Origin of the sequence: Sphingomonas sp. CFBP9019, from assembly GCF_034045155.1 — a bacterium.
GTDB lineage: Bacteria > Pseudomonadota > Alphaproteobacteria > Sphingomonadales > Sphingomonadaceae > Sphingomonas > Sphingomonas aerolata.
Genome location: NZ_JAXCWK010000002.1, coordinates 799432 through 840733, shown reverse-complemented (window position 1 = coordinate 840733; position 41302 = coordinate 799432). Strand labels below are relative to the sequence as shown.

Genomic DNA, 41302 nt, shown 5'->3' with positions numbered 1-41302 from the left:
CTCGCATAACCTCCCTCGCGGAAGGCTTGGAGCATCTGGTTGTTTGCGACCGCAGCAACCAGACCGTGTGGCCGTTCGCTGCGGTGACACCCCTCTAGGCCCACTCCCCAATCCCGTCAAACGCAAATTTCACTTTTATGGCAATTTTTGCGCCTTGGAGCGTTTTGCGCCCCCAACGGCGCGGAACAGGGTTGGCGATAATCGTACGATCCCGGCCGCAGGAACGACGCGATCCAGCTGCGTTGCCACTGAGCGGGATCAGGATATTCCATAAGTCGAGCGATTCGAACGGTGAGCCGAGCGCATCACACCCTTCCCCGGTCATCCACCGCAGAGGCGTTCTCGTTCCTGCTTGATGACCAGCGTCTTATCCGAACATCGCCCCGGCAGCACCTCAGGCCCACGCACGTCTTTTGCGACGCGGAGTCCCGCGGCGGACAAGCTCGTCCAGAAGCTGCGCGACCGGCATCCCCTGTCGACTGCGGAGGAGGTCGCGCTTAACACGTTGCTTGCGGCCAAGGCCGGGCCGATTTCCGGTCGGACGGTGTTGCTCGACCGGGGGATGCAGCCAAGCGGGATCCATGTCCTGCTTGACGGCTGGGCGTGCCGCTACACGATGCTCGTCGATGGGCGCCGTCGGATCGTCGCCTTTTATCTCCCGGGCGATGTCTGTGACTTCGACGTCTTCCTGCTGGCGGGGATGGACCAGACGATCGCCGCGATCACCCCTGCACGCGTTGCGGTGGTCGATGCCCCGATGCTAGCCGTGCTTGCCATCGACCACCCGCCCCTGACGCAGGCCCTGTGGTGGGAATCGCTGACCGCCGCCGCGATCCAGCGCGCCTGGACGCTCAATGTCGGGCAACGCAGTGCCAAACAGCGAATCGCACATCTGTTGTGCGAGCTATATCTGCGAATGGACCGGGTTGGGCTGGTGCAGGACGGCAGCTGTGCGCTGCCGTTGACCCAGTTTCATCTGGGGGATGCCTGTGCGCTGACGTCCATCCACACCAATCGTGCGCTTCAAGAGCTGCGCCGTGACGGCTTGCTGTCGCTCGAGGCCCGACGCCTGACGATCCACGACTGGCCGGCGCTGGTCGATCTGGCCGCGTTCGACCCCGCCTATCTCCAACTGTCCAAAGAGCCTGGCACGTCCGGCGATCGTGCGGCCCTTGGCTAAATAGCGACCCGGGTGGCGGTCGGCTTCTTCATAGAGGTCCAGCAAAGGCGGGGTTGCCGCTCCGGCGCGCCACGCCACCCCGTTAAGCCATGAACGCCCGCTCGCCACAGAGCCGTCTGCAGACAGGCGGTCTCCGGGCGAGCGAGACTCGACGCGGCCTATTTAACGGCCGCCAGACCTACAGGCGGAAGGACAGCGACGCGACATAGGTCCGCCCGTTCTTGTAGAAAGCCGTGGGCCGATCGGGCGTCGCGTTATACTGGCGATAGGTCTCGTCGAGCAGGTTCTGCGCGTTGAGCGACAGCGTGACCTGCTTGGTCAGGTTGAACCCTGCCGACAGATCAAGCTGGTTATACGCGGCGACCATTTCGCGCGAGCCGAGACGGCCAATCGTGCGGAAATATTTCGTCCGGTAATTGTAGCTCAACCGCGCCTGGAACGGTCCGCTTTCGAAATAGGGGATCACGTTGACGGTGTGCTTCGACAGATAGGGAAGGTTGAGATCGGCACCCGACGCGTCGGTCGAGGAGGTCGTGCTGTCCTGATAAGTATAATTCGCCTGGAGCCCGAACCCGCCCCATATCTCGCTCTGCCCGGACACGAGTATGCCGTTCACCTTCGCCTTACCACCGTTGATCGGCTGCGAAACGCTGTAATTGTTCTCCAGCCGCCCGGTCAGCGAATTGAACAGCGTCACCCCCTCGGTCCGGGTCGTGATGATGTAGTTGCTGATGTCGCGACGGAAGGCCTCGACCGCGAGCAGGCTGCCCGGACGCGGGTAGAATTCCGCGGTCAGCTCGTAATTGGTCGACTCATACGGCTTCAGATTGGGATTGCCGCCACCCGCATCGCGCGTCGTATCGTTTTGCGAGATCGATGCCGCCAGATCCTGATAGCGTGGCCGCGAGATCACCTTGGCGACCGCACCGCGGAAGATGAGCGACGAACTCGCCTCATAGGCGATATTGAAGCTCGGCAGGAACTTCAGATAGTCGGTCGATGTCGTCGTCGGGGTCGGCACGGGGTTGGGGTTGGCCGCGGTCGACAGCGTCAGCGCATAGTCCGAAACGTCCTTGGTATAGACCAGCCGGCCACCGATATTGCCGCGAAAGCCGCTCTGCTCGAAATTGAGCTGCGCATAGCTCGCCGCGACGGTTTCCTTGACCCGGGTCGACGCGCCGATCTTGCGGATCAGCGGCGAATTGATCGCATTCGCCAGGATATCGATCACCGACTGTTCGGACAGGTTCAGATACTGCGTCGCGTTGCCCAACCCGCCGCTGCCGCTGAATGTGCCGTCCGGAGTCGACGCGGTCGGCACGTTGAGCTGCGATGCAAGCTGCGACGTGGTGAGATAGGTGTTGATGCCGCGACCGTCGATGCGGTTGACATGGTCGGTGACGCGTGCGCCGAGCATCAGTTGCGTGAACGGCCCGAACGACACCGGGATCGTCGCATCATAGCCGCCGAAGATGTCGCGATCGGTCGTCACGCTGTAATCGAGCCCGCCGATCTGCGCCGCGTTCAGCTGCGTGCCGCCGACCAGCACCGGGCTGCCCTCGATCTGTGCCGGATTGTTGTTCGGGTTGGTGAAGTAGTTTGCAGGGTTGGTCGGATCGCCGGTGAAATTGACCGTCGCCGTATCGTTGGTGAAGGCATAGCTGAATGGCAGTCTGGTCTGCACGTTGAACAGATATTCGGGATTGCGCCCGCCCCTCGCCCGGCTCCAGCCACCCGCGAACGACACCTTGGCGCCGTCATCGCCTTCCCAATCCGCAAACAGGTTGAGATTGTCGGTGGTCAGCTTGGTCTTGCGGACGAGCGTGTCGAGCTGCGCACTCTGGCTCGTCGCGGCACCGAAGGTCGCGGCGTTGACGACCCCGTTGCTGATATTGGCCGACTGCAGCACGTTGCCCGTCCAGGCCCCGGGAATGGTGTACATCGACTGGCTGTAATTGTCGTAATTGCCGTTGATGTGCAGGCCGTTGAGCGTCAGCGTCAGCTCCGAGCTGGGGCGGTACTGAACGGTGCCGGACACGCTCTTGCGCTCGCGCGTCTGCTGGAAATAGGCATAGTTGATGCCGAACGGCGAAGCGGCCTTGTAGAGATCCGCAATTGTTCCGCCGGTGATGGTCGCACCCGGGCTCTTCAGGCTGAGCGTGCCGTCCTGCGCGCGGTTGACGAACGGGCTGTTATAGGTGCCGTCCGCATTCGCCGCGGCATTGTCATAGCCGAAGAATTCCACGCCGGCGCGCGTCAGGCTCTGCTTGTCATAGGTCGCGGCGACCAGCACACCGAACGTCTCCGCATCATTCTTCCAGCTGTACAGCCCCGAGCCGCGGACATTGCCCTTGTCCGAACGGTCGTTGTACGAATAGCCGCCCGACGCGAAAATCGAATTGGCCTTGAGCTCGAGCGGCCGGCGGGTGCGGACGATGACGGTGCCGCCAAGGCTACCCTCCTCGATCCGCGGCTCGGGCGACTTGTACACCTCCAGCCGGTCGACGAGTTCGGGCGCGAGCAACGAATAGTTGAAGGTGCGGCTCGAAGGGTCATTGTCGTTGCCGCCCCAATCCGCCGATGCGAGCGCATGACCGTCGAGCAGCATCCGGTTGAGCGCGGGATCGGTACCAAGGATGGCGACCTTCTCGCCCTCGCCGAAGCGCCGATCGATGCTCACGCCGGGGATGTGCGACAGCGATTCGGCGACGTTGCGGTCAGGAAACTTGCCGATCGCTTCGGCGCTGATCACGTCGACCACGGCATTGGCCTCGCGCTTGACCGCGATCGCGCTGCGCAGGCTGCCGCGGATACCGGTGACGACGATGTCGCTGTCCGCGTCCCCCGAGGGGGCGGCCTGCGTGGGGGGGGTCTGAGCGGATACGGGCTGCTCGGCGGCGGCTGGGGGGGCCGAAGACGGCGCGGTCTGTGCGCCCGCAGGCGCGATCAGCCCGGCGATCGCGCTGGCGACCACGCCGGTGGATGCGAGCAACATCTGCTTAGGAAAAACCATTGGTCAAAGCCCCTTTTCATAGGCGCCATCGCGCCATCCCGATGCAGCCCATGCCTGCACCCGTAAATCCCGCGAATCGCCCGGTATTCTTTTGGTAGCCAGGTCGATGTCTAGGCGCCGCTACCTATATCAAATTCATTTTCCGAATCTAATGCGAAAATTACCTTTTTATTACCAATTCTGGGAGGAACGCATTCCAGTCCGGCGGTTGCCCCGTGGCTGCGGACCTGACGCCAGCGAGACCCGGGCCAAGTCCGTTCGACAAGGCAAGACGCGTCAGCGCATCAATTTGCCAAGGTACTCCACGTTTCGGAAGATGGTGTCAGTCGCGAGCCGAAGACACATTCCTTTGCCCGTCGAGGGACTTGCCCACGCTTACTGACAGGCGCTAGCGCATCATGACCCCGGCAGCTGACGCCAAGATCGACCGCAGCGGATCTAATACTCTCTTAGGCTCGCGAGGCATCCGTTGGCGAACCCCGAATAAGGGCAACACTCCGTACCAATATAGGATGTTTGCGGCGTCCACTGAGCCATGCGGTTTGTGCGCGGCGGGTGTCGCTACCAGCCCCAGCGAAAGCGCTGATTAGGCGAGCGCAAAATATCCTCGTAGCGCAATGCTGCGCGCGGCAGCGCCCTGTCCATGGCGCCGGAGCCCCTGCCCATGGCATAGGGCCTGACCAACCCCATGGTCGCGCAATTCCTCCGTGCGGGGGGCGTGCCTACGATTCCCCCGTACCTGCGCCACTCGCGGGGCAGATCGCTCGCCCTATCGCAGGATCGGCAGTGTTGCGGGCTTCCCGGGGAACCGCTCGCATGACAAGGGGTTTCTGAAATTGGCCGTTTTGGCCGTATCCCGGGAGACGATACACAATGACTGATTTTGCCGATCTTGTAGATGGATACCAGCGGTTTCGGACGTCCGACTGGCGCCGCCAGCATGACCGTTGGGAGAAATTGAAAGTCGGACAGGAACCGCGCGTCATGGTGATCGCCTGTTCGGACAGCCGGGTCGAACCCGCGCAGATCTTCGACACGTTGCCTGGTGAGATGTTCGTCGTCCGCAACGTCGCCAACCTCGTTCCGCCGTTCGAGACGGGCGGCGGCTATCACGGCGTTTCTGCCGCGGTGGAATTTGCGGTCACGCAGCTCAAGGTCGGCGAGATCGTCGTACTCGGCCATGGCCAGTGCGGCGGCTGCAAGGCGGCGCTCGCAGGCACGTTCGACAAGGCAGAGCGCGGCCAGGGTGGCTTCATCAGTGACTGGGTGCATCTGCTCGATGGCGCACGCGAGTCCGTCGCCAAGGATCATGCCGACCTGAAGTCGGAAGAGGCTCGCGAGGCGATGGAGCAGGCTGCCGTGCGGACTTCGATCGAGAATCTGCGGACCTTCCCGTTCGTCCGCGATGCAGAGGCCGCTGGTGATCTCGAGATCCGCGGCGCGGTGTTTGCGATCGACGACGGCATTCTGCGCGTGATGGACGAGGATGGCGGGTTCACGCCGGCTCAGCCCCGCGCGGACTGATGTCGAGGCCGGGCCGGCGAAAGCCTCGTCGGCCCGGCGCATCTTTACTTCAAACCTTATCTGCTGGCCGCTGCGAGCTCTCGCAAATGGTCAGGGGAAACCGAGACTGTAGGCGGGTTGCGGCCCGTCAGATTAGGGCGCTATGTTGCTGGCTTCTGACTGGAGGTCCTATGACGCGCCTTGCCTTGGTTATCGCTGCCGGCCTGTCGGCCGCCACAGCGGCGTATGCCGCACCCGATCCCGCGCCGAGCGCCGCTCTCGTCGCGGCGACCAAAGCCGGGACGCGAACGCCCGCGACGATCGCGCGCGACGCTTTCCGCCACCCCGCCCAGACGCTGGCGTTTTTCGGTGTGAAGCCTGGTGACACGGTCGTCGAGATCTGGCCCAGCGGCGGCTGGTATACCGAGATCCTTGCGCCCTATCTCGCGGCCCGCGGCACGCTTTATGCCGCTGCGCCGAGCGAGAAGGGTCTCGCAGCTGTCCGGGCCAAGCGCCAGGCGATGCCCGAAGCCTATCGCGCGCTGCGCTATGCCATGTTCCCGGCAGTCGCCGGCCAGCCGACCGTTCCCGCAGGCTCGGCGGACGTCGTGCTGACCTTCCGCAACGTGCACAACTGGCGGTTCGGGGCCGCCGATCAGACCCAGGCCGCGTTCGACCAGATGTTCGCGATGCTCAAGCCCGGCGGCACGCTTGGCCTTGTCGAACACCATCTGCCCGAAGCGTCGGGCAAGATCGAGGAAGGCAAGAGCGGCTATATGAAGCGGTCGTCGGTCATCGCCTATGCCACCAAGGCAGGATTCAAGCTGGCAGGCGAGAGTGCGGTCAATGCGAACCCGAAGGATACGCATGACTATCCCAAGGGCGTGTGGACCCTGCCGCCCAATTACGCCGAGGGCGATGTCGACCGCGCGCGCTATGCCGCGATCGGCGAAAGCGACCGGATGACGCTCAAGTTCGTCAAACCCCGTTGATCGCCGCGCAGAGTGTCACCCGCCGCATCCAAGATTTGGAAGCGGCGGGCTACGCTGTTACGACACTCGTGTGACCGCCACCCCACTCCGTTTCCTCGAACGTCTGCCGCTGCTATGGGATCGCCGCGCCATCGCGTACGGCGTTGCGGTCGCCCTCTCCATCGCTGCCTGCGCAATCCGGATCGGCGTCGATCACCTGCTGCCGCCTGGCTTTCCGTTTTTGACCTTCTTCCCGGCGGTCATCATCTCGTCCTTCCTGCTCGGGCGCGGTCCCGGTTCAGCGGCTGCACTGTTGTGCGGTGTGCTGGCCTGGTATTATTTCATCGCGCCACGCCAAGGGTTCACACTCGGCGTCGATACCGCGGTAGCACTGCTCTTCTATGCCGCAGTCGCTGCCGTCGACATCGCGCTGGTCCACTGGATGCAGCAGGCCAATCACCGGCTGCGCGACGAGCGCGAACGCAACGCCGACCTTGCGCTGCGCAGCGGGCTGCTGGCTGATCGAACCGAGGTGCTGTTCCGCGAATTGCAGCACCGCGTATCGAATAATCTCCAGATGATCGGGGCCGTCCTCGCGTTGCAAAAGCGCGGTATCGCCGACCCTGCCGCGGCTCTTGCACTCGACAATGCAGCGACCAAGATCACGCTGATCGGCCGGATCCAGCGTCAGCTTTACGATACCAGCGGATCGCTGATCGCGCTTGACCAGTTCCTCCATCAACTGACTGCCGACGTGATCGAGGCGGGTGGCAATCCGGGTATCGTCCACTCGGTTTCCGCACCGCCCGGCGTCATGTTACCCCCCGACGCGCTGATCCCCGTTGCGCTGATCATGGCGGAGGCGATCGCCAACGCGATCGAGCATGGGCTGGTGGGACGCGATCATGGCAGCATCCGGGTCGATCTCGTCCAGACCGCCACCGGGTTGCAGCTCTGCGTGACCGACGACGGCGCCGGACTGCCCGAGGGATTCGACACGCGCGGCTCGACGAGCCTCGGCCTGAAGATCGCCAACACGCTAGCGCGACAGCTCGGTGGCAGCTTCGACGTCAGAAGCGCCGATCCGGTCGGCGCACAAAGCGTGCTGACCATCCCCCATTCCCCCGCAGGATAGCCCGTTACCTCATGATCATCCGCAACGACGAATTCATCGATATCCCTCGAATCGCCAGCCGTACTCCTTCGGATGATGCCATGCCGTCACCAGGCGGCGTCATGCGCACGCACCTGTTCCGCCCCGCGGTCGAGGGACGCTATCCCGGCGTTCTGCTGTTCTCGGAGATCTACCAGGTCACGGACCCGATCCGCCGGCTTGCTGCCTATGTCGCCGGTCACGGCTTCTGTGTCGCGGTGCCCGAGGTCTATCATGAGTATGAGCAACCCGGGACGGTGCTGCGCTACGACGCGGCCGGCACCGATCGCGGCAACGCGCTGAAGGTCACGAAACCGGTTCCCGCCTTTGACGAGGATGCGGTCGCCGCGCTCGACGGCCTTGCTGCGCACCCCGCCTGTACCGGGCGGCTTGCGACGATGGGCGTCTGCCTGGGGGGACATCTCGCCTATCGCGCCGCACTCGATCCCCGCGTTGCAGCGGCTGCATGCTTCTACGCGACCGACATCCACGGCGGAACGCTCGGTGCGGGCAAGCAGGATGATAGTCTGGCGCGCATGGCAGAGCTGAAGGCGGAAACGCTGTTCATCTGGGGGCGGCAGGACCCGCATGTCCCGTTTGCCGCGCGCGAGACGATCCGCGCGCGACTGGAGGCGGTCGGTGCCACTTATGGCTGGCTAGAGGTCAACGGCCAGCACGCGTTTTTGCGTGACGAGGGACCACGCTATGATCCCGCCCTGTTCGCCCAGACGCTGAACGCGGTCATCGCTCTATTTAACCGCACCCTAGCCGGATGACGGCCCACCGCCGGTCAGCCGGCTAGGCGCCTCGCGGGCTCCGACGCAGGAGGCTCAGCGCGGCCACAACCGCGCTGCGCCGCGCACGCCCGAGGAATCACCCCAACGGGCCGGCACCACCTGCCCCTTCCAGTCGCCACCGAAGCTGTAGCGATCGATCACCGCGGGAAGCCGGGCGTAGATCGCCTCGACATTCGACATGCCGCCGCCGAACACGAAGACGTCCGGGTCGACGATATTGGCGATCATCGCCAGCGCGCGTCCGAGCCGATCGACATAGGTGTCGAGCGATGCGACCGCGTCGGCTTCGCCGTGTCGCGCGGCCTCGACGATCGCGGCGCCGTCGAGCATCTTCCCCGACCGCGCGGCATGGTCCTGCCGGAAACCGGTCCCCGATATCAGCATGTCGAGACACCCGTTTTGTCCGCACCAGCATGACGGACCGGGATATTCCGCCGCGGTCATCCACGGAAGCGGGACATGGCCCCATTCGCCGCCCATGCCGTTCGCGCCCTCGACGATGTGCCCGTCGACGACCAGCCCGCCTCCGACGCCGGTCCCGACGATCACCGCAAAGGCGGACCGCGCTCCCGCTGCCGCACCATCGACCGCTTCGGACAGTGCCATGCAATTCGCGTCATTGGCCATCCGGACCTGACGGCCCAGCGCAGTCTCCAGATCCTCGCGAAAGGCGCGGCCGTTGAGGAAGGTGGCGTTCGAGTTGCGCATCAGCCCGTCGCGCGGACTGATCGATCCGGGCGTACCGACCCCGATCGAGCCCATGGCGCCCGCCTCGCTCTCGGCGCGAGCGATCAGCTCGCCGATCGTCCCGATGGCGTCGTCGTAATTTCCCGGGTTCGGGCTGCGCACGCGGGCGAGGAACTGGCCGTCGGCGTCAAGGGCCGCTGCCTCGATCTTCGTGCCGCCGACATCGATACCGATCTGGATCACTGCATCTCTCTCTGACTTTGGTTTGGAGGCACCCTGCCCGCGAGAAAGATAAAGTCAATTTGCTTTAACAATCAGCCCTTAATCAGGATGGCGTCCGACGGCAGGATCCGGTCGAGAAACGGCAGGATCGCAGCGCCCACGGCGGGCGCATCGCGCGATAGTGTGGCGCGCCGGATCGGTGCACGCGCCGGGATCGTCGGCGCCGCCGCGATCAGCTTGCGCGTCGTTTCCGACGCCAGTCGGTCTAGCACCGTATCGGGCAGGCGTCCGCCGATCAGCACCGCGGCCGGATTGATCAGGCAGTTGACGGCGGTCAACGCGGGCACGAGCGCGCTCGCGCACTCGTCGACCCATGCATCAAGTGTCGCGCCGAACTGTTCGGCAACGTCCAGCGCCGGGTCGAACGGCGTGGTCAAGCCAGCCTGTTCAAGCCGCGCGGCGAGCGCGGACAAGGACACCACGTCCTGAAGCACCTGTCCCGGCATGCCCGCCAGCGGCAGAAAGCCGAGCTCCCCGCTGCGGGCGTCGGCGCCGCGATAATAGGATCCGTCGATGACGACCCCGCCCCCAAGCCCTGCGCTGACCAGAATGTAGAAGAAGCTCGCATGGTCGAGCCCGCCACCGAACTGCGCCTCGCCGATCGCCGCCGCCGCCGCGTCATTATCGATATGGACCGACCAGGGAACGACACCGGCGAGCAGCGCCTGGAGGTCGACAGCACCCCAGCATTCATAGCCCGCCGGACGATGCGGCAACGCCACCTGCCCCAGATCGTCGGGCAGTGCCACGCCGACGCCGAGGATGCGATCGGCGCGCAGCACGTCCGATCGCCGGATTTCCGCGATCTCCTTGCCGACGATACCAATGATGTCGTCGGGCATCGCGAACGCGATCTGCTGTGTGAACCGGGACCGGACCTGCCCCGCCAGATCGAGCGATACGAGCGTGACGTGATCACGGTCGATGTTCAGCCCGATCGCAAAGCATCCATCGGGGTTGATCCGCAATCGCACCGCCGGCTGGCCGCGTCCGCCCTTGCGGCGCCCGGCATCGACGATGAGATCGGCCTCGAACAGGCGCCCGGTGATATTCGCGATCGTTGGCGCGGTGAGGTTGGTCATCGTCGCGATCTCGGTCCGGGTGATGTCCGGGTTTCGACGGATCACCTGAAGCACGACGCGCTGGTTATAGTCGCCGGCCCGTTCGAGATTGGTGCCCGACAGGCTTGGGCCGAGCCGCACCGCGCGTTCCTCCGCAGTCACCCCGCCACCGGCATGCGGCTCGAAATCCGAGAAATCCACGGCTTGCTCCCTCCCCGGAACGTCGAGGCGCGCGTCGATGTGACTTCGCGCACCGCCCCGTCAGTCGTGCGTGCCGACGGCCCCAAATGCGATCCTATAGTCCGACATCCACCTCAACCGGTCAATTGAATATGCCAAGTTGGTTATATCTCCGCACCGGCCCGGCACGGCAGCCTGCATCCGGCAGCGAACAGGCGACGTCGCGCAGTTTCAAAGCGTGTGGTATCGCGCCGCAATTCAACCATTTGGAAAGATCGACATCGATGATTACACGGCTCGAAGATCTGGAGCGGGTCCGCGCCGAAAGCCGGTCGCTTGTCACCCGGCGATCCTTGATGTCGGCGGGCGCCGCAGTCGTACCGATTCCGGGCGTCGACCTGGTCGCGGATGTCGGCCTGTTGACGACCCTGCTGCCGAAGATCAGCGAAATGTTCCAGCTCGATCACGAGCAGGTGCAAAAGCTCGAGCCGCATCTCGCGCAGCAGGTTCTGGTGATGGCGTCGAGCATGGGCAATAACGTGATCGGGCGCATGGTCACCAAGCGGGTCGTAGCGGCGCTGCTGCGGCGCGTCGGTGCGCGGGTCGCGGCGGGATCGCTTGCCAAATATGTACCGTTCGTCGGTTCAGCCTTTGCCGCCACGATCAGCTTCGGGGCGATGAAGCTGGTCGGCAACGCGCATATCGAGGATTGCTACAAGACGGCGCTGGCCTTGCTGCCCGCGTCGGGGCAAATCGCTCCGGTCTCGACCCCGGCGGGCGGTATCGCACGCTGACCCCGGCGCACGCAGCGCCCCACGAACAGGACCGACACATGGCGAAACAATATTGGGCACAGTTGATCGACTTCGAAGAGGAGATGCAGTCCGCGTGCATCTCCGGCGCGACCGATCACGAGGATGCCGCCGAGACGCTCATCTCCGACTTCGTCGGGCAGATGGGTGGAGAAATCACCAAGGGCGCTGTGCGCGTCTGGGTACAGGGCGAAAACCGCGAGAAGGTCTATGACTGGACCGTCGACCTGATCATCCCAGAGGATGACGGCACGCACGGCGGCGAAGATGAAGAGATCGAGGTCGAGGCCGAGATCGAGTTGATCGAACGCACCTGACGCCCCCGCGCCAATCAGGCACCCCGTGCGCCGTGGCGTACGGGGTGCCCTGGCTTGAGCCGCAACAGATTAGCTCGGGGCGCCCTCGCCGCCGTTGAACCCGCGCTCGAGAATCTGTGCGACGAGCCGATCGCGTGAGCGCGCGGTTCGCTCTCCCAGGACGACGGCGATCAGTCGGCGGTTGCCGCGCTTGGCCGATGCCGCCAGATTGAACCCCGCCTCGACCGTATAGCCGGTCTTGATGCCGTCGAGCCCGTCAAAGGCGCCGAGCATGTGATTGTGGTTCTGCAACTGCCGTCCAGCCCAGCGAAACGACCGGGTGCTGAAATAGGCATAGCGATCCGCATGCTGGTCGATCAGTGCCTTGGACAACATGGCCATGTCGGTCGCGGTCGTGAGATTGGCGCCGGGCAATCCGGTGACGTTGGTGAACGACGTCCGCCGCATGCCGAGCGTCCGCGCCTTTGCGGTCATCCGCCGCGCGAAGCCGGCTTCGCTGCCACCCAGTTTTTCGGAAAGCGCTACCGCCACGTCATTGGCCGAACTCACCGCGATCGCCCGGATGGCTTCGCCGACGGTCAGCCCGGCACCGGGTCGCAGACCGAGCCGTGACGGCGGCTGGTTCGCCGCGGCCCGCGAGAATTTGACGGTGTCGGACAGCTGCAGCTTGTTCGCGTCGAGCGCGTCGAACGCCAGGAACAACGTCATCATCTTGGTCAGCGACGCGGGTCGACGGACCAGATTGGCCCCTTGCGCATATAATACCCGGCCATCGCGCGCATCGATCAGGATGGCCGACACCGTCCGCGCCGCCGCCGGCGATGGCGCGGCGAGCACCGGTTCCGCCAAAGCCGGAACCGCCATTGCCGTCCCGGGAATCGCCGCCAGCGGAACCGGCGCGGCGCGGCTCGCCACGCCGGCGGGCGACGCCGTCGATACCGCAGACGACATGGGCAGAACCAGCGTGGCCAGCGCCGCCAGCACGGCCGGGATACGGCGCTGATAGGCGCCGGTCGGCATCGGCCTCACTGCGGCTCCATCTCGTTCGTGGCGGGCACGTCATCGGCGGGTTCGCTCGCGATGCTGCCGTCGCGGCGGACGCGCGCAGTCATGCCGGTCGCATCGGCATCGTCCTGCATCTGAACGTCCGGCCCGATTTCCGGAGCGGGCGGGGCCTCGGCTTTCACCTCTGCAGGGGCGGGCGCAGGCGCTTCCTCGACCACCGCCGGCGCCTCGGCCTCGGCGGGGGCCTCGTCCTCATACGCGCTGTTTTCGGTCACGGGTGCGGTGTCCGGCTCGGACGGGGAACAGCCGCCGAGCGCGGTCGCCAACAGGCTCGCGCCGAGCGCGAAGCGGATCGCATATGCCTTCGTCGTCATGGTCATGTCCCTCATCGTGCTGCCATCGCCTGCGCCGCCGACCGTGCCTCGATCTTGGAGGCCAGTGTCGAATCCCAGCTATAGGGATCCGCGCGGAAGTTCATCTGGCCGTTACCACTGGCGAATGCCGTCCAATAGAGGAGATAGACCGATACGGGCTTGCTAAGCCGCGCCCGCACCGTAGCGCCCTTATCGACCGTCGCCGCGACCGTCTCGGGGGTCCATTGCGGATCACCCGCCAGCAGGAGGTTGGCAAGCTCGGCGGGCTTTTCGAGCCGGACGCACCCATGACTCGCCAGACGGCTGAAGCTCGCAAACTTCGCGCGTGACGGGGTGTCGTGCAGATACACCGAATAGGGATTGTCGAAATCGAACTTGTACCGCCCCAGCGCGCTCTGCGTACCAGCGGCCTGCTGCAGCCGCGTGCCGCCGATCACCTTGAAGCCGTTGCGCTTCAGGTATCCCGGATTGGCCTTTTCCTTCGGCCAGAGCTCGCGTGTCGCGATCGAGGTCGGGACGTTCCAGGGCGGATTGATCACGACGCTGTGAATCGTCGAGGTCAGCATCGGCGTCTCGTCACCCGGTCGCCCGGTGACCGCGCGCATCGACGTGATCGGCCGGTCGCCGTCGAATACCGTCAGGACCGCGGCGGCGATATTCACCTGAATGCGATCCTTGGGCAGTTCCTGCGGCAGCCAGCGCCAGCGTTCCATGTTCGCCATGATCTGGCGGACGCGATCGGTCGCCGAGACGTTCAGCGCGCCCAGCGTCTGCCCCGACACGATCCCGCTCGGGTTGAGCCCGTAGCGCCGCTGCGCGCGACGTACCCCCTCGAGCAGCGCGGCGTCGAACCGGTCGCCGCCGGCCGATACGTCCTTGTCCTCGACCGCGAGGCGCTGGCGCAGCGCGGTCACGCGTGGGCCCGTCGCGCCGATCGTCATGTCCGGCCCACTCGCCAGCACCGACCAACCGCCCGCCGCCGCGATCGCGCGATAGCGCTCGAGCCCGGCCTTGAGCCCGTCATACCCTGAATAGGGCGGCGGCAACGCGGCGAACCACGCGGCGATCCGGTCACGCTTCACCGCATCGGCAAAGCCCGGCAGCGGATCGAAGGCGGGCGGGCGCATGCCCCAGTCACGCTGGAAGTCTGCCTCGGACAAACGCCCAGCATGCACCGCGCGGGCATGGTCGAGCGCTTCGCGGACCAATGTGTCGTTGTCGACGTCGAGCACCAGCGCCGGCCGCGCGAGGGCAAGCCCCTGCCCCATCGAGTCCGACGCAAGCAGCTTCTGCAGCTGTTTGACCTGGGCAACGGACAGCACCGGCATGCGAACGGTAGGCACCACTGGCGGCACCGCCATGCGCGGCGTCATCGCTTGGGCCGGAAGCGCAGGCTGGCTGGCCGGCGGGTTCGATGGGGAGACAGGCCTTTGCGGCTGGGTCTGGAACAGTTGCGGCGGCACCAGCTGCTCCTGCGGCGCTCGGGCCGAAACGGCGTCGACCGGGAGCAACAGGGCCACCACCGCGGCACCGCTCAGCATCGTGCCGAACCAGGGGGCGTTCGTCTTTGTCTTTGAAAGGCTTTGCATAGCGTCCCTATAGCGATCGCGTCCTGCGTCGCACGGGCAATATCGCCCTAGCCTGAATAAAGCCCGGACGACGCGATATTTCCCGCCGCCTTGCTGACTATCACAGGGCCCAACGCCCCCTTCGGCCCGGCCACGGCCGTGCCCGTCATTTGCGCGCCGCCCGAGTCGCGTCGCGCGCCGCTGCGAACGGCTCGGACGCGTTCCAGACCGGCCATGCCGTCCCCTCGGCGACCTCGCGGCCCAGCGCATAGGCGACGCTGCCCTCCTGCGCGGCGCCGGTCATGTCCCAGCGTGCGTCGAATTCGTCGCAGGTCTGATGATAGCATCGTGCGTTGAACCGATCGCGCATCGCCTCGCCCGCCTTCGCCCCGCCCGTCACCAGATCGCGGCCCGCGCGGAAATACACCCCCGGCACGCCCTTCTGCGCCAGCGCATAATGGTCCGAGCGGTAATACCAGCCCGCCTCGGTATTCTCCTCGGGCACGATCCGCAGCCCCTGCGCCGCCGCAACCCGCGTGAGGTCACGCTCCATCGGCGTTCGCCCGACGCCGATCAGTTCGAGATCGCGGGTTCGCCCCAGCACGACATGCGGGTCGAGATTGAACTGTGCCGCGGTCGTCGCGAGCGGCAGGACCGGGTGGTCGGCGTACCAGCTTGCACCAAGCAGCCCCTTCTCTTCCGCAGTCCACAGCGCGAACACGACCGAACGCCGCGGCCGGGCGGCGCCCGCATAAGCGTGCGCGATCTCGAGCAGCGTCGCGGTGCCGGTCCCGTTGTCGATCGCGCCGTTGCGGATCCGGTCCGCGGGCGGATCGAACGCGTTCTCCCCATAGGCATCCCAATGCGCGCCATAGAGAATGCTGCCCGCCGCGGGATCGGTGCCCGGAAGAACGCCGACGACATTGTGGCTCGCGACATGTTCCATCCGCGTTTGAACACGCGCCGACAGGGTCGCACCCTTCAATATGATCGCAGCGAAATCGGCGCGCTGTGCGGCAGCCTTCGCCGCGGCATAATCCAGCCCCGCCTGCCGCAGCAGACGGATTCCGATGTCGTTGCGCAGGTTGCCGCGCAGTCCGAACGCCGCAGGCACCGTCCCGGTGTCGAGCGCATAGCCCGGTACCGCGTCGCCGTTCGCGATCTGCAGCCAGGGATAGCTGGCCGGAAACGTCTCGTGGATCGTCAGGAACGCCGCTGCGCCGCGCTTCTGCGCCTCGCTGAGCTTGGTCCGTGCGGCCGGACTTGAGGCCCGTCCCCCAAATCCCAAGTCGCGTCCCGCCTCGACATCGGGATCGCCGGCCAGGGCGACGACGATCTTGCCGCGCACATCGACCCCGCGATACGGATCATAGCCGAGCTTCGGTTCGACCACGCCATAGCCGACAAAAACGATATCGGCATGATCGAGCTCGGTCGTACCGACGATCCGCGACGATGCCGCGATCTCGATCCCCGGCCGTAATGGCACCGACTGGTCGCCGAGATGCAGCGTGAAGGTTGCGGCTTCGCGGGTCCAGCGCAGCAGGGGCACACGCTGCCGATAGCTGGAGCCGACAATGGGTTTCAGCCCGAGTTGCTTGAAACGTCGCTCGAGGAATTCGAGCGTGACCGCCTCACCCGCCTGGGTCGGCCCGCGCCCATGGAACGCATCCGCGCTCAGCGTCTTGACGTCCGCCTTGATCCGGTCGGGCGACAGGATGGGTGGCCGTGGATCAGCGGCGATGGCGGCGGTGGTGGCCGAGACGGTGAGCAGCAGCAGCGGCAGGAGGCGTTTCATCGGCACAACCTGCCCGCGATGTGTCACGTGCACAAGCGAACGAATGAGATCGCACGCTATTCCCGCGCCTTAGGCCGCGATCTTCAGCCCGGCAGACGAACCTGAACGCGGCGAAAGCGCGCTTCGACAAAGCTGTAGACGCCGAACAATCCCAGCCCGACGCCCGTCGCGGCCAACAGCCATTTGCCCCCCGGCTGGTCCTGCAGCATCGCCAGCGCGTCGGCCATGCCGCCGGCTTCGGTCGCATGCGCCTGCCATGCCGCGACCGCGAAAAAGCCCGCGATGATCGTGAAGACGACCGCGCGGGCGCCATATCCCAGCCGCCCCATCGTGCAGACATAGGAAGGCAGCGAGCCGTCATTGTGCAGGTCCTTGACGAAATCGCCCTTCCAGGCTTTTTTCGCCTGCATCACCGCCGCGGTGAGGATACCGATTGCGACCACGGCAACCAGCACGCGGCCGAACGGCACCGACAGCAGCCAGCCGGTCCAGTCGCGGGCACTCTCGTCACCCGGGGACTGCCCGCCGCCGCCCGTCCTTGGTTGCCAGGCGAGACGTGCCGCACTCCAGGCAAGGATGAGGTGGGCGATCCCGCTGACGACGTGCCCGATCCGGGTCAAGGCGCCCTTGGCGTCGCGCATGATCTGCTCCGGATCGGCGATCGCTTCGGTCAGCCGCCATACCGCATAGCCGAGCAGACCCGCGGCAATGACGGCCAGCAGGACGGCACCGAGCTGCTCGTCCGCCAGCGATCCGATCGCACCCTGATTGTCGGCGATCGTTCCGCCGCGCATTGCCGCATCGACCGCAAACCAGGCAACCAGACAATAAACCAGCCCGCGCGCGGCGAAGCCGAGACGTGCGAGTTGCGTCGCACGGACATCCGAGATGGTCACCGCAAATCCCCCTGGATCATATTGATCGTTACGCCGGCTAAACCCGCCGTGCGCAGCGACGTTCCGCCGGCGGTCACGACATCGCCGCGGCGACGCGGATCGGCGCAGCCCGGTACCGCGCCCGGGCCGCACCGGACCGTCAGGCGTGGACCACCTCTGCGGCGTCCGCGAAGGGGACCGGAAGGCGTGCAATCGCGGGACGCGCGATCAGGTAGCCCTGGCACAACCGTACCCCGAGCGCGCGCAACGCCGCCAGTTCGCCCGAAGTCTCGATCCCCTCGGCGATCGGGATGATGCCAAGTTCGTCGCACAATGCGATGACCGCGGCGACGATCGACCGCTTCACGGCGGACCCGTCGATCCCGCGGATCAATGCCATGTCGATTTTGATGACATCGGGATTAAGTTCGGCGAGCAGCCCCAGCCCCGCATAGCCCGCGCCGAAATCGTCGATCGCGGTCACGAACCCTTGCGCACGGTACGCCTCGATGATCCGCCGTACATGCGGCACGTCGCGCATGCGTTCGTTCTCGGTGAATTCGAACATCAGGTTGCGCTTGTCGAAGCCGACCCGCGCCGCTGCCCCCAGCGTCGCCCGGATACAGGCATTGGGTTCATAGACCGCGTTCGGCATGAAATTGATCGACAGCTTCACGTCCTCGCCCGGCGTGAACAGCGCGCCAGCCATCTCTACCGCGCGCACACGGCAAGCCTGATCGAACCCGTAGATCATGTCCCCCGACACCCTGTCGAGGATCGCCCCCGCGCCCGCACCGTCGGTGCCGCGAACCAGCGCTTCATAGGCCCAGACCCGCTCCGTCGCGATGTTGACGATCGGCTGGAACGCCATCGTGAAATCGAACGGGAGCATGCTGCCGGTGCCACAGGCACCGCACGTCACACGGGTCGCCGTCTCGACTGGTGCGATCGCGTCCGCTGGAGCGCGGGATGCAGCCCGGAATGGGGCGGGGTCGATAAATGTCACTGTCGCTCCTTACCGCGCTCTGTCGGGGCCGGACGGGCATAAGGACCGGCGCGACGCCACCTCACTCCAAACTCGGTGAGGTCATTGTTAATCTACAACAATTAACAGAATGAGTAGTACTAGCTTATTATCATAGATCAAGTATCTTGTAGACGTGAAAACATGCGTCAATTGGTTGGCGGACGGCGGCGATAGCTCAGCGCTTCCGCGACATGGATACGCGCTACGTGATCGGCGCCGGCCAGATCCGCGATCGTCCGCGCGACGCGCAGTATTCGGGTGTAACCCCGAGCGGTCAGCCGCATCGCCTCTGCCGCCTGCACCAGCAGACGCTGTCCCGGCGCATCGGGGGTAGCGACCGACTCGAGCAACGGGCCGTCCGCCTGGGCATTCGTCCGCACGGGATGATCGCGATAGCGCTCGGTCTGCACTCGGCGCGCCACCGCCACTCGAGCCGCCACCGCTGCCGATCCCTCGCCGGCCTGGGGCAGGACGAGATCCGCCGCCGTGACCGCTGCCACATCGATGTGCAGGTCGATTCGGTCGAGCAGCGGCCCCGACACCTTCGCCTGATAGTCCGCGGCATAGCGCGGTGCCCGCGCACAGGCAAGGCCGGCATCGCCGAGATGACCGCAACGACACGGGTTCATCGCCGCGATCAGCTGGACGCGTGCGGGGAAGGTCACATGCGCATTGGCGCGCGCGACGCTGATCGTTCCCGTCTCAAGCGGCTGGCGCAGCGAATCGAGTACCGCCCGCTGGAACTCGGGCAATTCGTCAAGGAACAGCACACCCAGATGCGCCAGGCTGACCTCCCCGGGCTTCACCTTCAGCCCTCCCCCGGTCAGCGCAGCCATCGACGCCGAATGATGCGGGCTGCGGAACGGGCGGGTTCGAGTCAGCCGTCCCCCCGACAACGCGCCTGCCACTGACTGGACCATCGACACTTCGAGCGCCTCGGCGGGGTCGAGCGGCGGCAGGATCCCCGGCAGGCACGCCGCCATCAGCGATTTGCCCGACCCCGGCGGACCACACATCAGCAGATTGTGCCCACCCGCCGCAGCGACCTCCAGTGCGCGCTTGGCGGTCTCCTGCCCGCGAACCTGCGCAAGGTCAGGCCCGGCCGGCGCGACATCGACCTCGCCAGGCTGGGGCGCGCGCAGCAGGCCATGGCCTTTGAAATGGTTGATCAGCGCGAGCAGGTCGGGCGCGGCAACCACCTCGATCGACCCGGCCCAGGCCGCTTCCGATCCTTGCGAGGCCGGGCAGATCAGCCCCTTGCCCTCGTTCGACGCATGCAGCGCGGCGAGCAGGACACCGGGCGACGCGGTGATCCGCGCATCGAGGCCGAGCTCGCCGACGACGACATAATCGGCAAGCATTTCGGCATCGATCACCCCCATCGCCGCCAGCAATGCGAGCGCGACAGGAAGATCGAAATGCGATCCTTCTTTCGGCAGATCAGCCGGCGACAGGTTCACCGCGATCCGTTTCGGCGGCAATGCCAGCCCCATCCCCGCGATCGCGCCGCGGACCCGCTCGCGGCTCTCGCCTACTGCCTTGTCCGCCAGTCCGACGAGGTTGAACGCGGGAAGTCCCGGAATCAGCTGGACTTGTACTTCGACCGCGCGCGCTTCCAGCCCGAGATACGCCACCGTCGACACGATCGCCGCCATGAAAATCCCCCGCCGCGTCGCTCGTCATGGCGGATCGCCACCGTCACGCCCTATTCATACCGGATTTGGCCTTTGGGCAATGGCAGGCGGCACGGTGCCGTCTTGCCAACCTAACACACCGGTCCCAAATGCCTCGCGTGAACGCCGTCCGCTCCTCGACCTATCGCCTCGTCCAGCTGCTGTGCGGCGGGATGATGATCCTCGCCGCGCCTCTGCTGACACCGGTGCCCGGGCCGGCGGGGGTCTTCGTGTTTGCCGGCGGCATGGTCCTGGTACTGCGCAACTCGCCACGGGCACGGCGACGCTGGGGCCGGCTCAAGCGCCGCTGGCCGCGGGGCGGCCATTTCGTCGACCGGATGATGCGCCGCCGCAGCGCGTTGCGACGGCACGCGCGCGATCGTGCCGCCGCGGTTTCGCAGCCGATCGATTCGGCCAAGACGGAGCGGGTGAATTGACTTGTCACCGCGCTTTGCCTAAGCGCCCACCCATCAAGGCCGTCCCCGTGGCGGCCGTTTTCTATTTGATGACCTAGGGAATGACCAATGAAGCGGACCTTTCAGCCGAGCAACCTGGTACGTGCACGCCGTCACGGCTTCCGCGCACGGATGGCCACGGTCGGCGGCCGGGCAGTGATCCACGCCCGCCGCGCCCGCGGTCGCAAGAAGCTGTCGGCCTGACCGTCGCGGCCGGCGATGCTGGCCTGACGATCATGTCGAAACGCCGCGATTTTCTCGCGGCGAATGCGGGGAAGCGCGCACCGATGCCGGGATTCGTCCTGCTCATGCGCGCCCGCGATGACGGTGACGAGACGATGCGAATCGGCTTCACCGTCACCAAGAAGATTGGCAACGCCGTCGTCCGTAACCGCATGAAACGGCGGTTGCGGGCTTTGGCGCGTGAGCTGTTGGCGGAACGCGGTGTCGCTGGCGCCGATCACGTGCTGATCGGGCGCAACGGCGGCATCGAGCGTGATTACGCGCTGTTGCGGACCGAGCTCGGCAAGGCGTTCCGCAAGGTCACGCCGCAAGCACCAGCTGCTGCTGCAGTGGATACCACCACCCCGGCGAAGGCCGGCGCCCAGGTGGGAAAGCCCCTTTAATGCACCGCAGCCACTCGTCATTAGCGCCCCCCAACTGGGCCCCGGCCTACGCCGGGGTGGTCCGCGGTTTGGAGTGGCGCGGTGCCGAAGGCGCGATCTTGCCACGCTTCGTGTTCTCCCGCAAACGCGGGAGTCCAGTCTGGATCCTCGCCTTCGCGGGGAAACAGTTTTGGGGTACACTGGTCCCGGCCGCTTCGTGCTAGCCCGCCTCCTCATCCTCGTCGCGCGCGGCTGGCAACTCGGTCCTTCACTGGTCCTGCCGTCGAGCTGTCGCTACGATCCTTCCTGTTCCGCCTATGCAATCGAGGCCGTTGGGCGCTATGGCGCGCGCAAGGGGGGCTGGTTGGCGGCGAAGCGCATCGCGCGCTGCCATCCGTGGGGCGGGTACGGACCCGACCCAGTCCCAGAGCTGAAGCCTGAGAAATTGAAAGACGCCGCCCTGTGAAAGACGACAAGCAGAATTTCGTGCTGTTCGCGGTTATCGCGGCGCTCATCCTGTTCGGATGGCCGATGATCCAGGGCAAGTTCTTCCCGACGGCCAATCCACCGGTGACGAAAATCGAAGGCGGCAAGACCAAGCCCGTCGCGAACCCCGCCGCCGATCCGGCTGCCGACGGGGCCGCCGCAGTGCGCGATCGCGCCGCGGTCATCGCCGAGACGCCGCGCGTCCGCATCGAAACCCCGCGGGTGTCCGGCTCGATCAACCTGAAGGGTGCGCGGATCGATGATCTCGTCCTCAAGGGCTATGACGAAACCGTCGCGAAGGATTCTCCGCCGATCCGTCTGCTTTCACCGGCCGGTGCACCCGACGCCTATTTCGCGAGCTTCGGCTGGCGCGCGCAGGGGCTTGCTCCGCCTGCCGCTGACGCCGTCTGGACTGCGTCGGGCGCGACGACGCTGACGCCGACGACTCCGGTCACGCTCGATGCGACCAACGCCACGGGCCAGCGCTTCCGCATCCAGATCGCGGTCGACGGCGACTACATGTTCACGGTCCGCCAGACCGTGCTCAACGCTGGCACCGCGCCCGTCCCCGTTGCCACCTATGGCCTCGTCAACCGTGTCGGCATCTCCAAGGATCCGTCGTCGATGACGATCCACGTTGGGCCGATGTCGGTCGACAATGGCGGCGCGCATTACCGTCCGAACTACAAGGACATCGACGAGGCTCCGCAGAAGTTTTCGACCACCGGCGGCTGGCTTGGCTTCACCGACAAATACTGGCTGACCGCGCTCGTTCCCGACCAGGGCCAGGCGTTTGACGGCCAGTTCCGCGCGGGCGCCAACAAGGCCTATCAGGCGGACTACGCGCTGCAGCCCAAGCTCGTCGCCCCCGGCCAAGCGGTGACCCAGACGTCGCGCTTCTTTGCGGGCGCGAAGGAGGTCCGGCTGCTCGATCGCTATACCGATCAGGCGGGCGGCGTCGCCAAGCTCGATTATGCAATCGACTGGGGCTGGTTCCGGATCGTCGAGAAGCCGATCTTCTATTATCTCGACTGGCTGTACCGCACGGTCGGCAATTTCGGCGTCGCGATCATTTTGCTGACGGTGACGATCCGCGGCCTGCTCTTCCCGATCGCGCAGCGCCAGTTCAAGTCGATGGCCGCAATGCGCGCCGTCCAGCCCAAGACCAAGGCGCTGCAGGAGAAGTACAAGGACGACAAGGTCCGCATGCAGCAGGAGGTCATGGCGCTGTACAAGGCGGAGAAGGTCAACCCGCTCGCGGGTTGCGCGCCGACGCTGCTGCAGATCCCGATCATGTACGCGCTGTACAAGGTGCTGATGCTGACGATCGAAATGCGTCACCAGCCGTTCGTCGCATGGATCAAGGATCTGTCCGCGCCCGATCCGCTGACGCCGCTCAACCTGTTCGGTCTGCTGCCGTTCACCCCGCCGCACATGATCGCGATCGGCATCGTCCCGATCATCCTCGGCATCAGCATGTACTTCCAGTTCAAGCTGAACCCGACGCCGATGGACGACACGCAGAAGCAGGTCTTCAAGCTGCTGCCGTGGGTGCTGATGTTCGTGATGGCGCCGTTCGCCGTCGGTCTTCAGGTCTACTGGATCACGTCGAACTGCCTGACGATCCTTCAGCAGAAGCTCCTCTACGCCCGACATCCGGGCCTGCAAGCACCGGTGACCAAGTGAACGACCTTCCGACCGCCGGCTCGAACCTGGGTCCCGATCTCGAGCAGACCGACGCGCCGTTCACCGCGGAGCAGCTCGAGCATGCGCGCAAGCTGTTCGCCGGGCATGTCGGCTTCCTGAAGTCGGCGCCGACGCTCGAATTCCTGCCCGATGCGTCGGTGCCGGAGGTGGCGTTTGCCGGGCGGTCGAACGTCGGCAAGTCATCATTGCTCAATGCGCTGACCGGGCGCAATTCGATGGCGCGTACGTCGAACACGCCCGGACGCACGCAGGAACTGAACTTCTTCGAGGTCGGCGCGCCGCTCGCCTTCCGCCTTGTCGACATGCCGGGCTACGGCTTTGCCAAGGCGCCCAAGGATGTCGTCAAGAAGTGGCGCTTCCTGATCAACGACTTCCTGCGCGGCCGCGACGTGCTCAAGCGCGCACTCGTGCTGATCGACTCGCGCCACGGCATCAAGGACGTCGATCGCGAGATCCTCGAGATGCTCGACAAGGCTGCGGTCAGCTATCGCATGGTGCTGACCAAGGCGGACAAGATCAAGGCTTCGGAACTCGTCGAGGTCACCGAGCGCACGGCGGTCGAGGCCCGCAAGCGCCCCGCCGCGCATCCCGACATCCTCGTGACGTCGAGCGAGTACGGCATGGGCATCCCCGAACTGCGCGCGGCGGTCGTCGAAGCCGTCAGCTGACGCCCGTGCATCCGGCGAGGGCGGCAGAGATTGCCCTCGCCGCTCCCGCCCGCTAGTCCCCGGGCCATGAAACTCGTCATCGGCAACAAGGCCTATTCCTCCTGGTCGCTTCGCGGCTGGCTCGCGTGCAAGCAGTCCGGGCTGCCCTTCGACGAGGTCGTCGTCCCGCTCTACGATGCGGAATGGGAAAAGCGACGCCAGGGCGATGAGTTCGCCCCCTCGTCGGGCAAGGTGCCGATCCTCTGGGATGGCGAGGCGGTCGTATGGGACAGCCTGGCGATCATCGACTATCTCGCGGACAAGGTGGGTCGCGACCGCTTCTGGCCCGAAGACGAGGCGGCCCGCGCCATGGCCCGCTCGATGGCGGCCGAAATGCATTCGAGCTTCGCCGCGCTGCGCAAGAAGCACAGCATGAACGTCCGTCAGATCTTCCCGGCGCAGCGCCCCGACGACGATGTCCTGGTCGATCTCCAGAGGATCATGGAGCTCTGGGCTCAGGCGCGCGCGCGCTTTGGCGGAGGCGGCGATTTCCTGTTCGGTACGTTCGGCGCGGCCGACATCATGTACGCGCCCGTCGTCACGCGGATCGTCACCTATCAGCTGCCGATCGCCCGGTTCGCGCAGGGCTATATGCAGGCGATGTTCGACCACCCCTTCATGCAGGACTGGATCGCCGGCGCGCAGGAAGAGGATTGGGTGATCGAGCAATATGAGCAGCCGGCGCCGAGCGCGCTGCGGTGATCGATCCCTTGGCGCTGGCGCAGGCGCTGCTGGCCGAAGACAGCGTCACGCCGGCGCAGGGCCGCGTGTTCGACGTGCTGGAGGCGGCGCTGACGCCGATCGGCTTTGACGTCGACCGCTTCACGATCGGCGAAGCGCCCGACGGTCCGGTAGAGAACATGCTCGCAGTCCGGACCGGATCAGGGCCACACCTGGCATTTGCAGGGCATCTCGACGTCGTCCCCCCGGGCGAGGGGTGGCAGGGCTCGCCCTGGTCGGCCGAGGTTCGCGACGGCCTGCTCTACGGGCGCGGCGCAGTCGACATGAAGGGCGCGATCGCCGCCTTTGCGGCGGCCGCCAGCCGGACCGACGCGGGCACCGTGTCGCTGATCATCACCGGGGACGAGGAAGGTCCTGCCACCTTCGGGACGCGCGCGCTGATCGATCGCATGGCAACACGGGGCATCCATCCCGACCAGTGCATCGTCGGCGAACCGACCTCCACCGCCGCGCTCGGCGACACGATCAAGATCGGCCGGCGCGGCTCGGTCAATATCTGGATCAGCGTCCCCGGGCGGCAGGGTCACGTCGCCTACCCGCATCTCGCCGACAACCCGATCCCACGGCTGGTGGCGATACTTGCCGAGATCGAGACCGTCGCGCTCGACCAGGGCAATGCCTGGTTTCAGCCGTCGAACATCGAGGTCACCGATATCGCGGTCGGCAATCCCGCGCATAACGTCATCCCGGCCGCAGCGTCGGCGCGACTCAGCATCCGGTTCAACGACACGCATAGCGGCGACGCACTCATCGCCCGGATCGCCGCGCTGGCCGCACGTCATGATCCCGCAGCGGTCGTCACCGGCCGCGTGTCGGGTGAGGCCTTTCTGACGACCCCTGGCCCACTGTCGACGCTGGTGTCCGACGCGATCACGGCGGTGACGGGCGTCGTTCCCGACCTGTCGACGACGGGCGGTACGTCCGACGCGCGGTTTCTGGCGAAGCTGTGCCCGGTGGTTGAATTCGGGTTGATCAATGCGACGATGCACAAGGTGGACGAGGCGGTTGCGGTCGAGGACCTGTACCGACTGACCGACATCTATGCCGATGTCATCGTACGTGCGGTCGAGCGCGGATAGCGCGGGACGGGTATCAGCCCAGGTCGCGGCTGCGACGCAGGATGATGTAGAGTGCCCCTGCCCCGCCGTGCCGGGGATGCGCGCCGCGGACCGCGACGATCCCGCCGGCGTGACGCGAGATCGACAGCCAGTCGATGACCGCCGCACGGATCGCGCCGCGCGCGTGCGGGCGTTCGCTCTCGGGGCGCGGCGGTTTGCCCGTCACCAGCAACAGCACGCGGTCGCCGCGGGCGATCGCGCGGGACAGGCCTGTGTCGAGGATCGCATGCGCGGAGGCGAGCGTGTGGCCGTGAAGATCGATCGAACTGTCGGGACTGACCGCGCCGCGCAGCAGCCTTTTATCCCAGCCCCCGTCGAGCGTGTTGGCCGGCGACAAGGTCCGCGCGGCCGCCTTCAGCGGCGCAGCGCCGGGTGGGGGCGGCAGCGTTGGCAGGCGGATGCCCTTGGTCGGCTTCACCTTGCGTGTCGTCGCGACGGGCGCGGCTAACGGCACGACCGAGGGCACCGCGCGCATTGGTCGCACGGTCTGCATCACGCGCGTCCAGAGATGCGCCTCGTCAGGGTTGAGCGGACGACCCGTCATAGCGCGCCCCGTTCGCAGTTGCGGCGTTCAGCCGTGCGGTGGTGCCGATCGGGAGCAGAAGGAACGCGGTGCCGCGCCCCGCCATGCCGCCAGCGGTTGCCTCGGCAGCGGCGCCGGCACCCCAGAAGGTGTCGAACCGGTTGCTGCCCTTGATCGCGCCACCGGTATCCTGGACGATCCACAGCCCGGTCGCATCCTGCCGGTCGAGCGACAGGATCACCGGCGCGCCGAGCGGCACAAACTTCACGTCCGCCGCCGCGCTGACCTGCCCGGTCACGGGATAGCCCATCGCACCCTGTGGTGCGCCGTCGAGTTCGCGGAAGAACACGAAGCTCTTGTTCTCGCGCATGATCGCCTGCCCCTCGACGGGGTGATCGTGGAGCCACTGCACGATGCCCTGCATCGACGTCTGGCCGGGCTGCAACAGCCCGCGCGTCTTCATCAGCGCGCCGATGCCGGTATAGTCGCGGCCGTTCTGCGTGTCGTAGCCGATCCGCAGGATCGACCCGTCGGGCAGGCGGAGCCGCCCCGACCCCTGGATCTGGAGGAAGAAGAGCTCGACCGGATCCTTCGCCCAGGCAAGGATCGGCGCGATGTCGGCAAGCGCGCCCTGCTCGATCGCGGTGCGGTCATAATAAGGAATGAAGTTCGAGCCCGACACGCGGCCGCGGATCTTCTTGCCTTTCAGCGATGTCGAAAATGCGCCGAGATCGACGTCGATCAGGTCGCGCGGGCGCCCATAGACCGGGGCATAGCCGTCGCGGCGCTCGAGCGAGCCGGTGATCTCGGGCTCGTAATAGCCCGTCGCGAAGGCCTTGCCGTCGCCGACCTGGACCGCTTCGAACCACTGGGTGAAGAATGCGCGCGCGCCACCGGGCCCGGTCGCCTGCGCCGCGGCACAGGCGGGCTGCCAATCGGCACCGCGGGTCAGCCCCGATTGGTCGGACCGACGCTGCAAGCCGGGGCAGCTTGTGACGAAGGCCAGACGTGCGGCTTCGGCCTGTGCATCGCTGATCGGCAACATTGCCGGCGACGGCCCCGGCGTTACGCCGGCCGCGACCGCGCTGACCGGGGCGAGCGCGCCGGGCAAAGGCGGAGCGACAGGAACGGCAGCCAGCGGAACCGCCCCGACGATGCGAGCGGGTATCTGGATGCCGCGAATGTTGCGAATGTTGTCACTGTTTGGGGTCAATTGACCCCGGGGCGGCTTACCGGCGGTGGCCGCCGGCGATGCGGTGCCCGGCGAGGACGGGCGGTCGGTCGGTGCGGCGACACCGCCGACGCACCCGCTGAGTGCAAGGGCCAGCGCGAACGAACCGCCAATCCCCCTGATCGCGCGCGTCACGCCTCGTCGGTGTCCGCGAGCTTCCAGTTCGGGCCGGCGCTTTTCAGCGTCCGGACGAACGTCCAGATGTCATGCGTCTCGACCGCGTCGGTGAGCGACCCGGCGATGACCTCGCCCGCCTCGTTCCGCGTGACAGCGGCGATGTCCGCATCGAAACGCACCGAGATCCGGGCTTCGCGACCCGAGACCGACGCGTCGGCGATCACCGCGCGCTCGATCGTCACCAGACGATTGTCGAGCGTCTCGCCCGCTGCCTCGCGCGCCGCGATCGCCTCGACGAAGGCGGTGCGGACATCGTCCTCGGCCAGATCGGCGAGCGTATCGGCATCACCCTTCCAGAAGGCCTCCAGCGTCATGCGATAGGCCGCCTGCGCACCTTCGAGGAACTGGTTGACGTCGAAGCCGGGCTCGACGGCGATGATCGAGCGCAGGCCGGGTTCGGCGCGCGCGTCGATGTTGCGGTTCGCGATCGTCCGCTGTTCGGCGGCCGCATCGATCGTGCGCGGGATCGTGACGGGTATGGACCGCTCCTCTGCCGCACGCGGCAGGGGCTGCTGTTCATGACCGGTCCGCTTTCCGAGCACGCTATAAAGACGCATCGCCAGGAACCCTGCGACCATCGCGAGAAGTACTACATAAAACAACCGTGCCTCCGATCTTCGTCCCAACATAGGGCAACGGCGTCTCTTTTCAAACCCGCCTAGGATTCAGTGAGATCCGTAGCCGTTGAAACACCCGTCGGGCACTGCTACGCGCACTGCCTCAAGACACGAACGCGCGACCCGTCCGCTTCGGTCCCACCTCATTTATACGAAGGATTCGCAGATCATGGACGACCAGAACGGCATGTCGATCGCGGATCAGCCGCTTGCCAATGGTGCCGACGAAGCGCCCGCCGCCGGCCTGATCTCGCAATACGTCAAGGATCTCTCGTTCGAGAACCCCAACGCGCCCGCAGTCTACCAGAACCAGACCCCGCCCGCGATCGACGTCCAGTTCAACATCGGCGCGGCGCAGGTCGGCGACGAGGTGCACGAGGTCGTGCTGAAGATCGACGTCCGCGCCGAGACCGACGGCCAGGTCGCCTTCATCGTCGACCTGTCCTTTGCGGGCCTGTTCGGGCTGCGCAACATTCCGGCCGAGCATGTCCAGCCCTTCCTGCTGGGCGAGGCCCCGCGCCTGCTCTTCCCGTTCGCACGCCGCGTGCTGTCGGATGCGGTGCGTGACGGCGGCTTCCCGCCGCTGCTGCTCGAGCCGATCGATTTCGCGCAGCTCTATCTCCAGCAGTCGGAGCAGCAGGGCATCCAGCCGAACGTCGGCGATTTCGGCCAGGCGTGAAGCCCGGACCGGAGGGCGCATAGGTGAACCTGACCAAGGCGCTGGGATCGGTTGGCGGGCTGACGCTCGCCAGCCGGATCCTGGGGCTGGTGCGCGATTCGCTGTTCGCGCGGTTCGTCGGCGCGGGGTTCGCATCGGATGCGTTCCTGATCGCCTTCCGCCTTCCCAACATGTTCCGCGCCCTCTTCGCCGAGGGCGCGTTCTCGGCCGCGTTCATCCCGATGTTCAACCGCAAGGTCGGCGACAAGGATGGCCGCGGCCTGCCCGACGGCATCGCCTTTGCCGAGGACGCGCTGTCGGTGCTGCTGCCGGTGCTGATCGGCATGACGGTGCTGCTCGAGATTGCGGCATGGCCGGTCACGTGGCTGCTGACCTTCGGGTTCAACGGGGCGAGCGCGGAGCGCTTCGCCTATGTGGTCCACCTGTCGCGGATCACCCTGCCTTATCTGCTGCTGATCAGCCTCGTCTCGCTGCTCGGCGGGATCCTCAATTCGCTGCATAAATTCTGGATCAACGCCGCGGCGCCGATCCTGCTCAACGCGACGCTGATCGCCGCGCTGCTGCTGTTCCACGAGCGGTTGCCGCTGATGACCGCGCGCAACCAGGCGATCGCGGTGACGGTGTCGGGCGCGCTGCAGCTTCTCTGGCTGATCTACGCCTGCCGCAGATCGGGCGTCGTGCTCCGGCTGAAGCGGCCACAGCTCAACCCCGAGGTGAAGCGGCTGATGTCGCTGATCTGGCCCGCCGCCGCGGGTGCGGGTGCGGTGCAGATCAACCTCGTCGTCTCGACCGCGCTCGCCGCCGCGCTGCTGCCCGCGGGATCGGTCTCGTACATTTATTTCGCGGACCGGCTGAACCAGCTGCCGCTCGGGCTGATCGGCATCGGTCTCGGCACCGTCCTGCTCCCCACCATCTCGCGCCAGCTCGGTCGCGGCGAGGAGACGGAGGCGATGGCGACGCAGAACCGCGGCATGGAGCTCGCGCTGTTCCTGACGCTGCCCGCGACGGTGGCGCTGATCGTCTGCGGCGTGCCGATCGTCGGCGCATTGTTCCAGCACGGCAAGTTCGCGCTCGACGACAGCATCCTGACCGCGCAGGCGCTCGCCGCCTTCTCGATCGGGCTGCCGTCCTACATCCTCGTGAAGGTGCTCACGCCGGGCTATTATGCGCGGTCCGACACGAAGACGCCGGTGCGCTATGCGACGATGTCGATGGTCGTGAACCTCGTCCTCAACCTCGCCTTCATCAAGCCGCTCGGCCATATGGGCCCGCCGCTCGCCACCGCGATCGCGAGCACGGTCAACGTCGCGATGCTCTACCGGACGCTCGTCCGTCGCGGGCATTTCGTCCCCGATGCACGGCTGGTGCGGCGGACGTGGCGGCTGCTGGTCGCCGCGCTGATCATGGGCGGCGTGATGTATTTCCTCAACGACCTGTTCCAGCCGTTCGTCACGGGCAGCGGGACCGAGCGCTGGGGGGCGATGCTCGTGCTGGTCGCGACCGGCGGGGTCGTCTATGCGATCGCCACCCTGCTCACCGGCGCGTTCCGGCTGGGCGACATCTCCACGCTCCTGCGTCGTTCCAAATAAGGTTTTCCCATGCGCGTCGTCTCCGGCATCAAGCCCACCGGTAATCTCCATCTCGGCAATTACCTGGGGGCGGTGAAGCAATGGGTGGCGTTGCAGGACGACGTCGTCGCGCAGGGCGGGGAGTCGATGTTCTTCATCGCCGACCTGCACGCGCCGACCGAATGGATCGCGCCCGCCGAACTCTCGTCGCACACGCTTGAGGTCGCCGCGACGATGATCGCGGCGGGCGTCGATCCGGCCAAGTCGATCCTGTTCAACCAGGCGCGCGTGCCCGCGCACAGCGAGATGGCATGGCTGCTCAACACCGTCGCGCGCGTCGGCTGGCTGAACCGCATGACGCAGTTCAAGGACAAGGCGGGCAAGAACCGCGAGGGTGCGAGCGTCGGGCTGTATGACTATCCGGTGCTGATGGCGGCGGACGTGCTGCTCTACAATGCGACTCACGTGCCGGTCGGCGAGGACCAGAAGCAGCATCTCGAGCTCGCGCGCGACATCGCGACCAAGTTCAACGGCGATTACGGCGTCGACCTGTTCACGCTCCCCGCGCCGCTGATCAGCAAGGCGGCGCCGCGGATCATGTCGTTGCGCGATGCGTCGGCGAAGATGTCCAAGTCGAACCCGTCCGAACAGTCGGTGGTCAAGCTGATCGACAGCGACGACACGATCGCGGACAAGTTCCGCAAGGCGAAGACCGATCCGGACCTGCTGCCCGCGACCGTCGACGAGCTCGGCGACCGGGCGGAGGCGCGCAACCTGCTGACGATCTATGCCGCGCTGGCGGACAGCGACGTCGCGACCGTGCTGGGCGAATATGGCGGCAAGGGGTTCGGCGCGTTCAAGCCGGCGCTCGCGGATCTGGCGGTCGCCAAGCTCGGGCCGATTCGTGACGAGATGGTGCGGCTGCTCGACGATCGCAGCGCGGTGACCGCGGTGCTGCGCGACGGCGCGGAAAAGGCGCGCGCGCTGGCTGCGCCGGTGCTGAAGCGTACGCAGGATGCGATGGGGTTGCAGGTCTGACGACGGCTTCGCCGTTCCGGCTGCGGAAGCCGCGTGACGACTTGAGGACGTGCCTCACCTGAAAGGCGTGTTCCCCCGCGAAGGCGGGGGTCCAGTCTGGGCTCCCGCCTTCGCGGGAGAACACGGGAAGGAAGGCCTCAGCCCTCGAGTTCGCGCATCAGTACACGGACCGCGGCGTCGATGTCGCGGTCCTGGTCGCGCAGTTCCGTGATCTTGCGGACCGCGTGGATGACCGTCGAGTGATCGCGGCCGCCGAACTTGCGTCCGATCTCGGGCAGCGACCGCGTCGTCAGCCGCTTGGCGAGATACATCGCGATCTGCCGCGGCCGCGCGACCGCACGGGCGCGGCGTGCCGAGATCATGTCGAGCGGCTTCAGCTCGAAATGCGCCGTCACCAGCTTCTGGATCTCGTCGATCGTCACGCGCTTCTGCGCGCCGCGCAGCACTTCGCCGAGCGTCGCGATCGCGAACTCAAGGTCGATTGTCTCGCCGGTCAGCTGCGCATAGGCGATGACGCGGTTCAGCGCGCCCTCGAGCTCGCGGATATTGGCGTGGATCCGGCTCGCGATCAGGTCGAGCACGTCGGTCGGCACGCGCAGGTCGGGCAGGTCGACGAGCTTGCGGTCGAGGATCGTCCGGCGCAGCAGCAGGTCGGGCGCCTTGATGTCGGCGACCAGCCCGACCGCCATGCGGCTGATGATCCGCGATTCGACACCCTCGAGCGCCTGGGGGCAGCGATCGGCGGAGATCACCAGCCGCTTGCCGGCGGTCATGATCTCGTTGATCGTGTGAAAGAATTCCTCCTGCGTCGCGTCCTTGCCGGCGATGAACTGGAGATCGTCGATCAGCAGCAGGTCGGCGCCGCGCAGCCGGCGCTTGAACGCATGGGTGTCGCGCGCGCGCATCGCCGCGACGAAATCATACATGAACCGCTCGGCCGACATGCACAGCACGACCGCGTGCGGGTTGGCGGCGAGGAACGCATGGCCGATCGCATGCATCAGATGCGTCTTGCCCTGCCCCGTGTTGCTGTGGAGGAACAGCGGGCTGAACCGGACGGGTCCGGGCTCGGCGAGCACCTTGGCGGCGTTGAACGCGACCTTGTTCGACGCATCGACGACGAAGCGGTCGAACGTATAGCGCGGATCGAGCGGCGGGCGCTCGGGGATGACGGTGTCGTAGGCCGGTACGGGCTGTGCCGCGGGGGCGGGGGCGGGCTTCAGCGACGGGTCGACGCCGAATTTGACCGGGACCTGAGCGGGTTCCACGGCCGCGGCTGCGGTGTCGCGGTCCAGGGTCTCCGCGGGGGTCGGCATCACCAGCAGCACGGGCTTCGGGCCAGGCCTGCGCGTCTCGATCTGGACGGTGCGGACCTGCGGCAGGATCTGCCGGAATTCGAGGGCGAGCCGGTCCGCATAATGGTTGCGGACCCAGTTCGTCATGAAGGCGGACGGCAAGGCGAGGCGGATCGACTCCTCGTCGTCGCTCGGGATCAGCTCGATCGGCTTCAGCCACTGCTCGAACAGGCGCGCGCCGGCAGACTCGCGCAGGGACGAGCGCACGCGATCCCAGGCCTTTTCGGCCTCCGAAGCGTGCACGGTCGATCCTTGCCAATTCGTCACGCGCACACTTCTCCGACCCCGCGCGACAGCCGCGCTGGTGATATAGTCCCGACAGAAAATGATCCCCCGTGACGACCCATAGGGTCGCCCGGCATCTTCGCCCTGTTGCTTGCGCAGTGGTGATTCACGTCCGTGATTCACCGCCGCCGTTCGCTCAGTTATGAAGCGATCGGCGAGTCTAGCAAGGCCCGAGCACGTCACATTTTCGAAATAAAGCGGGTTGACTTGATCAAGCCCCGGAAATGCGTCGATATTTTTATAAGTGGCTGTGTTTGGCCAATTTTTACGATTTCGGAGCCGGTGCGGCATGATCCGGCATCACTCGAATCGCGGGGAATCCGTGGGTTGCGCGCGCGCGCCTTCCGTTCCCTTTGCAGACGCAAAAAACCCGCCGGGAAGATCCCGGCGGGCAATCCGCTCCGGCCATGTCGGGTCGCTTATGCGAGCCCGGTCACGGCCTTGGTCAGACGCGCGAACTTGCGGCTCGCGGTGTTCTTGTGCAGCACGCCCTTGGCGACGCCACGCTGCAGCTCAGGCTGTGCCGCGGCCAGTGCGGTGGTCGCTGCGCCCTTGTCGCCCGAAGCCAGTGCGGCCTCGACCTTCTTGATGAAGGTACGGATACGGCCAACGCGGTTGCCGTTCACTTCCGCGCGACGGTCGTTGCGACGGATACGCTTTTTCGCCTGCGGCGTGTTCGCCATGAAGCCCTCTGGATGTTCGAATGATAAAAAGGGGCGCCGGATTGCTCCTACGCCCTCTCGAAGCGCGGCTCCTACCCACTCCGCACCGAATCGTCAACCGCGTTCCGTCATGCCTTTTGGCAACGCGCACACCAGAAGGTCGAACGCCCGCCCTCCGTCCTGCGGCGGACCAGCGCGCCGCACGAACAGGGCTCGCCCTCGCGACCATAGACGTGCCATTGTTTCGAGAAATAGCCAAGCTCGCCGTCGGGTCGCGCATAGTCGCGCAGACTCGATCCGCCCGCGAGGATCGCGGCGGTCAGCACCGCGCGGATCGCCTCGACCAGCCGTTCGAGTCGCGGCAGCGCGATCCGCCCCGCCGCCCGGCTCGGCGCGATCTTCGCCATGTGCAGCGCCTCGCACACATAGATGTTGCCGAGTCCTGCGACGATCCGCTGGTCGAGCAGCATCGTCTTGATCGACGCCCCCCGCCCTTCGAGCGCCGAAAGGAGATAGGCCGCGGTCAGATCGGGGCCGAGCGGCTCGGGGCCCATGGCGAGGAACGGCGGATACTGCGCGATCGCCTCGCTGGACCAGAGATCGAGAAAGCCGAAGCGTCGCGGGTCGTTGAGCGCGACCGTCCGCCCCGCCGCCGTGCCGATGAGCAGATGGTCGTGCGGCAGGATCGCGCTGGGATCGACCCGCCAGCGTCCCGACATGCCGAGATGGAAGACGAGCGTATCGCCGCGATCGGTGTCGATGAGGCCGTATTTGGCGCGCCGCGACAGCCGCGTGACGGTCGCGCCGGTCATGCGCTGCCGCAGGTCGACGGGAATCGCCTTGCGCAGGTCCGCACGGCGCGGCTCGACCGAGGCCAGGCGCTGGCCGAGGAGCACGGGTTCGAGCCCGCGCACGGTGGTTTCGACTTCGGGAAGTTCTGGCACGTTTTCCAGCTAGGTTGCGTTTGCCCGCGCCACAAGGCGCCGCTAGAGCACGGGGCATGAATGACATCGCGCCCGCCCCCGCTCTCATCCCCGACACCGCCCCGAAGGCCGATACCGTCTCGTTCGGTTATGAGGACATTCCCGCCACCGAGAAGACCGCGCGCGTCGGCGGCGTGTTTTCGAACGTCGCGAGCAAATATGACCTGATGAACGACGCGATGTCGGGCGGCATGCACCGGCTGTGGAAGGACCGCTTCGTCCGCCGCGTGAAGCCGCGCGAAGGCGAGCAGATCCTCGACATGGCGGGCGGCACCGGCGACATCGCGTTCCGCATGGAGCCGTCGGGCGCATCGATCACGGTCGCCGACATCAATCCGCAGATGCTCGAGGTCGGCATGGAACGCGCGCACAAGCGCGGGCTCGACGGGCTGGTCTGGACCGAGGCGAATGCCGAGACGCTGACCTTCCCCGACAGGTTCTTCGACGCGTACACGATCGCGTTCGGGATCCGGAACGTGACCGACATCCCCAAGGCGCTACGCGAGGCCCACCGCGTGCTGCGGCGCGGCGGGCGCTTCTATTGCCTCGAATTCTCGACCACCGTCTGGCCGGGCTTTGCCGAGGTGTACGACGCCTATTCGCACAAGATGGTGCCGAAGCTCGGGCAACTGCTCGCGCAGGATGCCGACAGCTATCGCTATCTGATCGAGTCGATCCGTCGGTTCCCGGACATGCCCAAGTTCAAGGGCATGATCGCGGATGCTGGTTTCGTGCAGACGAAGGTCGAGCCGCTGCTGGGCGGTCTGGTTGCGATTCATTCGGGTTGGAAGATTTAGTGATCACGCGAAGGCGCGAAGGCGCGAAGAGGGGTTCACGCGGAGACGCGGAGACGCGGAGAGTCAGAGCCGCATTCGCGCGACAGCGCATAATCAACTCTTCGCCGATGATGAAAAGCCGCAGTCGCGGCAGGGTGCACACTCTCCGCGCCTCCGCGCCTCCGCGCGAACCAAATTCTTCTCTTCGCGCCTCCGCGCCTTCGCGTGAACAAACCCCTTCTCACGACGCACAAGCCCGATGACCGCCTCGACCACCCATGTCTGGCGGCTCCTCAAATGGGGTCGCATCCTCGCCCGGCACGGCGCGCTGCGCGGGATCGAGCGGGACCCCAATACGCCGGCCGCCGTGCGTCGCCTCGCGCGGATCGCCCGGTTCGGTGCGCGCGTGCCGAAGGTGCCGCGCTATGCCGATGCATTCCAGGCGATCGGCCCCGCCGCGATCAAGCTCGGCCAGACGCTCGCCACCCGCCCAGACCTGGTCGGCGAGGATGCTGCGCAGGATCTGCTGCGGCTGCAGGACCAGCTGTCGCCGGTCCCTTACGAGACGATCGAGGCGGCGATGCTGGCGAGCTTCGGCAAGCCGCTCGAAACGCTGTTCTCGCGGATCGAGCAGGTCCCGGTCGGTGCCGCGTCGATCGCGCAGGTCCACCGCGCGACGACCACCGATGGCCGCCAGGTCGCGGTCAAGGTGCTGCGCCCCGGCGTCGAGGATGATTTCGCGCGGGCGATCGACACCTATAGCTGGGCGGCGGCGCAACTCGAGGCGCTGAGCCCCGAGGCGATGCGTCTGCGCCCGCGCCTGACGATCGAGACGTTCAAGCGCTGGACGCTGCGCGAGTTGAATTTCCGGCGCGAGGCCGCCTCGGCGTCCGAGCTCGCGGACGGCATGACCGCCGAGCCCGATTTCGTCATCCCCGCGATCGACTGGGCACGATCGACCGCCAAGGTCATGACGATCGAGTGGATCAACGGCATCAAGCTGTCGGATCGTCCCGCGCTGGTGGCGGCGGGCTACGACCTGCCCGGCCTCGCGCAGACCTTGGTCCGCGCGTTCCTGCGGCAGGCGATCGCCGACGGGTTCTTCCACGCCGACATGCACCAGGGAAACCTGTTCGCGCTGCCGGGCAACCGGATCGCGGCGATCGATTTCGGCATCATGGGCCGGATCGACCGGCGCGCCCGCGTCTGGCTCGCCGAGATCCTCTACGGGCTGATCACCGGCAACTATAAACGCGTCGCCGAAATCCATTTCGAGGCGGGCTATGTCCCCGCGCACCACGACGTCGCCGAATTCGCGACCGCCTTGCGCGCGGTCGGCGAGCCAATGCGCGGGTTGCCGGTCAAGGACATGTCGATCGGCATGATGCTCGACAGCCTGTTCTCGATCACGCGCGATTTCGACATGGTGACGCAGCCGCACCTGCTGCTGCTGCAGAAGACGATGGTGATGGTCGAGGGCGTGGCGACCAGCCTCGATCCCGACATCAACCTGTGGGAGAGCGCGGAGCCGTTCGTGCGCGACTGGATCCGCGGCGAACTCGGCCCCGAGGCGGCGATCGCCGACCGGATCATCGAGGACGTGCGTACGCTGACCCGGCTGCCCGAACTGGTCCGCCGGATCGAGGCGCATTACCCGGCACCCGGCGGCGCACCGCCAACGATGCCGCTGCGCGAGATCGAGGTCATCCGGATCGGCGGCGGCTGGCGCTATGGCCTCGTCGCGGTGATCGCGGCGATGGCCGGGGTTGCCGCCACGCTGGTCTTCGGTTGAGCCTGCACGTCGGATGAGGACGCGGCGGGGCGCCCCCCTGTGGCTGGTCGGCCCGAGCCGGTTTGCCGGCATGTCCCGGTCGCAGGCGCGGCTGGGGCTCGCGCTGTTCGCGATGCTGCTGCTCGCATGCCTGACCGCGACCAGCGCGCCCGGACCGCGCCCGAGCGAGGCGCGCATGGCGTCCGCACCGCTGGGCCAAACCGAGCTGCTGCTCTATCAAAGCGTCGTCGCAAACGTGCGCAGCGGCACGCCCTATTATGTCGCGGCGGCAGAGGCGCACCGCGTCGCGCACGCCCCGCTCAAGCCCTATACGACGGTCCGGCTGCCGACGCTGGCGGTGGTGCAGGCCGCGGTGCCGCCGCTGATCGTCACCGCGCTGTTGCCGCTCCTCTGCATTGGCGTGATGGGCGCATGGATCGTCCGGTTACGCCCTGCGATGACCGGGCCGATCCCCGTGGGGATCGCGGGGCTGCTGATCCTGACGGGGCTCTACGTGCATCTCGAGCCGCCGCTGGTCGTGTTCCCCGAAGTCTGGGCGGGGGCTCTGATCGCGCTCTCGCTCGCCTTGCGGCGCCCCGGTGAGTGGATCCCCGCGGTCGCGCTTGGCCTGTCGGCGATGCTGATCCGCGAGACCGCGCTGATCTATGTCGTGATCATGGCGGTGATCGCGTGGATCGAGGGCGAGCGCCGCGAGGCCGCCGCATGGGTCGGCGCGACACTCGTCTTCTTCGTCGCGCTCGCCGCGCATGCGCATGCGGTGACACTCGTCACCGGTCCGCTCGACCGGAGTGCGCAGGGGCTGAGCGGTCTGGAGGGGTTCGGCTTCTATGTGCAGCTCGTGACGCTGTCGTCGGGCCTCGCGCTGCTGCCGGACTGGCTTGCGTCGGTTCTGATCGCGACCGCGCTGTTCGGGTGGCTGGCGTGGCGCGATCCCGCCGCCGTCCGCGCGCTCGCCACGCTGCTGGGCTATGCGGCGGTGATCGCGCTGGGCGTGCGCAGCGACGATTTCCCCTGGGCGCTGATCACCACCCCTGTCCTGCTGGTCGGGATCGTCTTCGCGGTCGATGGCCTGCGCGACATGATCGTCGCGGCGCGCGATACACGACGGATTACGGTGACGCGCGTGATCCGCTAGGACTCGCCGCATGAAGCGTATTCTCCTGATCGTCGGGGGCGGCATCGCCGCCTACAAGGCGAGCGAACTCGTCCGACTCCTGCGCAAGCGCGGCCATGCGGTCCGCTGCGTGCTGACCGAGGCGGGGCAGCATTTCGTCACGCCGATGACGCTCGCCGCACTCAGCGAGGACAAGGTCTACACCACCCTGTGGGACCTGAAGGACGAGGCGGAGATGGGGCATATCCAGCTCAGCCGTCAGGCCGACCTGATCGTCGTCGCGCCCGCGACCGCGGACCTGATCGCGCGGATGGCGGGCGGGCTCGCCAACGATCTTGCGACGACATTGCTGCTCGCGACCGACAAGCCGGTGCTCGCGGCGCCGGCGATGAACGTGCGGATGTGGCTGCACCCCGCGACAATGCGCAACGTCGCGCAGCTGCGCGCGGACGGCATTACTGTCATGGCGCCCGACGAGGGGCCGATGGCGTGCGGTGAATTCGGTCCGGGGCGGCTGCCCGAGCCCGACCGGATCGCCGACGCGATCGATGCCGCACTCGAGGCCCAGCCGCAGCGTCTCGCGGGCCGGCACATCCTCGTCACCGCAGGGCCGACGCACGAGCCGATCGATCCCGTCCGCTATATCGCCAACCGGTCGTCGGGGCGGCAGGGTTTCGCGATCGCAGGCGCGCTGGCGGCACTTGGCGCGCGGGTGACGCTGGTGGCGGGGCCGGTGACGCTGCCGACCCCTGCGGGCACGACGCGGATCGACGTCGAGACCGCGCGCGAGATGGCCGATGCGGTCGACCGCGCGCTGCCCGTCGATGCCGCGATCATGGTCGCGGCGGTCGCCGACTGGCACGTCGACGCCGCGGTGCAGAAGATCAAGAAGGGCGATGCGACGCCGACGCTCGCGCTGTCCGAGAACCCCGACATCCTCGCGACACTCGCGCGCAGCCGGCAGCGCCCCGCGCTGCTGATCGGCTTCGCGGCCGAGACCGAACGCGTCGTCGAGCATGCGACCGCCAAGCGCGCGCGCAAGGACGTCGACTGGATCGTCGCCAACGACGTGTCGGGCGACGTGATGGGCGGCGACAGCAACAGCGTCCACATCGTCACCAAGGACGGCGTCGAGAGCTGGCCGCGGCAGGGCAAGGATGCAGTCGCGGCGCAGCTGGCACGGCGCGTCGCCGATGCGCTGGAACACGCACAGCCGATGCGCTAAACCGCGCCGCATGACGATCCGTATAGACCTCAAGAGATTGCCGCATGGCGATGGCCTCCCCCTGCCCGCCTATGCCACCACGGGTGCCGCGGGCATGGACGTGGTCGCCGCCGAGCCGCTGACGCTCGCACCGGGCGCCCGCGCGGCGGTCGCGACCGGCTTTGCGATCGCGATTCCCGAAGGATACGAGGTGCAGGTGCGGCCGCGCTCGGGGCTGGCGCTCAAGCACGGCGTCACCTGCCTCAACACGCCCGGGACGATCGATTCGGACTATCGCGGCGAGGTGAAGGTCATCCTCGCCAATCTCGGCGATGCCCCCTTCGTAATCGCCCGCGGCGACCGGATCGCGCAGCTCGTTCCCGCAGAAGTTGTGCGCGCGAGCCTCGGCGAGGTCGAGACGCTCGACGACACGGTGCGCGGGCATGGAGGTTTCGGGTCGACCGGACGATGATCGCGCTGCTCTTTCTGGCAGCGTCGCTGGGCGCCGTGCAGGCGCCCGCCGCCGATCCGCAGACCGCACCGGCGCTGCCCGTGCCGCGGATCACCCCCCCGCCCGTCGTTCCGACCCTGCCCCCCGCGCCTGCGCCGTCCGCGCCGCCGCAGGTGACGGGTGGCGTCCCGCTGCCGCCACAGGACTGGAGCGCGCTGCCGGTGTTGCGGCTGCGGCGCGCGGTTGCCCCGTCGCTGGATGCCAGCACGTTCGTCCAGCGCGAGGTGCTTGCCGGGCGGTGCGGTGGCGCGACGCGGACGCCGCAGGGCTGGGTGCTGAACCTCGACCTCGCACTGCTCGCCGCGGCGGATGGCCGGGTGCGACGGGTGACGCCGCGCGCGATCGATTGTCCGACGGTCGAGCAGTTCGCCGCCGGCCTGCTGCTCGGCGCGGCGCGCAACAATGTCGATCTGCGCGGCGCCGCCACCGACAGCTGGTACCGCACGACGATGGTGTTCGCGTGGAAGGCATGACGCTCTCCGACGACGAACTTGCGCGCTATGCCCGGCACATCGTTCTCCGCGAGTTCGGCGGCACCGGTCAGCTCCGCCTGAAGGCCGCGACGGCGGTCGTGATCGGCGCCGGCGGCATCGGCTCGCCGGCGATCCAGTATCTCGCGGCCGCCGGGATCGGGCGCCTCGTGCTGATCGACGACGACGCGGTCGAGACGTCGAACCTGCAGCGTCAGACGA

At 66.7% G+C, this 41302-nt stretch carries 41 protein-coding genes (1 of these 41 cut by a window edge); 25 read left to right on the top strand and 16 right to left on the bottom strand.

The features are described 5' to 3' along the window. The first annotated feature begins 355 nt into the window (after positions 1-355). Positions 356-1180, top strand: coding sequence for a Crp/Fnr family transcriptional regulator (locus tag SOM18_RS08015; protein ID WP_052149411.1), 825 nt, complete (start codon positions 356-358; stop codon positions 1178-1180). A gap of 178 nt (positions 1181-1358) precedes the next feature. Here SOM18_RS08015 and SOM18_RS08010 read toward each other — a convergent pair whose 3' ends face one another. Then, on the bottom strand, positions 1359-4193 hold the full coding sequence (locus SOM18_RS08010) for a TonB-dependent receptor (protein ID WP_235188345.1): 2835 nt from the start codon (positions 4191-4193) through the stop codon (positions 1359-1361). 873 nt (positions 4194-5066) lie between these two features. Between SOM18_RS08010 and SOM18_RS08005 the strand changes: the two genes are divergently transcribed. The 4 genes from SOM18_RS08005 to SOM18_RS07990 all read left to right on the top strand — a co-directional run bounded on the left by SOM18_RS08005 (position 5067) and on the right by SOM18_RS07990 (position 8596). Further along, positions 5067-5717 (top strand): carbonic anhydrase, encoded by a 651-nt coding sequence (locus SOM18_RS08005; protein ID WP_031394264.1) that lies wholly within the window; start codon positions 5067-5069, stop codon positions 5715-5717. A 170-nt stretch (positions 5718-5887) separates the two neighbouring features. Then, entirely contained in the window at positions 5888-6688 is an 801-nt protein-coding gene (locus SOM18_RS08000) for a class I SAM-dependent methyltransferase (protein WP_159512524.1), read from the top strand. 70 nt (positions 6689-6758) lie between these two features. Continuing rightward, entirely contained in the window at positions 6759-7802 is a 1044-nt protein-coding gene (locus SOM18_RS07995; RefSeq protein ID WP_320481511.1) for a sensor histidine kinase, read from the top strand. 101 nt (positions 7803-7903) lie between these two features. Continuing rightward, positions 7904-8596, top strand: a complete 693-nt coding sequence (locus SOM18_RS07990) for a dienelactone hydrolase family protein (RefSeq protein ID WP_320481510.1) — start codon at positions 7904-7906, stop codon at positions 8594-8596. A 54-nt stretch (positions 8597-8650) separates the two neighbouring features. On the opposite strand, the gene SOM18_RS07985 is transcribed toward SOM18_RS07990, so the two are convergent. Together SOM18_RS07985 and SOM18_RS07980 are read right to left on the bottom strand one after the other, a co-directional pair. Beyond that, entirely contained in the window at positions 8651-9547 is an 897-nt protein-coding gene (locus tag SOM18_RS07985; protein ID WP_031440373.1) for an ROK family protein, read from the bottom strand. Between the two features lie 71 nt (positions 9548-9618). After that, on the bottom strand, positions 9619-10848 hold the full coding sequence (locus SOM18_RS07980) for an ROK family transcriptional regulator (protein ID WP_042466987.1): 1230 nt from the start codon (positions 10846-10848) through the stop codon (positions 9619-9621). Between the two features lie 263 nt (positions 10849-11111). Here SOM18_RS07980 and SOM18_RS07975 point away from each other — a divergent pair, with 263 nt between their 5' ends. After that, positions 11112-11621, top strand: a complete 510-nt coding sequence (locus SOM18_RS07975) for a DUF697 domain-containing protein (protein WP_052149412.1) — start codon at positions 11112-11114, stop codon at positions 11619-11621. 38 nt (positions 11622-11659) lie between these two features. Continuing rightward, a complete protein-coding gene (locus SOM18_RS07970; RefSeq protein WP_031393817.1) occupies positions 11660-11956 on the top strand; it encodes a hypothetical protein in 297 nt (98 codons plus the stop codon). 69 nt (positions 11957-12025) lie between these two features. On the opposite strand, the gene SOM18_RS07965 is transcribed toward SOM18_RS07970, so the two are convergent. From SOM18_RS07965 to SOM18_RS07935, 7 genes are all read right to left on the bottom strand, one after another. Next, complete coding sequence (locus SOM18_RS07965; RefSeq protein ID WP_244649069.1) at positions 12026-12976, bottom strand: D-alanyl-D-alanine carboxypeptidase family protein; 951 nt, start codon at positions 12974-12976, stop codon at positions 12026-12028. A 5-nt stretch (positions 12977-12981) separates the two neighbouring features. Beyond that, on the bottom strand, positions 12982-13335 hold the full coding sequence (locus SOM18_RS07960; RefSeq protein WP_084215397.1) for a hypothetical protein: 354 nt from the start codon (positions 13333-13335) through the stop codon (positions 12982-12984). A gap of 11 nt (positions 13336-13346) precedes the next feature. Beyond that, entirely contained in the window at positions 13347-14924 is a 1578-nt protein-coding gene (locus tag SOM18_RS07955) for a L,D-transpeptidase family protein (protein WP_320481509.1), read from the bottom strand. Positions 14925-15069: 145 nt separating this feature from the next. Beyond that, entirely contained in the window at positions 15070-16701 is a 1632-nt protein-coding gene (locus tag SOM18_RS07950) for a M28 family peptidase (RefSeq protein ID WP_031441670.1), read from the bottom strand. A gap of 83 nt (positions 16702-16784) precedes the next feature. Beyond that, positions 16785-17597 carry a DUF1206 domain-containing protein gene (locus SOM18_RS07945; protein ID WP_031441669.1) on the bottom strand — a complete coding sequence of 271 codons (813 nt, stop codon included), beginning with the start codon at positions 17595-17597 and terminating at the stop codon, positions 16785-16787. A 139-nt stretch (positions 17598-17736) separates the two neighbouring features. Continuing rightward, positions 17737-18582: an EAL domain-containing protein gene (locus SOM18_RS07940; protein WP_320481508.1), complete on the bottom strand. Its 846-nt coding sequence runs from the start codon at positions 18580-18582 to the stop codon at positions 17737-17739. Positions 18583-18749: 167 nt separating this feature from the next. Then, entirely contained in the window at positions 18750-20258 is a 1509-nt protein-coding gene (locus SOM18_RS07935; protein WP_320481507.1) for a YifB family Mg chelatase-like AAA ATPase, read from the bottom strand. Positions 20259-20395: 137 nt separating this feature from the next. Between SOM18_RS07935 and SOM18_RS07930 the strand changes: the two genes are divergently transcribed. The 8 genes from SOM18_RS07930 (at position 20396) to dapE (ending at position 26056) form a co-directional block, all read left to right on the top strand. Further along, a complete protein-coding gene (locus tag SOM18_RS07930) occupies positions 20396-20713 on the top strand; it encodes a hypothetical protein (RefSeq protein WP_235188444.1) in 318 nt (105 codons plus the stop codon). An 87-nt stretch (positions 20714-20800) separates the two neighbouring features. Further along, on the top strand, positions 20801-20935 hold the full coding sequence (gene rpmH / locus SOM18_RS07925; protein ID WP_031393806.1) for a 50S ribosomal protein L34: 135 nt from the start codon (positions 20801-20803) through the stop codon (positions 20933-20935). Between the two features lie 83 nt (positions 20936-21018). After that, positions 21019-21357 carry a ribonuclease P protein component gene (gene rnpA / locus SOM18_RS07920; RefSeq protein WP_249403285.1) on the top strand — a complete coding sequence of 113 codons (339 nt, stop codon included), beginning with the start codon at positions 21019-21021 and terminating at the stop codon, positions 21355-21357. A 196-nt stretch (positions 21358-21553) separates the two neighbouring features. Next, positions 21554-21802, top strand: a complete 249-nt coding sequence (yidD, locus tag SOM18_RS07915) for a membrane protein insertion efficiency factor YidD (protein ID WP_081874402.1) — start codon at positions 21554-21556, stop codon at positions 21800-21802. Then, positions 21799-23508, top strand: a complete 1710-nt coding sequence (gene yidC / locus SOM18_RS07910) for a membrane protein insertase YidC (protein WP_031441665.1) — start codon at positions 21799-21801, stop codon at positions 23506-23508. Before yidD ends, yidC begins: the two co-directional genes overlap by 4 nt. A 26-nt stretch (positions 23509-23534) precedes the next feature. Next, a complete protein-coding gene (yihA, locus tag SOM18_RS07905; RefSeq protein ID WP_031393803.1) occupies positions 23535-24197 on the top strand; it encodes a ribosome biogenesis GTP-binding protein YihA/YsxC in 663 nt (220 codons plus the stop codon). Between the two features lie 66 nt (positions 24198-24263). Beyond that, the gene (locus tag SOM18_RS07900) at positions 24264-24938 is read left to right on the top strand and encodes a glutathione S-transferase (RefSeq protein ID WP_031441664.1); all 675 of its coding nucleotides are present in this window, start codon (positions 24264-24266) and stop codon (positions 24936-24938) included. Further along, positions 24935-26056: a succinyl-diaminopimelate desuccinylase gene (dapE, locus tag SOM18_RS07895; RefSeq protein ID WP_031441663.1), complete on the top strand. Its 1122-nt coding sequence runs from the start codon at positions 24935-24937 to the stop codon at positions 26054-26056. The genes SOM18_RS07900 and dapE overlap by 4 nt, the downstream gene beginning before the upstream one ends. A gap of 13 nt (positions 26057-26069) precedes the next feature. Here the strand turns inward: dapE and SOM18_RS07890 are convergent, their stop codons facing one another. From SOM18_RS07890 to SOM18_RS07880, 3 genes are read right to left on the bottom strand one after another with little or no spacing between them, the layout of a single operon-like run. Next, on the bottom strand, positions 26070-26639 hold the full coding sequence (locus SOM18_RS07890; RefSeq protein WP_031441662.1) for a Smr/MutS family protein: 570 nt from the start codon (positions 26637-26639) through the stop codon (positions 26070-26072). Beyond that, positions 26614-27984 carry a murein transglycosylase A gene (locus tag SOM18_RS07885; RefSeq protein WP_081874399.1) on the bottom strand — a complete coding sequence of 457 codons (1371 nt, stop codon included), beginning with the start codon at positions 27982-27984 and terminating at the stop codon, positions 26614-26616. Before SOM18_RS07885 ends, SOM18_RS07890 begins: the two co-directional genes overlap by 26 nt. Further along, a complete protein-coding gene (locus SOM18_RS07880; protein ID WP_152555541.1) occupies positions 27981-28628 on the bottom strand; it encodes a Tim44/TimA family putative adaptor protein in 648 nt (215 codons plus the stop codon). Before SOM18_RS07880 ends, SOM18_RS07885 begins: the two co-directional genes overlap by 4 nt. A 184-nt stretch (positions 28629-28812) precedes the next feature. Between SOM18_RS07880 and secB the strand changes: the two genes are divergently transcribed. The 3 genes from secB to trpS are packed head-to-tail and all read left to right on the top strand — an operon-like array spanning position 28813 to position 31928. Then, a complete protein-coding gene (secB, locus tag SOM18_RS07875) occupies positions 28813-29322 on the top strand; it encodes a protein-export chaperone SecB (protein ID WP_031394740.1) in 510 nt (169 codons plus the stop codon). 23 nt (positions 29323-29345) lie between these two features. Beyond that, positions 29346-30911 (top strand): murein biosynthesis integral membrane protein MurJ, encoded by a 1566-nt coding sequence (murJ, locus tag SOM18_RS07870; RefSeq protein ID WP_031441659.1) that lies wholly within the window; start codon positions 29346-29348, stop codon positions 30909-30911. 9 nt (positions 30912-30920) lie between these two features. After that, positions 30921-31928 (top strand): tryptophan--tRNA ligase, encoded by a 1008-nt coding sequence (trpS, locus tag SOM18_RS07865; RefSeq protein ID WP_056675004.1) that lies wholly within the window; start codon positions 30921-30923, stop codon positions 31926-31928. A 137-nt stretch (positions 31929-32065) separates the two neighbouring features. On the opposite strand, the gene dnaA is transcribed toward trpS, so the two are convergent. From dnaA to mutM, 3 genes are all read right to left on the bottom strand, one after another. Further along, a complete protein-coding gene (dnaA, locus tag SOM18_RS07860; protein WP_031441658.1) occupies positions 32066-33550 on the bottom strand; it encodes a chromosomal replication initiator protein DnaA in 1485 nt (494 codons plus the stop codon). A 437-nt stretch (positions 33551-33987) separates the two neighbouring features. Next, positions 33988-34251 carry a 30S ribosomal protein S20 gene (rpsT, locus tag SOM18_RS07855; protein ID WP_031394736.1) on the bottom strand — a complete coding sequence of 88 codons (264 nt, stop codon included), beginning with the start codon at positions 34249-34251 and terminating at the stop codon, positions 33988-33990. A gap of 107 nt (positions 34252-34358) precedes the next feature. Further along, positions 34359-35174 (bottom strand): bifunctional DNA-formamidopyrimidine glycosylase/DNA-(apurinic or apyrimidinic site) lyase, encoded by an 816-nt coding sequence (gene mutM / locus SOM18_RS07850; protein WP_320481506.1) that lies wholly within the window; start codon positions 35172-35174, stop codon positions 34359-34361. Positions 35175-35230: 56 nt separating this feature from the next. Between mutM and SOM18_RS07845 the strand changes: the two genes are divergently transcribed. From SOM18_RS07845 to SOM18_RS07815, 7 genes are all read left to right on the top strand, one after another. Beyond that, complete coding sequence (locus SOM18_RS07845; RefSeq protein ID WP_042467653.1) at positions 35231-36010, top strand: class I SAM-dependent methyltransferase; 780 nt, start codon at positions 35231-35233, stop codon at positions 36008-36010. A 238-nt stretch (positions 36011-36248) separates the two neighbouring features. Continuing rightward, positions 36249-37781, top strand: coding sequence for a 2-polyprenylphenol 6-hydroxylase (gene ubiB / locus SOM18_RS07840; protein WP_159512496.1), 1533 nt, complete (start codon positions 36249-36251; stop codon positions 37779-37781). A 13-nt stretch (positions 37782-37794) separates the two neighbouring features. Next, the gene (locus SOM18_RS07835) at positions 37795-38916 is read left to right on the top strand and encodes a hypothetical protein (RefSeq protein ID WP_031441655.1); all 1122 of its coding nucleotides are present in this window, start codon (positions 37795-37797) and stop codon (positions 38914-38916) included. 10 nt (positions 38917-38926) lie between these two features. Beyond that, complete coding sequence (coaBC, locus tag SOM18_RS07830; protein ID WP_031441654.1) at positions 38927-40120, top strand: bifunctional phosphopantothenoylcysteine decarboxylase/phosphopantothenate--cysteine ligase CoaBC; 1194 nt, start codon at positions 38927-38929, stop codon at positions 40118-40120. A gap of 10 nt (positions 40121-40130) precedes the next feature. Next, entirely contained in the window at positions 40131-40571 is a 441-nt protein-coding gene (dut, locus tag SOM18_RS07825) for a dUTP diphosphatase (protein ID WP_031441653.1), read from the top strand. After that, positions 40568-41083 (top strand): hypothetical protein, encoded by a 516-nt coding sequence (locus SOM18_RS07820; RefSeq protein ID WP_320481505.1) that lies wholly within the window; start codon positions 40568-40570, stop codon positions 41081-41083. Before dut ends, SOM18_RS07820 begins: the two co-directional genes overlap by 4 nt. Next, on the top strand, positions 41080-41302 hold the beginning of the coding sequence (locus SOM18_RS07815) for a HesA/MoeB/ThiF family protein (protein WP_031441308.1). The gene runs 533 nt beyond the window's last position; only the first 223 of its 756 coding nucleotides appear in the window; its start codon is at positions 41080-41082; its stop codon lies beyond the right edge, outside the window. The genes SOM18_RS07820 and SOM18_RS07815 overlap by 4 nt, the downstream gene beginning before the upstream one ends.

What these genes read in the sequence shown, in the direction of transcription:
- SOM18_RS08015 (WP_052149411.1), top strand. Translation starts at nt 356, where the DNA reads ATGACCAGCGTCTTATCCGAACATCGCCCCGGCAGCACCTCAGGCCCA.
- SOM18_RS08010 (WP_235188345.1), bottom strand. Translation starts at nt 4,193, where the DNA reads ATGGTTTTTCCTAAGCAGATGTTGCTCGCATCCACCGGCGTGGTCGCC.
- SOM18_RS08005 (WP_031394264.1), top strand. Translation starts at nt 5,067, where the DNA reads ATGACTGATTTTGCCGATCTTGTAGATGGATACCAGCGGTTTCGGACG.
- SOM18_RS08000 (WP_159512524.1), top strand. Translation starts at nt 5,888, where the DNA reads ATGACGCGCCTTGCCTTGGTTATCGCTGCCGGCCTGTCGGCCGCCACA.
- SOM18_RS07990 (WP_320481510.1), top strand. Translation starts at nt 7,904, where the DNA reads ATGCGCACGCACCTGTTCCGCCCCGCGGTCGAGGGACGCTATCCCGGC.
- SOM18_RS07975 (WP_052149412.1), top strand. Translation starts at nt 11,112, where the DNA reads ATGATTACACGGCTCGAAGATCTGGAGCGGGTCCGCGCCGAAAGCCGG.
- SOM18_RS07970 (WP_031393817.1), top strand. Translation starts at nt 11,660, where the DNA reads ATGGCGAAACAATATTGGGCACAGTTGATCGACTTCGAAGAGGAGATG.
- SOM18_RS07965 (WP_244649069.1), bottom strand. Translation starts at nt 12,976, where the DNA reads ATGCCGACCGGCGCCTATCAGCGCCGTATCCCGGCCGTGCTGGCGGCG.
- SOM18_RS07960 (WP_084215397.1), bottom strand. Translation starts at nt 13,335, where the DNA reads ATGACGACGAAGGCATATGCGATCCGCTTCGCGCTCGGCGCGAGCCTG.
- SOM18_RS07955 (WP_320481509.1), bottom strand. Translation starts at nt 14,924, where the DNA reads ATGCAAAGCCTTTCAAAGACAAAGACGAACGCCCCCTGGTTCGGCACG.
- SOM18_RS07950 (WP_031441670.1), bottom strand. Translation starts at nt 16,701, where the DNA reads ATGAAACGCCTCCTGCCGCTGCTGCTGCTCACCGTCTCGGCCACCACC.
- SOM18_RS07935 (WP_320481507.1), bottom strand. Translation starts at nt 20,258, where the DNA reads ATGGCGGCGATCGTGTCGACGGTGGCGTATCTCGGGCTGGAAGCGCGC.
- rpmH (WP_031393806.1), top strand. Translation starts at nt 20,801, where the DNA reads ATGAAGCGGACCTTTCAGCCGAGCAACCTGGTACGTGCACGCCGTCAC.
- rnpA (WP_249403285.1), top strand. Translation starts at nt 21,019, where the DNA reads ATGCCGGGATTCGTCCTGCTCATGCGCGCCCGCGATGACGGTGACGAG.
- SOM18_RS07900 (WP_031441664.1), top strand. Translation starts at nt 24,264, where the DNA reads ATGAAACTCGTCATCGGCAACAAGGCCTATTCCTCCTGGTCGCTTCGC.
- SOM18_RS07890 (WP_031441662.1), bottom strand. Translation starts at nt 26,639, where the DNA reads ATGACGGGTCGTCCGCTCAACCCTGACGAGGCGCATCTCTGGACGCGC.
- secB (WP_031394740.1), top strand. Translation starts at nt 28,813, where the DNA reads ATGGACGACCAGAACGGCATGTCGATCGCGGATCAGCCGCTTGCCAAT.
- trpS (WP_056675004.1), top strand. Translation starts at nt 30,921, where the DNA reads ATGCGCGTCGTCTCCGGCATCAAGCCCACCGGTAATCTCCATCTCGGC.
- rpsT (WP_031394736.1), bottom strand. Translation starts at nt 34,251, where the DNA reads ATGGCGAACACGCCGCAGGCGAAAAAGCGTATCCGTCGCAACGACCGT.
- SOM18_RS07845 (WP_042467653.1), top strand. Translation starts at nt 35,231, where the DNA reads ATGAATGACATCGCGCCCGCCCCCGCTCTCATCCCCGACACCGCCCCG.
- ubiB (WP_159512496.1), top strand. Translation starts at nt 36,249, where the DNA reads ATGACCGCCTCGACCACCCATGTCTGGCGGCTCCTCAAATGGGGTCGC.
- SOM18_RS07835 (WP_031441655.1), top strand. Translation starts at nt 37,795, where the DNA reads ATGAGGACGCGGCGGGGCGCCCCCCTGTGGCTGGTCGGCCCGAGCCGG.
- coaBC (WP_031441654.1), top strand. Translation starts at nt 38,927, where the DNA reads ATGAAGCGTATTCTCCTGATCGTCGGGGGCGGCATCGCCGCCTACAAG.
- dut (WP_031441653.1), top strand. Translation starts at nt 40,131, where the DNA reads ATGACGATCCGTATAGACCTCAAGAGATTGCCGCATGGCGATGGCCTC.
- SOM18_RS07820 (WP_320481505.1), top strand. Translation starts at nt 40,568, where the DNA reads ATGATCGCGCTGCTCTTTCTGGCAGCGTCGCTGGGCGCCGTGCAGGCG.